Below are 57,203 nucleotides of genomic sequence, written 5' to 3' on the forward strand. Positions count from 1 at the left end.
ACAGAAAATAGAGCATCTCCACAAAGCCCATGGAAAGACTCTGACCAGCACTCAACTCATTCAAAAAACAGAATTGAAAACAAGAACAACTTACACTTTCAAAAGTTTGTTTACGCAGCTATTCATGAGCCGACTATCGAGTCAACTTATCTGGAAACTGAAAGACTCTGCGACAGCCAGACGCCCGGAAGACGTCGCGCCGATCACCTCCTCACCACCTCGAGTGATCCTCAGCCCCCGCTTTGCCGCCCCTGCAAGGCCGCAACGAACGCCGCCAGCGGCATTGGCCGGTCGAACAGGTACCCCTGCAGCACCTCGACACCACGCAGGGCGAGATAGGCCCGCTGCTCTTCGGTTTCCACGCCCTCGGCGATGATCATCAGATCCAGCTTGCCGCAAAGCTCGACGATGCTGTCAAGGACGTGGGAGGACAGTGCGTCCACGCCGATCATCGCCACGAAGCTCTTGTCGATCTTCAGTGCATCCACCTTGAAGCGATGCAGGTAGGCCAGGCTCGAGTTGCCGGTGCCGAAGTCATCGATGGCCAGCTTGACGCCCAGCCCATGGAGGTTGTCGAAAAGCTCGTCGGTCACCTCACTGGAGACGATCAGCTCACGCTCGGTCAGTTCCAGGGTGAGCTCGGGACAATGGGGCAGGAAGCGCGCCTGGAAGCCCCGGCAATCGTCGAACAGTCCCGACTCCGTACAGTGCCGCGCACTGATGTTGAAGCTCAGGTGGAAGCCCTGGCCCAGCAGTTGCCCATGCGGCGACAGCCCGTCAGCAACCTGATGCATCAGTTCGCGGGTCATCGCCACGATCAGCCCGGACCGCTCCGCCATGGGGATGAACAGGTCGGGGCCGACCATACCTTCGCGTGGGTGCACCCAGCGCATCAGCACTTCTGCACCGACCCAGCGGCCGTCGCGGGCATCCACCAGCGGTTGCAGGTAGGGTACGAATTCGCCGGCCAGCAGGGCCCGCTCCAGCTCCAGGCTCGGCGTGGCCGAGCGCCCCCAGAGCCAGAAACAGACGAATCCGGAAATCCCGCCCAGCATGAACATCAGTATCACCAGGGGCAGCGAGTCCTCGTGGATGTGCCGCCACTGCGCACCCGCAGGAAAACCGCCGATCACCGAATAGGGGAATCGCTCCGAGTGCTGGATGACCCGCCCCAACGGCAGGGGGGCTGGCGATCCGTCGTAAACGCCGCCTGCCTCGTCCATCCATTGCCCGCCAACCTGCAATTGCAGGTCGCTACGTTGGTCAACCAGCTGCAGGGTATTGCTCAGGTAACGCCCGTCCACGGTCGCAAGGGCCGCATGAGGCCCTTCGGCTCGGCGCAGGATCAGCAGGGCATAGTGCGGCGTCACCCGGTTGCCGGCCATCATTCGCAACGCACCGTCCACATAAAGGCTGGGATCGATGCGCTCATCGAACTCACCGAAAAGCGAGGTGCAATAGATGTCGTCGTCGCGGGTCAGGTTGAGCGAGCGGACGAACGGTACAACAGCGACCTGCTCCCTGAGCACCTGGGTGGCGTCGTCGCAAGCCTCATTGTCATGCAGCAACGCGACCCGCGCCGCCCCCGTGGCGTTGCTGAGCATCACGTCGAAAAGGCGCACCGCCTCGTTCGAGGCGGTGCGGGCTTCCGCAGACAAGGTGCGCAAGGTCTGCCAGTAGATGATGACGCTGCCCAGCAACAGCGGCAGCAGCGCCATGGAGAGGGAGAAGACCAGGCGAGGCAGCAGCCGGCGCCGGGTGTAGTTGCGAAGCGGCATCCTTGTTCCTTGCTCGACGGCGCCGCGACCTGCGACGCATTGCCACTCCCCCACCGGCAGTGGCGTGGATTGAGCTTAGAACAGCCTCCGCCGCCGGGCGCTGCGCGGTGGAATCCGTATAATCCCCGCCCCACCCATCCTGATCGCCACAGAAGACGCTCATGCCCAAGCCGCAGCAGCTCCAGCCCGTGGGAGACTTCCCGCCCGCCACGCTCCTCCGTCGCTTTGCCGCGATGTTCTACGACTTCCTGCTCTGCGTGGCCCTGCTGATGGTCGTGACGCTGGTCTACCAGCAAGGCTTCCTGCGCCTGATCTATGGCAGCGAGAAGCTCCGGATGCTGGCCGACCAGGGCGCGCTGACCGGCGACCCGCTGTTGTCCAGCCTGCTGTTCATCAGCGTGTTCGCCTTCTTCGCGAAGTTCTGGACCCACAGCGGCCAGACCCTGGGCATGCAGGTCTGGGGCGTTCGCGTGCAGAACGCCAACGGCACGCGCATCAGCCTGATGCAGGCACTGCTGCGCTTCGTCATCGCCATCGCCTCCTGGGGCTGCGCCGGCCTGGGCTTCCTCTGGATGCTCTGGGACAAGGACAAACGCACCTGGCAGGACCGCTACTCGGAAAGCGTGGTGATCCAGATCCCCAAAGCGGTGCGCAAGGCAACGCAGGGCCGGGGCTGAACCCGGACAATAAAAAAGCCGGCGATTGCCGGCTTTTTTGTGAGCGCGGGTTCTGCCCCGCGATCAGCCTCAGCCTGCCCTTTTCAACAGCAGCGTGCCGAGGAAGGCGCAGATCGCCGCCGGCACCAGCACCGCCAGCAACGGCGGGAAGTTGAACACCTGGCTGGACGGGCCGAGCAGGTCCTGGGCGATGCGGAAGGTAAAGCCCACCAGCACGCCGGTAAACACGCGCTGGCCCAGGGTCACGCTGCGCAGAGGACCGAAGATGAACGAGATTGCCATCAGCACCAGGGCAGCGGTCACCAGCGGCTGCAGGATCTTGGTCCAGAACGCCAGCCAGTAGCGGTTGGAACTCAGGCCCTGATCCTGCAGGTAATGGATGTAGCTCCACAGGCCAGTAATCGACAGCGCTTCCGGCTCCATCACCACGGTGTTGAGCAGTTGCGGGCTGAGCTGGATGTTCCAGGTCTCGCTCGGGTTGCTCACGACTTCACTGCGCTTTTCCGCGGCGTGCAGCACCGAGGTGGTCACGTCCTGAAGCTGCCACTGGTTGTTTTCGAAGACCGCCTGGCGGGCGAAGCTCGCGCTCAGCAGGCGACGGTTGTCGTCGAAGTTGTAGCGGGTCACGCCCAGCAGCACGCCATCCGGACGCACCACGTTGATGTGGATGAACTCGTGCCCCTGGCGGTGCCACAGGCCCGACTTCGAGCTTTGCGAGCCGTTGCCGCTCTGGGCCAGGGCGCGACCGCTCTGGGCAGCGGTTTCGGTGTAGGGAATCACGTACTCGCCCACCAGGATGCCGGCGAACATCAGCACCAGCATCGGCTTCATCACCGCCCAGACGATGCGCTGCAGCGACACGCCAGCGGCGCGCATGATGGTCAGCTCGCTGTTGCTGGCCAGGGTGCCCAGGCCCACCAGGCAGCCGATCAGTGCGGCCATGGGAAGCATGTCGTAGCCACGGCTCGGCGCGGTCAGCAGGACGAACTTGAGCGCCTCTCCAAGGGTGTAGGTCTCGTTGATCTGACCCAATTGGTCGACAAAGGCGAACAGCTCGGCCAGCCCGAGGATCACTCCGAGTACCGCGAGAATGGAAACGAAGACGGTGGTGCCGATGTAACGATCCAGCTTACGCATGCTTCAGCACTCCGCCCGACTTCGCTCGCTTGGCGGCCAGCTTCAGACGCAGCGGCTCCCAGTACAACAACAACAGGCCAATGGCCAGGAATATCCCGTGGATCCACCACAGCCCCAGGGCCATGGGGATCTTGCCCTTGTCGAGCATGCCGCGCCCGGCGATCAGCAGGGCCAGATAGGCCATGTACAGCAGCACGGCCGGCAGCAACTTGAGGAAGCGACCCTGGCGCGGGTTGACGCGCGACAGCGGCACCGCCAGCACGGTCACCACGAAGACCAGCAGCGGGATGGACAGACGCCACTGCAGCTCGGATTGCATGCGCGGGTCATCGCTGCCCAGCAGCTGGGAGGTGGGGATGGCGTCGCGGTCATCGATCTCGCTGCTCACTTCCGGCTTGGGCAGCAAGGCGGCGTAGGTGTCGTACTTGATCTCGCGGTAATCGGCCTGGCCGGGCGTGCCGTCGTAGCGATAGCCGTCCTTGAGAATCAGGTAGCGGCTGCCGTCAGCATGGATTTCCTGCACGCCGGTTGTGCCGACAAGCACCGAAGTGCCGCCGTCCTTGCCATTGCGCGGGCGGTTCTTGTCCGAAATGAACACGCCACCCAGTTCGGTGCGCTCGTTGGCCAGGGTCTCGGTATAGGTTACCCGCGTACCATCACGCATCGACTGGAAGCGCCCTGGCGCCAGGGTGTCGAACTCGGTCATCGCATCCTGCTTGTTCAGCAGCAGCTGCATCTGGGTGATGCCCTGAGGCGCCAGCCACAGGCTCAGCCAGGCCACCAGCAGGGCGATGAACAGCGCCGGCGCCAGAGTGATGGCCAGCAGGCGCTGCTGGCTCATGCCCGTGGCGGTGAGCACGGTCATCTCGCTGTCCAGATAGAGGCGGCCATAGGCCAGCAGAATGCCGAGGAACAGCCCCAGCGGCAGAATCAGCTGCAGGAAGCCCGGCAGGCGCACACCCATGATCATGAACAGCGAACCCGGATCGAGCAGGCCTTGGGCCGCTTGCGCCAAGTACTTGATGAAACGGCCGCTCATGATGATGACCAGCAGCACGGCGCTCACCGCGCTCATGGTGATCAGCACTTCACGGGACAGGTAACGGAAGACAATCAAACCGGACACTCCAGGGTTGTCACGCTCAGGCGGCTACGCTCAAACTAGCCGCCGTGAAGCATTGCCGGGTGCGCGCGGACGCGACCCAGCGCAAATAGCCGGCATTATCCTGCGATTCGCCAGGCCTGTCACTGCGCAGTCCATCTTCATTCGCAGACCCTTCTGCTCTTTGTCCCGGGGACACTCAGCCATGGAATTCCTTGTAAAAAGCGTACGTCCGGAAACTCTCAAGACCGCCACCCTGGTCATCGCCGTGGGCGAAGGCCGCAAGCTTGGCGCCACCGCCAAGGCCGTCGACGAAGCCACCGGCGGAGCCATCGCCAACCTGCTCAAGCGCGGCGACCTGGCAGGCAAGGTGGGCCAGACTCTACTGCTGCAGGATTTACCCAACCTTAAGGCCGAGCGCGTCCTGCTGGTCGGCGCCGGCAAAGAGCGCGAACTCTCCGACCGCGCCTACCGCAAACTGGTTTCCGCCGTCTTGGGTAATTTGAAGAGCCTGGGCGGCGCCGACGCCGTCCTGGCCCTGGGCGACCTGGCCGTGAAAGGCCGCAATGCCCACGGCAAGGCCCGCCTGCAGGTGGAAACCCTGGCCGACGGCACCTACGTCTTCGACCGCTTCAAGAGCCAGAAGGCCGAAGCGCTGAAGCTGAAGAAAATCACCCTGCTGGCCGACAAGGGCGATGCCGCCGCCGTCGAGCAAGGCGCCAAGGAAGCCCAGGCCATCGCCAACGGCATGGCCCTGACCCGCGACCTGGGCAACCTGCCGCCAAACCTCTGCCACCCGACCTTCCTCGGCGAGCAGGCCAAGGCGCTGGGCAAGGAATACAAGAGCCTGAAAGTCGAAGTCCTCGACGAGAAGAAACTGCGCGAGCTGGGCATGGGTTCCTTCCTCGCCGTCGCCCAGGGCAGCGACCAGCCGCCGCGCCTGATCGTGCTGCAATACAACGGTGCGAAGAAGAAGGACGAGGCCCCGCACGTCCTGGTCGGCAAGGGCATCACCTTCGACACCGGCGGCATCAGCCTCAAGCCTGGCCTGGGCATGGACGAGATGAAGTTCGACATGTGCGGCGCCGCCTCCGTGTTCGGCACCTTCCGCGCCGTGCTCGAGCTGCAACTGCCGATCAACCTCGTGGGCGTCATGGCCTGTGCCGAGAACATGCCCAGCGGTGGCGCCACCCGTCCGGGCGACATCGTTACCACCATGAGCGGCCAGACCGTCGAGATCCTCAACACCGACGCCGAAGGCCGCCTGGTGCTGTGCGACGCGCTGACCTACGTCGAGCGCTTCAAGCCGCAGTCGGTGGTGGACATTGCCACCCTCACCGGTGCCTGCATCGTCGCCCTGGGCTCCAACACATCGGGCCTGATGGGCAACAACGACACACTGGTCAAGCAACTGCTCAAGGCCGGCGAAGTCGCCGACGACCGCGCCTGGCAACTGCCGCTGTTCGACGAGTACCAGGAGCAGCTCGACAGCCCCTTCGCCGACATCGCCAACATCGGTGGCCCGAAAGCCGGCACCATCACCGCCGGCTGCTTCCTGTCGCGCTTCGCGAAGAAGTTCCACTGGGCGCACCTGGATATCGCCGGCACCGCCTGGATCAGCGGCGGCAAGGACAAGGGCGCCACCGGCCGCCCAGTTCCGCTGCTGACCCAGTACCTGCTGGACCGCGCCAAGTAATGGCACAGTGCAACCTGCCGAAGGGATCGAACGCATGACCCGGGTCGACTTCTACGTCATCCCCAGCGCCGATCCCGACGCACGCCTGACCATCGCCTGCCGCCTGGCCGAAAAGGCCTGGCGGCAAGGCATGCGCATCTTCGTGCTGTGCAGCGACGAGGCCCAGCGCGATGCGCTGGACGCTCGGCTGTGGAACTTCCGGGGCGAAACCTTCATCCCACACAATGCGGTGGAGGAAGACGCCGACTCACCGATCGTGCTCGCTCTCGGCGAGCCGCCGGAAAGCCACCGGGACCTGCTGATCAACCTGACCCTGGCCATCCCCGCCTTCGTCGACCGCTTCAACCGGGTCGCCGAACTGGTGATCGAGGAGCCGGCGATTCGTCAGGCGGCACGGGAGAATTTCCGTCGCTACCGCGAGCAGGGCTATCCTTTGCAGGACCATCGCCTGCCGCGCCCTTGAGAGCGTCTCAACCAAGACACCATGGACAACCACAAGCCTCCGCACGACCCCGACCACCTGCTGGAAGACCTGAAGAAGATCCAGGACCTGCTGGACGAGTCGGGGGCCGAGCCGCCCCTGCTGACCGAATCCTTCGAGCCGGACAACATCCCGCTGCTCTCCGACGTCGTCACGCCCGCTCCACAAGCGCCGGAGCTTGCAGCTGTCCAGCCCAGCGCGTCGCAAACCTCACCCGCAGCCAACGAGCTGAACCGCCTGGACCTGGAGCTGCGCGCCGCGGCCCAGCTGATCCTGCAGGATGTCCTCGACGACTTCGCCCCGCAGATCGAGGCTGAACTGCAGCGCCGCCTGGAAGCGCGGATGCAACGCCTGCTGGCCCAGCGCAAACCCTGACCCCCGCACCCTTCCGTTTTCTGCAGGAGCGACCTCGCGAATCATCGCTACTGCGCGCTTGCAGAAGAGCGTTCGCGAGCAAGCTCGCTCCTACAGTTCCCCGTCGGGCGCATGGCCATCCGCGCCGGTGGCCTGAGCGCCCTGCCTCCCGCTATACTCAGCGGTTTTCCGTCTAGCCTTATCAGGGTCCCGCCGCGCTCATGGACAAGACCTACCAGCCCCACGCCATCGAATCCCACTGGTACCCCCTCTGGGAGAAAGAGAACTACTTCGCCCCGCAAGGTTCCGGCGAGCCGTACACCATCATGATCCCGCCGCCGAACGTCACCGGCAGCCTGCACATGGGGCACGGCTTCAACAACGCCATCATGGATGCGCTGATCCGCTACCGCCGCATGCAGGGCCGCAACACCCTGTGGCAGCCGGGCACCGACCACGCTGGCATCGCCACCCAGATGGTGGTAGAGCGCCAGCTGGCCGCGCAGGGCATCGCCCGTCATGACCTGGGCCGCGAGAAGTTCCTGGAGAAGGTCTGGGAATGGAAGGATCAGTCCGGCGGCACCATCACCCGCCAGATTCGCCGCCTGGGTTCCTCCGTGGACTGGTCGCGCGAGCGCTTCACCATGGACGACGGCCTGTCCAACGCCGTGAAGGAAGCCTTCGTGCGCCTGCACGAGGACGGCCTGATCTACCGCGGCAAGCGCCTGGTCAACTGGGACACCAAGTTCCACACCGCCATTTCCGACCTCGAAGTGGAGAACCACGACGAGAAGGGCCACCTGTGGCACCTGCGCTACCCGCTGGCCGACGGCAACAAGACCGCCGACGGCAAGGACCACCTGGTTGTCGCCACTACCCGCCCGGAAACCGTGCTGGGTGACAGCGCCGTTGCCGTTCACCCGGAAGACGAGCGCTACGCCGCACTGATCGGCACCTTCATCGACCTGCCGCTGGTGGGCCGGCGCATCCCGATCATCGCCGACGACTACGTCGACCGCGAATTCGGCACCGGCTGCGTGAAGATCACCCCGGCCCACGACTTCAACGACTATGAAGTCGGCAAGCGCCACGACCTGCCGCTGATCAACATCTTCGACAAGGACGCCGCCGTCCTCGCCGTCGCCCAGGTGTTCAAGCTCGACGGCAGCGTCAACCCCGACCTCGACGCCAGCCTGCCGGCCGCCTACGCCGGCCTCGACCGCTTCGTCGCACGCAAGCAGATCGTTGCCGACTTCGAGGCCGCCGGCCTGCTCGAGAAGATCGACGACCACGCGCTGAAAGTGCCCAAGGGCGACCGCTCCGGCACCGTCATCGAGCCGTGGCTGACCGACCAGTGGTACGTCTCCACCAAGCCGCTGGCGGAACCTGCCATCGCCGCCGTGGAAGATGGCCGCATCCAGTTCGTGCCCAAGCAGTACGAGAACATGTACTTCAGCTGGATGCGCGACATCCAGGACTGGTGCATCAGCCGTCAGCTGTGGTGGGGCCACCGCATCCCGGCCTGGTACGACGACGCCGGCAACGTCTACGTCGGTCGCAACGAAGCCGAAGTACGTGCCAAGCACAACCTGGGCGACGCCAACCTGCGCCAGGACGAAGACGTCCTCGACACCTGGTTCAGCTCGGGCCTGTGGACCTTCTCCACCCTCGGCTGGCCGGAACAGACCGACTACCTGAAGACCTTCCACCCCACCGACGTGCTGGTGACCGGCTTCGACATCATCTTCTTCTGGGTTGCGCGCATGATCATGCTGACCATGCACCTGATCAAGAATGGCGATGGCAGCGCGCAGATCCCGTTCAAGACCGTCTACGTCCACGGTCTGGTGCGCGATGGCCAGGGCCAGAAGATGTCCAAGTCCAAGGGCAACGTGCTTGACCCGCTGGATATCGTCGACGGCATCACCCTCGACGAACTGCTGGAGAAACGCACCAGCGGCATGATGCAGCCCAAGCTCGCCGAGAAGATCGCCAAGCAGACCAAGGCCGAGTTCCCCGAGGGCATCGCCAGCTACGGCACCGACGCCCTGCGCTTCACCTTCTGCTCGCTGGCCTCCACCGGTCGTGACATCAAGTTCGACATGGGCCGCGTCGAGGGTTACCGCAACTTCTGCAACAAGCTGTGGAACGCCGCCAACTTCGTCATCGAGAACACCGATGGCAAGGACACCGGCGTGAATGGCGAGCCGGTCGAGCTGTCCTCGGTGGACCGCTGGATCATCTCCGCCCTGCAGCGCACCGAGATCGAAGTCGCCCGCCAACTGGACGCCTTCCGCTTCGACCTGGCCACCCAGGCCCTCTACGAGTTCATCTGGGACGAGTACTGCGCCTGGTACCTGGAGCTGGTCAAGCCGGTGCTGTGGGACGAGAACGCGCCGATCGAGCGTCAGCGCGGCACCCGTCGCACCCTGGCGCGCGTGCTGGAAACGGCCCTGCGCCTGGCGCACCCGTTCATGCCGTTCATCACCGAAGAAATCTGGCAGCGCATCAAGGGCGCGGCTGCGAAGTCCGGCGACACCCTGATGCTGCAACCCTGGCCGATCGCCGACGAGGCGAAGATCGACGCCGCCGCCGAAGGCGACATCGAGTGGGTCAAGGCCCTGATGCTGGGCATCCGCCAGATCCGTGGCGAGATGAACATCTCCATGGCCAAGCGCATCGACCTGGTGCTGAACAACGCCTCCCCCGAAGACCACCGCCGCCTGGCCGACAACGAGCCGCTGCTGATGAAGCTGGCCAAGCTCGAGACCATCCGCGTGCTGGACGAAGGCGAAGAGCCGCCGATGTCCGCCACCGCGCTGGTCGGCGACCTGCAGGTGCTGGTGCCGATGGCCGGCCTGATCGACAAGGCTGCCGAGATGGCGCGCCTGGACAAGGAAATCCAGCGCCTGGAAGGCGAAGTCAAACGCGTGGGCGGCAAGCTGTCCAACGAAGGCTTCGTCGCCAAGGCTCCGCCGGAAGTGATCGAGAAGGAACGTGCCAAGCTGGCCGAAGCCGAGCAGGCCGTGACCAACCTGATCCAGCAGCGCGAGAAGATCGCCAGCCTGTAAGTGCCACCGAAAGGCCCGCCCCGTGCGGGCCTTTTGCTTTTCTCAGGGACCGGGAATGACGATCTCGCTGCGCTTCGAATCCATCCTTAACGCGGATGCCGACCTGGCCTGGCGCTGGATCACTGACGTACGTTGCCTGCGCAACGAAATGCGCCCCCTTCTGTGGATGAGCATCCCGCGCAGTATCAACAACCTCGAAGACCTGCAGATCGAGCCCGGCAAGCCACTGTTCACCAGTTGGCTCTGGCTGTTGGGCTTGATCCCCCTGGGCACTTCACGCCTTACCCTGCGCGAGCTGCGCAGCGGCGAAGGTTTCGTCGAGGAGTCGCCGATGACTGGCATGCGCCTGTGGCGCCACGAGCGCACCCTGGAACCTTGCGCCCAGGGCACGCGAGTGGTCGACCAACTCACCGTCGAGCCCGTCTTCGGCGCGGCGGTGGTGAAGCTGTTCCTGCGCCTCTTCTTCGCCAGCCGACACCGCGCCTTGCGGCGCCGAGCAGCACGCCTGCCTTAATGTTCTTGTAGGAGCGAGCTTGCTCGCGAACCATACAATCCCTGAGCAAGAGCATTCGCGAGCAAGCTCGCTCCTACAGGCTTCCTCAATACACCGCCCCCACCGGATACACATAGGCATTCACGTCATAGAACGGCGTGCGCTGGTAGAACCACTGCAAGCGTGCCTGGGCGTCCTTGGCGAACGCCTTGTCATCTTTCAGCTTCTTCTCGAACTCGGCTTTGAGCTTCGGGTCCTCGGCGAGCATCTTGCGCGCCATCGGATCCATCACGTACTCCTCCGGCTCCTCGGCCACCACCAGGGTCGAGTTGAAGAAGCCCCAGGACCAGAACGAGTCGGGGCTTTCCGCCGTCAGCAGGTTGACCGCCAGTACGCCCAGCGGCTGGTCGGTGTCGATCACCACCGAACCCGCCGGGTAGGTCTGCAGGCGCTGGAACGGCTTGCCCACGCCGCTGACCAGCAAGTGCCCCTCATAGCCGGGAATCTCGTTGCTGGCGGCGCGGTCCGGCTCGAAACCGCCGGCCAGCTTGATGTCGTCCATGCGCTGCAGGGTCACCTCGATGGGCGTGGCCTTGTCCAGGGTCTTCATCTGGATGCCATGGGACTTCAGACGCGCGATCACCTCGCTCCACTGCACCGGCACCACATACTGTTTCGGCCGCTTCACTACCAAATCCGGCACCGAGTTATCGCTGATCGGTACATCGAGTTGCTTGGGCTTGTTGCTCCAGACGATGGTCTTCTTCCCGGTAATCGGCGACTCCTCGTAGCGATAATCCCCCACGGTGAACGGCGTGTGCTGCTCGTTGCCGGGCTTCCAGGTGAGGATCACCTCCCTCTGCGCGGCCAGGCGTTCACGGTCCTTGGCAATGGCCTGCCTGAGTGACTCGGCGTTGTCGCCGATCACCTGGAACATCGCCTTGAGCATCACGTAGTTGCCCAGCACCTGGGTTTCGTAGGGATGCAGCGCGTGCTGTTCGATGAGGATCGAGGGCACGTTGCGGATGTCCCCGTACTGATTCGAGAAGCGCGCCAGGTCCGTTCGATAGGGGTAATAGCCCTTGGTCGGGTCCTGGTTGTCGTTGAAGCTGATGCACTCGTGGACCACATGCCCGTCGCCCTCCAGCTCCTTGTACACCGGCGGCCGCATGACCTTGTCCATCCACTCGCTGGAGGCCGGCGACCAGCCATTGCCGTTGTGGCAGTAGGAGCTGTCGTAGGGGTACATGGCGCCGTCGGTGGAGTGGGTATCGACGAAGAAGCTCAGGTCGTACTGGTTGAACACCGAGGCGACGTTGCGGATTTCGGCGCTGTCGAGCTTGGTGAAGTCGCGGTTGAGGTTGTAGTTCAGGCCGTTGACCCGCCAGCCGGTGACCTCCGGGCCGTTCTGGTTGATCCGCCCATAGGGACTGCGGCGCAGGTCGCCGTCGATGTTCACGGTCGGGATGAAGACGATGTTGATCTTGTCCAGCAACCCCGCCAGCGGCTTGTCGCCGGTAGTCATGTCACGCAGCAGCATGAACATCGCGTCCTTGCCGTTGGCTTCGCCGGGGTGAATTTCCGCCTCGACGAAGATCGTCGGCTTACCTGACTTGTTCAGCCCGGCCGCCGATTTGTCCGCCTCGCGGCTGGCGGTCACCAGCAGCATCGGCTCGCCGGTGGCGCTGTTTTCCGGAAGGTCGCTCAGGGTAATGACACCACCCGAGGCATCGGCCAGCTTCTGCAGCCAGGCGCGGGTCTGGTGGTAATCGGAGGTCTGCTTGAAGCCGCTGGACTCGGCCAGGGTGATCAGCGGGTTGTCGGCCTTGGCGAGGTACTTCGTGCTGGCGAGCTTCTGCTCGAACATCGCCGGGAGGATTCGGGTCTTGGCGGCGGTGCTGTAGCCGCTGTCATCGACATACCCCGGCGCCGAAGGCAGGGCGGCGTACAGGGGCAGGCTGGTAGTGGCAAAGAGGCCGGCGAGCAGCGCTCGGGACGAGAGGGGGTACATGGGAGGGTCTCCTTCAGCAACAGAACGTCCTGCGGGCACGGGGCGCCCGTGCATCAACCATAGTCAACCCTGGGAAAACGCCAGCGCGGTTCGTCGTCGCGGCCGCTCTGGGAGGGCCTGTGCATTCCCTGAGGGAATGACCTTGCGAAGAATGCTCGCTTGGATCACCCGGGCAGTTCGCCGAAGATCAGCGCACCCCTGCCCATCCAGGAAGCCGATTCCCATGTCCGACCTCCCCGCCCGCAATGGCGGCCAGATTCTCGTCGATGCCCTGCTGCACCACACGGTGGATACCGTCTACTGCATCCCCGGCGAAAGCTACCTGCCGGTGCTCGACGCCCTTCACGACGCCAGCAGCATCCAGACCATCGTCACCCGCCACGAAGGCGCTGCCTCGAACATGGCCGATGCCTACGGCAAACTCACCGGTCGCCCGGGCATCTGCTTCGTCACCCGCGGGCCGGGCGCGACTCATGCGGCCAACGGCGTGCACACGGCGATGCAGGACTCCACGCCGATGATCCTGTTCATCGGCCAGGTGGAAAGCGCGTTCAAGGGCCGCGAAGCCTTCCAGGAAGTGGACTACCGGCAGATGTTCGGCGGCCTGGCCAAGTGGGCCACCGAGATCGACGACATCAACCGGATTCCCGAGATCGTCGCCCGCGCCTTCCGCGTCGCCCAGTCCGGACGTCCCGGCCCAGTGGTGATCGGGCTGCCGGAGGAAGTGCTGTTCGGCTCCGCGCAGGTCGCAGACATGAAGCCGACACCAATCACCCGAGCAGCGCCAAGCGCCGACTCGCTGGCCGAACTGCGTGAGCGCCTGAGCCAGGCCCGTCGCCCGTTGCTGATCGTCGGCGGCACCGGCTGGACACTGGAGGCTTGCGCGCAGGTTCGCGCCTTCGCCCGCGCCAACCATCTGCCGCTGGTGACTTCGTTCCGCCGCCAGGACCTGATCGACAACCGCGACGAGCAGTACGCCGGCCAGCTCGGCTTCGGCGCCTCGCCCAAGCTCACCGCGCGGGTGCAGGAAGCCGACCTGCTGCTGGTGCTCGGCTCGCGCCTGAGCGAAACGCCTAGCGCCGGCTACAGCATCATCCAGAGCCCGCGCCCGCTGCAGGGCATGATCCACGTGTACCCTGACGCCAGCGAACTGGGCCGCGTCTACCAGGCGGACCAGAGCATCCAGGCCGGCATGCCGGAGATCGCCGCCGCCCTCGCCGGCCTCGCGCCACTCTCCGGAACGCCCTGGGCCGAATGGACCGCCGCTGCCCGCGCCGATTACCTCAGCTACATCACTCCGCCGCAAAACACGGAACCGCCACAGGGCGTGGATCTCACTCAGGTCGTCCAGTACCTGAACGAGGCGCTACCGGACGACGCCGTGGTCAGTAACGGCGCCGGCAACTACGCCGTCTGGGTGCACCGCTTCTACCGCTATCGCTCGCCGCGCAGCCAGCTCGCCCCCACCAACGGCGCCATGGGCTACGGCTTCCCCGCCGCCATTGCCGCCAAGCTGCACGACCCACAGCGTAGTGTGGTGTGCTTCGCCGGCGACGGCTGCTTCATGATGTATCCGCAGGAACTGGCCACTGCCGTGCAGTACGGCGCGGCACTGACCATCATCGTGGTCAACAACGGCCTGCTCGGCACCATCCGCATGCACCAGGAGCGCGAATACCCCGGCCGTATCAGCGGGACCGAGCTGCGCAACCCCGACTTCGTCGCCCTGGCCCAGGCCTTCGGTGCCCATGCCGAGCGGGTCGAGCGCACCGAGGACTTCGCCGCCGCGTTCGAGCGCGCCCAGGCCAGCGGCAAACCGTCCCTGATCGAGCTGCGCACCGACCCGAAGCAGATCACTCCGGTCGCCCGACTGCCGTGACCAGGCGCGCGAGGCTTCGCTAAGCTGCATCGGATCAACGCAACGTGCCCGCCACAACGGGCACAATGGCGCGCCGAACATCAGCTAGGGAAGCGCATGAGTCTGCAACTGATCTGGGTCCTCGCCCTGCTCGCCACCGCTGTCGGGCTGTTCGTCATCAACCGGCCACGGATGGACGTGGTCGCCCTGCTGGTGATGGTCGCCCTGCCACTGTCGGGCGTGCTCAACGTACAGGAGTCGCTGGCCGGCTTTGCCGATCCCAACGTCATCCTGATCGCCGCGCTATTCGTCATCGGCGAAGGTCTGGTACGTACCGGCGTGGCCTATCGAATCGGCGAGTGGCTGACGCGCCGCGCCGGCTCCAGCGAGACACGCCTGCTGGTACTGCTGATGCTCGCCGTGGCCGGTCTCGGTTCGGTGATGAGCTCCACCGGCGTGGTCGCCATCTTCATCCCCGTGGTGCTGAGCATCGCCGCGCGCCTGCACGTCTCGCCGCGCCGGCTGATGATGCCGCTGAGCTTCGCCGGGCTGATCAGCGGCATGCTCACCCTGGTCGCCACCGCGCCCAACGTAGTGGTGCACAGCGAGCTGGTCCGCGAGGGCTCGAAGGGCTTCGGTTTCTTCAGCTTCACGCCGTTCGGCCTGGTCGTGCTGGTGCTCGGCGTCGGCTACATGCTGGTGGCACGCCGCTGGCTGGGCGATGACGATGGCGACGATAGCCAGAGCGTCAAGCGCCGCACCCTGGGCGACCTGATCCGCGACTACCAGCTGGCCGGCCGCGAGCGGCGCCTGCGCATCCGCCCCGATTCGCAACTGGTGGGCATGAGCCTGGCTGACGTGGAACTGCGCGCCCGCGCCGGAACCAACGTAGTCGCCATCGAACGCATGGTGCATTTCCGCCTGAAGATCCTCACCCCCAGCGCCAATATCGTGCTGCACGCCGGCGACGTACTGCTGGTGGATATCTACGGCGAGCGCAGCGACCTGCTGGGCATGTACCACGAGTTCGGCCTGGAACCGCTAAGCCTGCAAGGCGATTATTTCACCGAGCGAGCCCACGAGGTGGGGATGGCCGAGGTCACGTTGCCGCCGGAGTCCGCACTGCTGGGCAAGAGCGTGCGGGACCTGGAATTTCGCAGCCAGTTCGGCCTCAACGTGGTGGGCCTGCGGCGCAACCGCGAAGCCCTGGTCGAGGGCCTGCTGGAGGCCAAACTGAAGGTCGGCGATACCCTGCTGGTAATCGGCGACTGGAAGGAAATCCGCCAGCTCCAGGCGCGCAGCCGCGACTTCCTGGTGCTCAGCCTGCCCGCCGAGGTCGATGAAGCCGCCCCCGCCGCCAGCCAGGCGCCGCACGCGCTGTTCAGCCTGGCGGTGATGGTGATCCTGATGGTCAGCGGGCTGGTGCCCAACGTCATGGCGGCGCTGATCGCCTGCCTGCTGATGGGCGCGTTCCGCTGCATCGACATGGACAGCGCCTACCGCTCCATCCACTGGCAGAGCCTGCTGCTGATCGTCGGCATGTTGCCCTTCGCCCTGGCGCTGCAGAAGACCGGCGGCATCACCCTGGCGGTCAACGGCCTGGTCGGCGTCCTCGGCGGTGCCGGGCCCTATGCCATTCTCGCCAGCCTGTTCGTGCTGACGGCGGTGATCGGCCTGTTCATCTCCAACACTGCCACCGCCGTGCTCATGGCGCCGGTGGCCATCGCCACGGCAAAAGCCCTGGGCGCCTCACCCGAGGCCTTTGCGATGATTGTCGCGCTGGCCGCGTCCGCCGCCTTCATGACGCCGATTTCCTCGCCGGTGAATACCCTGGTGCTCGGCCCCGGACGCTATCGCTTCGCCGATTTCGTCAAGGTTGGCGTACCCTTCACGATTCTGGTGATGATCGTCAGCGTTGTGCTGGTACCCTGGCTGCTGCCGCTGTAGTCGTCCACCGCAGGATCAACAAGGAAACGTCTCGATGGAAGTGAGCAAGACCAAAAGCAGTTTCTACCGCCGCCTGTACGTCGCGTGGCTGATCGACAGCGGCACCGCGACCAGCGTCCCGGCGCTGATGGAGGCCACCGGCATGCCCCGACGCACGGCGCAGGACACCCTGGCCGCGCTGGCCGATCTCGACATCGACTGCGCCTTCGAGCAGCACGACGGCGAACGCAACAACGCCGGCCACTACCGCATCCGCGACTGGGGCGCCATCGATCCGCGCTGGATCGCCGCGCACCTGCCGAAGATCAAGGACATCCTGCAGTACCCCTGAGCCCGCCCGCATGCTTGCCGTTCCCCCCATTCTCTGGCGCTCTCGCCGACTGATCCTGCTGCTCGCCTTCGCCGGAGTGCTGGCCCTGCTCTACCGCGCCAGCGGCCTGCATGAGGAGTTCAGCCTCGACGCCCTGCGCACCGAACTGACCGACAACCGCCTGGGCGGCCTGCTGCTGTTCGTCGGCCTGTTCGCCCTGGGCAACCTGCTGCACATCCCCGGCCTGCTGTTCCTCGCCGCCGCCGTGCTGGCCATGGGCAAGCTGTGGGGCGGGCTGATCACCTACTGCGCGGCAGTGTTCTCCTGCGGTTTCACCTTCCTGATCGTGCGCGCCGTCGGCGGCAACGGCCTGCGCCTGCTGAACAACCGGCTGACCCGCGCGGTGTTCAGCCACCTCGACCAGCGCCCGGCGAGCAGCGTGTTCCTGCTGCGCCACGCCTTCATCACCTCGCCGACGCTGAACTACAGCCTGGCCCTGTCGGGCATCGGTTTCTGGCCGTACATGCTCGGCACCCTGCTCGGCCTGCCCATTCCGCTGCTGCTCTGCTGCCTGCTGTTCGACCGCCTGGGCAGTGCGCTGATCGGCTGAGGCGCGCCAGGAGCATCTGTGGGAAAATCGCCCACCGCTTCCCTGTCCCGCACGCCCTCATGTCGAAACCACCGAAACGCCCCATCAAGCCCGCCATCCCCGCCCAGGCTCTGCGCGACCCGGCCGCCAAGCGGCCGAACCTGCTGCACCCGCGCAACCGCCACCAGGGCCACTACGACTTTCCGGCGCTGATCGAGGGCTGCCCGGAGCTGGGCCGATTCGTCATCACCAATCCCTACGGCAAGCCAAGCATCGACTTCGCCAACCCCGAGGCAGTGCGCGTGTTCAACCGCGCGCTGCTCAAGGCGCAATACGGCATCGGCCAGTGGGACATTCCCGCCGGCTTCCTCTGCCCGCCGATCCCCGGTCGTGCGGATTACGTGCACTACCTCGCCGACCTGCTCGCCGAGGAGAACGGTGGCAGCGTGCCGCGCGGGCCGGAGGTACGCGTGCTGGACATCGGCGTCGGCGCCAACTGTATCTACCCGCTGATCGGGCACCGCGACTATGGCTGGCACTTCCTCGGCTCGGACATCGAGCCAGCCGCCCTCGCCTCTGCCCAGGCCATCGTCAGTGGCAACCCCGGCCTGAGCGATGCTATCGAATTGCGCCAGCAGCACGACCCGAAGCACATCTTCCGTGGCCTGCTCGGCGCCGATGAGCGCTTCGACGCGACCCTGTGCAACCCGCCCTTCCATGCCTCACCCGAGGAAGCCAGTAGCGGCAGCCGGCGCAAATGGAAGAACCTCGGCAAGCTCGACCCGTCGCGCCAACTGCCCAAGCTGAACTTCGGCGGGCAGAGCAACGAGCTGTGGTGCGAAGGCGGCGAGATCGCCTTCCTGCGCAAGCTGGCGGCGGAAAGCGCCGAAGTCGGCCAACAGGTGCGCTGGTTCAGCTCGCTGGTGTCCAAGGCCGGCAACCTCGACGACTTCCGTCGCGTGCTGAAGAAGGCAGGCGCCATCTCCATTCGCACCGTGGACATGGCCCAGGGGCAGAAGCAGAGCCGCTTCGTCGCCTGGACCTTCCTCGAGCCAGAGCACCGCCGCAAAGCGTAGGGCGCATAACGCGGCACGCGTTATCCGCCGTCACTCAGCACCGACGATAACCGCAAGCGGTTATTCGCCCTACGACTCGCCCCCGCGTCAGGCTTCAGCCAACAGCGCCGGCGAGCGTTCACGCCCCAGCAGCACAAAGACCAGCCCCGCTACGACCAGGGTGATCCCGGCCAGCAGCTCCAACACCCGGCTGAACACGGCCACGTAGTCGCTGCGCAGTTGCTCGGGCGCCAGCTGCGGCAACTGCTCGACGACCGCCGCCAGATTGCCGATGGCCAACTGGTTGGCGCTCATCAGGCGCTCCGCCGTGGCCAGGCCCAAGGGCTCCAACTGCGAAGCGATCAGGGTCGCCAGCAAAGCGCCGACCACGGCGATGGCCACCGCATCGGCGGACACCCGCACGGTGTTGAAGATGCCCGTCGCCATGCCGGCGCGTTCACGCTCGACCACGCTCACCGCCAGGCCATCCATCAACCCCCAGGGCAGGCCGATACCGATGCCGATCATCAACAGCGGCACATCTGGCGCGACACCGCCTGCCAGGTTGCGCGCCAGCCACATCAGCCCGCCCGCCACGATCAGCAGGCCGATTGCCGAGAGGCTGCCAGCACTGAAGTGCTTCGCCAGCAGCGCCGCCAGGAAGGGTACTATCAACAGCGGCGCCGACAGCGCCAGCATGGTCCAGCCAGCTTGCAGCGCGCCCTGCCCTTCGATGCCGATGAAGCGTCCCGGCAGCAGGACGATCAGCACCACGTAGGCGAACGCCGGCGACGCACCCAGCAGTTGTACACCAACGAAACGCCATTGGCTGAACAGCGAAAGATCCAGCAAAGGCCGCTCCACACGGCGTTCGACGGCAACGAACACGACCAGCAACACGCCACTCAGCACCAGCGTGACAATCACGGAAAAGCTCGCCCAGCCCTGTTCCGGCGCCAGCAGCAGGCCATAAGTGAACAAGCTGAGCGCGGCAGTGAAGCTCAGCGCACCGGGCCAGTCCAGACCGCGTGCCTGGGGGTCGCGGCTCTCACGGCAGAAGCGTACGACCACCGGCACCGAGGCCAGCGCGCACACCGCCGGCACCAGGAACACCCAGCGCCAGCCCGGCCCATCGGTCAGCCAGCCGGCGAGCAGTGGGCCGAAGGCCAGGCCGACGCCGAAGGTTGTCCCCAGCAAGCTGAACACCCGCGTGCGAATGGCCCCCTCGAACTCCTGCGCCAGCGCCGCCATGGCAGCGGCAAAGGCCGCCGAACCTCCCGCTCCCTGCAATACCCGCAGCAAGTCGATCGCCGCCACCGAGCCGGCCAGGGGAATCGCCAGGGTGGTGGCGCAGAACAGCGCCAGGCCGACCAGCCAGATGCGTTTGCGTCCGTACACGTCCGCCAGGCTGCCGGCCGCCATCATCGCCGCACCGTAAGCCAGCACGTAGCCGTTGACGATCCAGTTCAGCGCCACGGCCGAGCCACCCAGCTCACGGGCAATGGCCGGCAGCACCACGGCCGGGCCGGTGAAGCACAGGGGAATCAGCACCGCCGTCAGGCTGGCCGCCAGTAGCAGTAGCCAGCGCGAGGCGTCGGATCGATTTTCTGAGATATCGTGGGAAGGTTTCATGGTGGGTCCGCAAGGAATCGAGGAAGACCCGCCGAAAGCTAATCAACCCGGCATTACGGAAAAACAGGCTAGGATTCCGAACAAAACGGACATCACTGTCCGCAATCGATCCCCCAACGCGCGGCACAATAGCTGCCCACCTGCACGGATACCCGCCCATGGACAGCCTCAACGGCCTGCGCGTCTTTCTCCAGGTCGCCGACTCCCTGAGCTTCGCCCAGGCCGCTCGCCTGCTCGGCCTCTCCGCTTCGGCAGTGGGCAAGAGCATTGCGCGCCTGGAGGAGCGCCTGAGCGTGCGCCTTTTCCATCGCAGCACCCGCAGCCTGAGCCTCTCCAACGAAGGCCAGCTGTTCCTCGAGCGCTGCCGGCGCATCCTCGACGAGCTGGAAGCGGCGGAACAGGAACTGGCGCTGTCCACCCAGCAGGCCCGTGGCCGGCTGAAGATCAGCATGCCGCTGGTGGCCGGGCTACTGCCCCAGGTGCTGCCGGAATTCCTCCGCTGCTACCCCCGCATACAACTGGACATCGACTTCACCGACCGCCTGGTGGACGTCATCGAGGAGGGTTTCGACCTCGTGGTGCGCGGCGGCGAGCTGCGCGATTCGCGGCTCAAGGCGCGCAAGCTGGGCGACTTCTGCCTGCTGCTGGTGGCCTCGCCCGGCTATCTGCGCCAGTACGGCACGCCGCGGCGGCCGGCGGATCTCAATGAGCACCTGTGCCTGCACTACCGCTACCCGAGCAGCGGGCTGGTACAGCGCTGGCCGCTCAAGCTCGCCCCTGGCGAAGCGGAGCCACGCCTGGACGGCGGGTTGATCTGCAACACCGCCGACATGCTGATCAACGTTGCCAGCCAGGGCATGGGAATCGCCTGCCTGCCCGACTTCGCGGTGCGCAGCGCGCTGAACGACGGCCGGCTGGTGCAGGTGCTGAGCGAACACACTACGCACCAGGGCAGCTTCCACGCGCTGTGGCCGGCGGGTCGGCGCATGTCGCTGAAGCTGCGGGTGTTCCTCGACTTCCTGGGCGACCGGCTGTTCGTCACTCGTTAAAGTGACTCAGCGGATGAACTGCTTGCTGATCTCGCGAAAGATTTCCGTCCCCGCGCGCTCCATCCACTCGAAGGCGACCATCTCCCGCGAGACGATCACCGCGCCGGCCTGCCGCATCCGCTCCAGCGCCAGCGCCTTGTCCCGCGGCCGACGCGAGCCGACGGCCTCGTCCACCACGTAGACCTGGCGATCCTCGGCCAGCAACCCCAGCACTGTCTGCAACACACAGACGTGCGCTTCGGTGCCGCACACCACAAACTGCCGACTATCGCCGCCGGGCATCTGCAGCAGCCCGGGATCGGCGACTGCGGAGAAGGCGATCTTCTCCAGCACCTCGCCCTCCGCCAGTTCGTCACGCAGCGCCGGCAGCGTCGTGCCGAGGCCCTTCGGGTACTGCTCGGTGGCCAGCACGGGCACGCCCAGCCGCCGTGCGATGGCCAGCAGCCAGGCGCTGTGTTCGAGCACTGCCTCGTTGTCGTGAATGGCCGGGAACAGGCGTTCCTGGATGTCGATGATCAGCAGGGTCGAAGCCTGGGCGCGCAGCAACATCGTGAGAGTCCTCCAGAGGTTCGAACCCGAGTTGTGGTCCTCCGAAGCCAGGCTGTCAACCGCCATCGCACCATTGGCCACTTGGCAGGCGCCGCTCCAGCCCGCACCCTATGCGCGCCAGAACACCACAACAACGAGCCTGGGAGAGAAGGGAACATGGGCAAGAGCATCAGCATCGCCGCGCGTGACGGCAGCGGCAGCTTCAGCGGTTATCTCGCGGTACCGGCCAGCGGGCACGGCCCCGGAGTGGTGATCGGCCAGGAGATCTTCGGCGTCAACGCCAACATGCGCAGCATCGCCGACAGCTATGCCGAGGAAGGCTACGTCGCCCTGGTGCCCGATCTCTTCTGGCGTCTGCAGCCGAACCTGGAGCTGGGCTACAGCGAGGCCGACTTCGGCCAGGCCATCGGCCTGTTCCAGCGCTTCGACGTGGACAAGGGTGTGGACGACATCGCTGCCGCCATGGACGCCCTGCGCGCGCTGCCGGCGGTGGAGGATCGCGGTATCGGCTATGTCGGCTTCTGCCTGGGCGGCAAGCTCGCCTACCTCACCGCCGCGCGCACCGACGCCGCCTGCTCGGTGGGCTACTACGGCATGGGCATCGAGCAGATGCTCGACGAGGCAGCGAACATCAAGGGTCGCCTGGTGCTGCACTTCGCCGAGCAGGACGTGTACTGCGACGCCAACGCCCGCGCGGCCATCGGTGAAGTCCTCGGCAAGCTGCCGAAGGCGGAAATCTACAGCTACCCCGGCGTCGACCATGCCTTCGCCCGTCCCAACGGCATGCACTTCGACAAGCCCGCCGCGCTGATGGCCCACGAGCGCAGCATCGGCGCGCTCAAGCGCGAGATCGGCCCGGACTTCGACCTGTCGCAGCTGTGGGAAGACCACATTTACCACGAGTTCGCCGCCCGTGACGTGCCCGCCACCATGGCGACCATGGTCGCCCAGCCCTACGTCAACCATATTCCCACCATGACCGGCGGCGTCGGCCAGGACGAACTGGCGCGCTTCTACCGCAACCACTTCGTCCACGGTAATCCGCCGGACATGAAACTGGTGCCGATCTCCCGCACCGTCGGTGCGCTGCAGGTGGTGGACGAGTTCGTCATGTGTTTCACCCACACCAGCGAAATCGACTGGATGCTCCCCGGCGTGCCGCCCACCGGCAAGTACGTGGAGATTCCCATGCTCGGCGTGATCCGCTTCCGTGGTGACAAGCTGTGCCATGAACACATCTACTGGGACCAGGCCAGCGTACTGGTGCAGATCGGCCTGCTCGACCCCGCCGGGCTGCCGGTGGCCGGTGTGGAGACAGCGAAGAAGCTGCTCGACGAGAGCCTGGAATCGAACACCCTGATGAACAAGTGGAAGGACAGCGAAGGCCGCTGATTCTCCTCGATCAACCCAAGGAGCACCCGATGTACCCCATAGGGAAATGGACCTGTGCCGCGCTGCTGGTACTTGCCGGCGGCGCCGGCGCGGCGGAGCGCACCGCGCAACCCTGCGATGCGGCCACCCTGCAGACACTGGCCGGGCTGCTCGGCCAGCAGGGCTGGCAGGCGCCGCAGTCCGGAGCGGCAACGCCCGTGGTGGCCGCGGCCTGCAAGCCCTGGCCGGACGATCCAAAGCTGCAGGTGGTAGCCGTCGCCTACAGCACGGCGGACGATAAGGCCGAGCCGGGCGAGCGCAACCTGAACCTGCTGGTGGGCCAATTCGACACCAGCAGCGGCAAGCTGGTGACACGCAGCGACGACAGCATCGGCGAGGACGCCATGGTGGAAATCGACAGCTCCAGCCTGTGGCTAGACACCGCGCGCTATCGCCTGTCTCCGGAGGTGCGCGGCTTCGGCCTGATCATCAGCAGCGTGGCACGCGGCGCGAGCTGTCCGGACGCCTGGTCCTACGACGACTTCAGCCTCTATGCACCTCAAGGCGACAAGCTCAAGGAAGTGTTCCGCACCTACCTGCGGCAATGGACGACACTTGAAGGCGTCGTCTGCGGCGGCGCCGACAAGCTGGTCATCGAGCGCTCGCAACTCACCCTGGCCATGGGCAAGGACAGTCACAACGGTTATGCGGACCTGATCGTCAGCTCGAAGGTGCAGCGCGAGCACGAAGGTGACGATGTCGGTACGCCGAAGACCGTGCGCACCACCGTCAGTTACGACGGTACGCGCTATCCATTCGAGGAGTTTTCCACCTTCTGGCAGAGCGCCCCGTGAACGGTAGGAGCGAGCTTGCTCGCGAACAATCCAGCCGGCGAGCCAGGTGCAATGCGGTTCGCGAGCAAGCTCGCTCCTACAAGAACACCAAGGCCGCCCGAAGGCGGCCTTGGTGTTTCTGGCATACCAATCAATGGCCGGTGTTGTCACCGCGGCGGCTGGTCTCGAAGAGGAACCAGGTGCGCTGCTCGGTTTCGTCGATCCAGTTCTCGATCAGGCTGGCGGTGGCGATGTCGTGGTACTCGTCGCACAGGCCATGGACCTCGCGCATGTAGGAGGTCAGCGATTTGTTGTCCTCCTGCAGTTCGGCCAGCATGTCCAGCGGCTGCACGTACTCCGCGTCGTTGTCGAGAATGCGCTTCTCGCGGGCAATCTGGCCGATGGAGCGCAGCGTGCCGCCACCGATCTTGCGGGTGCGTTCGGCAATCGCGTCGGTCATCGCGAAGATCTCGGTGGCATGGTCGTCCAGCAGCAGGTGGTAGTCGCGGAAGTGCGGACCGCTCACGTGCCAGTGGAAGTTCTTGGTCTTCAGGTACAGCGCGAAGACATCCGCCAGCAGGCGATTGAGCGCGGCCGACAGATCGCGGGTGGCGTTCTTGCTCAGGTCCGACGGCGTGGCCAGCGCGGGCGCACGACGCGGAGCGGTCTTGGCAGCGGCCGGTTTGGCCGCCGGTTTTGCGGCAGCGGGCTTGGCCGCTGCAGTCTTGGCGGCTGCGGGTTTGCTGGCAGCGGGCTTGGCGGCCGGCTTGGCAGCGGCAGGTTTTGCGGCAGGTTTGCTGGCCGCTTTCGCAGCCGGCTTCGCGGCGGGTTTGGCCGCTGCGGGTTTCTTCGGAGCCGATGCGGATTGCTTCATCACAAATCACCTCTACGAAAGATCACGATACCTGTGGATGCCGACCCAGGCGGGACGGCTGACTTACGCGGTCTTGAGCCTATCTCGCCTGACGTCGATTGCAAGTTGACAGCACTCCGGCACACGCGTTCCACCTGATGTGGATCAATCGTGGAGCGGCTGCCGTACAGCTCGTTCCAGTCGACCAGACCGTTCTCAGCGCATTACCGGATCGATCTGTCCATCAGGCTTTCTGTGGCTCGAAACGCTAGGGATTGAAACGAAAACGCGCATCGAGTTGGCTGTAACCCATGCCGACACCCTTGTGCACCTTGAGCTGCACCGGGATGCGCTCCTTCAGCGCCTCAACGTGGCTGATCACGCCGATGGTCTTGCCCGTGGCGTTGAGGCTGTCGAGGGCATCCAGCGCGACTTCCAGGGTTTCGCCATCGAGGGTGCCGAAGCCTTCGTCGAGGAACAGCGAATCGATGCTGGTCTTGTGGCTGACCAGGTCGGACAGCGCGAGCGCCAACGCCAGGCTGACCAGGAAGCTCTCGCCGCCGGACAGCGTCTTGCAGTCGCGCGCAGTGTCGCCCTGCCAGGTATCCACCACTTCCAGCTCCAGCTCGCCGTCGCTGCGCCGCGCCAGCTGGTAACGGCCATGCAGGCGCTGCAACTGACGGTTGGCGAGGTGCACCAGGTGGTCGAGGGTCAGGCCCTGGGCGAAGCGTCGGTAACGCGCGCCGTCGGAGGCACCGATCAGGCTGTTGAGGCGCTGCCAGAGATCGTGCTCCTCCTCCTGCCGGGCGATTTCCGCGAACAGGCTCTGCTGGCTGGCGCGACGGTTGTCGTCGCCCTGCAACTGGGCACGAATCTCGCCCTGGCGTTGGCCGAGCTCGCGCAGCTGTGTGGCGAGCGCCTGCAACTGCTGGTCGAGTTCCTCCAGCGGCAGTTCGCCGTGGGGCTCGGCCTGCAGGCGCTCGACGTCCTGCGCGGCGGCGGCACGCAAGGTGACGGCTTCGGTGATCGCCGTTTCCAGGCGCTGGCGCAACTGGGTCAGCTCCGCACGCTGGGCATCGTCCAGCAGCGCAGCGAGGTAGGTCGGCTCGTCGGCGAAGGGACTCGCCGCCAGCGCCTGCTGCCAGCTCGCCAGGCGCTCCGCCAGGCGCGCCTGCTCCTGTCCCAGTCGCTCCGCCAAGGATTGCTCGCGGCCCTGCAGCGCATCGGCCTGACGCTGGGCGGCGGCCAATTGCTCCTCGGCCTGCGCCAATGCCTGTTGCGGCGCTGCCTGCACCGCCAGCGCCTGACGCGTATCGAATCCGGCAGCCTGCCAACGCTGCTGCCATTGCGCGGCGATCTGTTGCGCCGCACGGGCAGCCTGTTCGGCATCACGCTCGGCGGCGGCCAGTTCCTGGCTGCGCTGCTGGTCCTGCTGCCATTGCTGCCACTCTGCCGCGCGCTCGGCCAGCCACTGCTCACCATTCTCCGGCACGTCGTAACCCAGCTCGCCCAGTGCGCCGGCCACTACCTGATCCTGCTGTTGCAGGTCTGCCCGCTGGGTGGCGAGCTGCTGCGCACGCTCCTCCTGGCGCTGGCGTTCGTGAGTCTGCTGCTGATCGAACAGCGCTAATTGCTGAGCAGCCTCGGCATGGTCGCGTTCGGCGCGCTGGCGTTGCTGTTGCGCCTGCTGGAGCTGGACCCTGTGTTCGTCCAGGGCCTTGAGCTGCTGCTGCAAGGCGGCCAGCGACGTCTCATGGCGCTCGCGCTCGGCGGCGAGCTGCTGGTCGTCCTTGAGCGCGAGACCCTGCGCTTCACACTGTTGCTGCCACGCCTGCTGGTGCTGCGCCAGCGCGACCTGAGCTTCGTCCAGCTGACGCTGGCCCTGCTGCAGCTGCGCATCCAGTTCGGCCAGCTCGCCACGCAAGGCGATGCCCTGGCTTTCCAGTTCGGCCAGTTGCTTTCGCGCCTGCTCCAGTGCCGCCTGGGTAGAGGACACATCCAGCGCCTGGTAGGCCGCCACCGCCGGATGCTCCGGCGAGCCGCACAACGGGCAAGCCTCACCGGGCTGCAACTGCGCGCGCAGATGCTCCAACTGGTGGATGCGCTGCTCCTGCTGCAGGAGTTTTTCCTTGTCAGCGACCTGCTGCCTGGTCGCCTGATAGCGCTCGCGCAGCGCTACGATGGCCGTGTCACGCTCGCCCTTGCGCTGACGCAGCACATCGAGCTCCGGCTGCCAGCGCGTCAGTTGCGCAGCGGCCTGGGTTCGGACCTGGGCCAGTTGTTCCAGGCGGTCGAGCCCACGGCTTTGCAGTTGTATCTGTTGCAGGCGCTCACGCAGGCCAGTTTCGGTCGCGCCGCCCAGCAAGGTATCGAGCTGCTGCTGATACCGGATTTCCTGCGCCCCAGCCGAATCGAATTGTTGCTGCATGAAAGCAACATTGCCCTGCAGGGTCTGCCGCTGCGTGGTCGCGTTCTGCAATGACTGGTCAGCCGCCTGTGCCTGCCGCTGCAAGTCGGCGATAGCCTTGGCCAGGCGCGAGCGCTGGGCGAACTGCGCGCGCCAGCCGCCCAACATCTCACCCAGCTTCGCGCGCTGCGGATGCTGCGCAAGGCGCGCCTGCAACTCCTGCTGCTGCTCGCTGACAGCCTTGTGCTCACTCTCGCGCACCTCTTGCGCCTGTTGAGCATACTGGCTCGCCGCCCACAGAGCCTGGGCGACCTCATCACGGCTGGACACCTGCTGCGTGCGGTTATCCTCCAGCGCCACGCGAACCTGTTCGACACTCTCGTGACTGCTGCGCCAGACCTGGTGCAGCGGTTGCAGGCGGACGGCAGGCTCGCTGTGCGCCAGGCGCTGCAGATCGGGCTGTGCGTGCTCCAGCGCCTGGCGCGCGCTGGCCTCCTTCGCGCCTGCCTGCTCGACCTGCTGCTGTGCGCGGGTCAGGTCTTCACGCCAGCGGCGTTGTGCCTGAACGGCCGCAAGTTGTGTCTGCAAAGCGGTTTCCTGCAAGGCGGCATCGCGGCCCTGTTGCTCCAGTTCGCCGCGCTGTTCGGTGCTGAGCAGTTCGACACCGTCAGATCGAGCCCTGAGCAAGCGCAGATCTTCGGCCAGCGCCTTTGTCCTCTCATATACACGCTTGGAAATAAGGCCATAAACCTCGGTCCCCGTAAGCTGTTCCAGTAATGCCGCTCGCTCGTTTGAGTTCGCCTCAAGAAAGGCAGCAAATCCACCCTGAGCTAACAACATGGACTTGGTGAAGCGCTCGAAATCTAAGCCTGTGAGAGCTTCAACAACGCGAAGCTTCTCTGTGGCCTTGTCTGCGAGAATTTCACCTTCGCCAGTGTTCTGATCGATTCGAGCAAGCTCTACCTTCGCTTGCTGCAATGCTCCTTCAGCACGATCACGCGCACGTCGCTGACTCCAGAAGGCACGATAAGCAACCCCCTTTACCTCAAACTCCACCTCGGCCAGACAGTCCGCAGTGTGCCGAGTCATCAATTCGTTGCTACTTTGCGACAACAACCCCATGCGCGGCGTGCGGTGGTACAGCGCGAGGCAGATGGCATCGAGCAGCGTGGTCTTGCCCGCCCCGGTGGGCCCGGTGATGGCAAACAGGCCGTTGCCGGCGAAGGGTTCGGCGGTAAAGTCGATCTTCCATTCGCCCTTGAGCGAGTTGAGGTTCTTCAGGCGCAGGCTGAGGATTCTCACGGGAGCTCCTCCTGCAGCTCGGCGACGACCTGCCGGTAGAGCCCGGTCAGGCGCTCGCGCAGTGGCGCCTCCAGATCCTCGGCATCCAGGCGTTGGCGGAACACGTCCTCCGGACTGAGTTCGTCGAGGGTTTCCTTCGCCTCGCTGAACAGCGCCGCCTGGGCCGTACCGCGCTCGCGGCGGGTGCGCAGGACGATCACCGGCAGGTCTTCGCAGAGCTTTTCGACGCGCAGCTGGATGTCGGTCAGGTAGTCATCGGTGTGCACCAGGACTTCCAGCCACACCGGCTGCTCGGCGCTGCCTTCGCGAGCGACGCGGGCCAGTTCGGCGGGCAGCTCGGCGAGGCTGCCGGACACCGACTTCAGCGGCTGGAAGCGCGGCACCGGCAACGCGGTGACGCCACGCAGGCCGCTGTCATCCAGGTCCACCAGCAGCACTTCCTTGCCCTGCGTCGCTTCGTCGAAGCTCAGGGCAATGGGCGAGCCGCAGTAGCGGATGTGCTCCAGGCCACCGACTTTCTGCGGCCGGTGGATATGGCCGAGGGCGATGTAGTCCGCCGCCGGGAAGGCACTGGTGGGGAAGGCTTCCAGGGTGCCAACGTAGATTTCCCGCACCGACTCGCTGGCGCTCGCGCCAACGGTGGTGAGGTGGCCGGTGGCGATGATCGGCAGATGCCGGCCGAGCTTTTCGCGCTCCGCCTCGGCGCGCTCGAACAGCTCGCGGTAGTGCGTCTGGATCGCCTGCTGCAGGGCCAGCTGCTTGTCCTGCGCGCTCTGCCCGGCCTGGCTGGTGAGCACGTCGCGCGGGCGGATGAAGGGGATCGCGCAAAGAATCGCGCCGGGCTGGCCGTCACGTTGCGGCAGCACCAGCAATTGGCGCTCGAGGTCGGTGCCGACGGCGGCGATCACCTGGGTGTCCAGGCAGGCCAGCAGGTCGCGGGACTCTTCCAGCATCGCCACCGAGTCGTGGTTGCCGCCCAGCACCACCAGGCGCGCACCAGTGTCGCGCAGCTCGACGATGAAGCGGTTGTACTGCTCGCGGGCATAGCTGGGCGGCGCGCCGGTATCGAACACGTCGCCGGCGATGATTACCGCATCCACGGCCTGCTCGCGCACCTGCTCGACCAGCCAGGCGCAGAACGCCTGGTGCTCGGCCTCGCGGCTCTTGCCCATGAAATGCTGGCCCAGGTGCCAGTCGGAGGTGTGGAGAATGCGCATGAAAGGTGGAGTCCGCTACCGCTGCTCGAAGGCAGGGATGATAGCGTCATCCACCCACGCTTTCAGTCGGCGATGAAGCGCCCGTGGCTCACCAGTTGGTGGCGCTCCTTGCGACCCACGTGCTGATGCTTGGCCCGTGGGTAGATGGCGTCGAACACCCGGCGGTCCAGTTGCGGATAGCGGGTAAGCGCCACTTCCACCAGCCGATCGTAGCTCGCCTCATCGATGTGCTGCCGCGCGCGGTAGTAGTAGAGGAAACCGAACTGGAAGCCGAGTACCGCGGCGAAATGCGGCAGCGGACCGATGTAGCAGTTCTCCAGATCGATGACCTTGGGCGCCTCTCCACCGGTGTGGACCATCACGTTGCCCAGCCACAGGTCGAGATGGGCAATCTGCCTGGCATGCAGTTGCCCAATCAGGTCCAGGGCCTGCGCCAGCAGCCGCTCGACGGACAGGTGCTGGTGCTCCAGGGCTTGCAAGCCATCGACATAGCCGTCTAGGTATTCGGTGAGCAGGAAGAGCTCGTTGACCATGCCGTAGCGCCGCTTGCGGTAGCCGAAACCATGGACGGCCGGCACCGGTGCATTGCGCGCACTGGCCTCGGTGGTATTGAGCAACTCGGCGACCGTCCAGTCGAAGCCACCTTGCCGTCGCTTGCGGCCCAACAGCAGGCGAACCTTGGTGCGGAACCCGTCCACCCGGCTGACCTTCACGAAGGACAAAGCGCCGTTGCCCTGGACGCAGCCGACGATACGGCGCCCCTGTTCGCGCTGGCGAATGAGATCGGCAATGCCATCCAGCAGACCGGGGGAGGCCGAATCCCCGGCGTGTAATGTCAGTTCACCGTTCCTGAGGGTGTTTGGAAACCGCTTCCGTTGTGGTTTGAACAGCATGGCGACAACACAGGACAGATATCATTTTGATGGCACTCATTTAACGAAAATTTCACATTTAATACACGCGAAATTTGAAATCCCAGGATCGATTCCCCCGGTGAACCACCGCAGAACCTCCCGGTCGATAACGAACCGCTAAGGTTTCTGGAAAGGGTATTTCGAGGGAACGCCATGCAACGCCTGCTCAATATGCTCAAGGACCTCGCCATCCTGGTGCGTGCCAACCTCTGGCTGGTGCCGGTGCTGGCCGCGCTGGTCGCTGCGGTCTTCTACTTCGTCGCCCCGCCACCGCCGATGAGCGCCACCTTGGCCACCGGCGCACCGGGCGGCGGCTACGCGGTGTTCGGTCAGCGGCTGAAGGAGGAGCTGGCCAAGCAGGGCTTCGACCTGCAACTGGTGCGCACCTCGGGTTCACGGGAGAACCTGGGCAAGCTGCTGGACGGCAAGAGCGGCGTGGACGTGGCACTGGTGCAGAGTGGCCAGGAGCAGCAACTGGAGCCCAAGCAGCGCGCTCAGTTGCAAACACTCGGCGCGATGTTCCAGGAGCCGTTGTGGCTGTTCCAGCGCCGCGAGGCGAAGATCGACCGCTTGGCCGACCTGCTCGCCCTGCGCGTTGCCGTCGGCGGTTCCGGCAGCGGCACCGAGGCGGTGACCGAGGCCATCCTCAAGGCCAACGAGATTCCCACCGATCCCCTGCCCGCCGGCTGGCAGGCACGCGGCGGCAACGCGGTGGCCAACGAGCTGCTGGCCGGTGAGCTGGATGCCGCCTTCTTCGTCGGCCCGGCGGAGAACCCGCTGATCCAGCGCTTGGCCGCCAGCCCCGAGCTGAAGCTCACGGGCTTTCGCCGCGCCCACGCCTACGAGGCGCGGATTCCCTTCCTCAAGCGTGTGGAGGTCAGCGAAGGCCTGCTGAACCTGGCGCAGAACGTGCCGGATGAGGACCTGGCCACTCTGGCGCCGGTCGCCACCCTGGTGGTCAACGGCGACTTTCACCCGGCACTCACTCCGCTGATCCTCGAAGCTGCCCGCGCGGTGATGAAGAGCGGCACCTTGCTCGATGCGGCCGGCGCCTTCCCCAGCGCCGAGCCGCGCACCCTGGCGCTACAGGAGGACGCGGAGCGCTACTACAAGAGCGGCCCGCCGCTGCTGCAGCGCTTCCTGCCGTTCCGTATCGCCTCCCTGGCGGACCGCTACATCATCCTGCTGATCCCCTTCATCGCCATCCTCATCCCGCTGATGAAATCCATCGGCCCGCTGTACCGCTGGCGTATCCGCGCACGCATCTACCGCTGGTACCGCTACCTGCGCGAGATCGACCGGCGCCTGGACGAACGCACCGGCAGCGCCGAGCTGAGCACCGAGATCGAGCGCCTGGAGCAGTTGGAGGCCGAGCTGGCCAAGGTCGAGGTGCCGCTGTCGTACTACAACGAGCTGTACGAGCTGCACCTGCACCTGAACTATGTGATCCGCCGCCTGCGCCAGCTGCGCCGCAACCGACGCGAGCGCGACGAGGGGCTGGCGCCGGCGGCGGACTAATCGGCGTCGCGCATCCCGGCGCCTTGTCGGGTAAACTCTGGCGTTTTCCAATCCGCCCGCCCCGCCGCCGCTTCGATGCGCGCGGCGCCGCCGGCACTGAACATCCGGGTCCGCCATGCCGATTCGCCACGCCATCGTCCACCTGATCGACAAGAAGCCCGACGGCAACCCCGCCACACTGCACGCGCGCGATGCCGAGCTGGGCGACTCCCAAGCCATCGAGAACCTGATGGCCGATCTCAACGAAAGCTACAACGCCAAGCCGAACAAGGCCTGGGGCCTGTTCCAGGGCGAGTCCGGCGCCTACCCGTTCAGCGGCTGGCTGAGCGAGTACCTGGACAGCGGCAAGGACTTCGTCGCCTTCTCCAAGCAGGCGGTGGAGCACCTGAAGACGCTGATGGAAGAGTCCAACCTCTCCACCGGCGGCCACGTGCTGTTCTGCCATTACCAGCAGGGCATGACCGACTACCTGTCCATCGCCCTGCTGCACCACAGCGAAGGTGTGGCGGTGACCGAGTCGCTGGAAGTGACCCCGTCGCGCCACCTGGACCTCGGCCAGCTGCACATGGCCGCGCGGATCAACATTTCCGAGTGGCAGAACAACAAGACGTCCAAGCAGTACATCTCGTTCATCAAGGGCAAGGGCGGCAAGAAGGTCTCGGACTATTTCCGCGACTTCATCGGTTGCACCGAGGGCGTCGACGGCCCGAGCGAGACCCGCACTCTGCTCAAGGCCTTCAGCGACTTCGTGGAAAGCGAAGACCTGCCCGAAGAGCAGGCCCGCGAGAAGACCGACGTGCTGGTGGACTACGCCACCAGCCAGGCCAAGATCGGCGAGCCGATGGCCCTGGACGCACTTTCCGAGCTGATGGACGACCAGGCGCCGCGCGCCTTCTACGACTACATCCGCAACAAGGACTACGGCCTGTCGCCGGAGATCCCGGCGGACAAGCGCACCCTCAACCAGTTCCGCCGCTTCACCGGCCGCGCCGAGGGTCTGTCGATTAGCTTCGAGGCGCACCTGCTGGGCAGCAAGGTGGAGTACGACGAGGCCCGCGACATGCTGATCATCCGCGGCCTGCCGACCCAGTTGCAGGACCAGCTCAAGCGTCGCAAGGACTGAAGTCCGCGCTGACAAAAAAAGCCCATCTCGCGATGGGCTTTTTTGTGCATGACGATTGGGCGCTGGGCGGTTCGCGAGCAAGCTCGCTCCTACGAAAAGCACTGCGGGGCAGGCCTGTAGGAGCGAGCTTGCTCGCGAACCCACCCGGCGGCGGAGTCAACAGGCCCAGTCGATCTTCATGTCGCGGAAATCCAGCTGGGCGTTGCCGCTGCCGAAGTTGTAGCCGCCCAGGTATTCCTCGAAGCCGATGTAGTAGGCGCTGACGTCCGGCATGCCCTGCACCGGGCGCATGGTGCCGCCGATATGGTTGGGCTGGTGCCCCTGGCTCCAGGCGTGCTCGCGGTAGTTGTCGCGATGGATGTCGTCGTTCTCCCAGTAGTAGAACGATTGGTACTCGGTGCCGCCGTACTCGTCGGGCTGGACCCCGGCGTTGGGGTCGCTGGCACGCGGCGTCCAGCGCAGCAGATAGCGCGTCTGCAGCCCCGGCTGGGGAATGCCACCGAACAAGCCAAACAGGTAGTCGCCCTCCTTCAGGGTGGTGTCGAAGGTACTTGCCGAGCCCGACGCCAGCCATTGCGGCGGTGCCGTCTGCGCCAGCAGAGGATTGCCCGTGGGCAGTTGCGGTGGCTGGCAGGCGGCGCCGTTGAATTCCGCTTCGGTCAACAGGATCACCGCGTAGGCGCCGCCGAGAATATCTTCCATGCGATGCAGGCGCGGGTGGCTGGAGCGGCCGGCTTGCCAGAACGGCAGCAGGTTCGGATCGGCCGGCGGCTGCTCACCGGGCGAGACGACCTGCTCGGCGATGCCGTCCACCGAGTTCGGGCCGCCGTCGTTCTGGTCCGGCGACAGCGAGAAGAAACTCAACGCAACGATCTCCGGCCCGTGCACCCGATAATCCTCGGGCAGGCGCAGGGTGAAGCCGTGCATCAGCGGGTAGCCGGTATCCGGGTCCAGTGGCCATTGTTCGGGCGTAATACCCGGTGGCAGGCCGAAGCACCAGCCCTGGAGCGCCTCCCCGGCGGCGGGCGTGGAGTATTTCAGCAGTTCGATATCGTAGGCGTGCATGCGCGGCGTCCCTTCTCGGCATTGAGTGTCGTGCAATGAGAGATGGACGATAGACGCCCGCGCCAGACGCCTCAAGCGCCCAGCGCACAGTCTTCCGACAAAGCACCCCGCAGCCCGCTCGCTGCGACTGCTAGAGTCAAATCAGGCGCCTCTCGCTCGCGGTGGCCGCCATGTCCGCCTTGCATGCTCTCCCTGTCGCTGCGTCTCCGCTCTCCGGGCAGCCCCGGCTGCACTGCTCATGCTTCGCACTGCTGTTGCTGTTCTGCACTCGCCTCCTACTCGCCGACCCTGCGCCGCAGCCACTGACGCCAAACGTCGCTCGCTTCGTGCTGGCCAACGCCGAATTCAGTGTGATGCACGAGATGGGGCATGTGCTGATCGCCGAGTACGACCTGCCGGTACTCGGGCGCGAGGAGGATGCGGCGGACCAGCTCGGCTTCATCCTGCTGTTCCACCTCTACGCCAGGTTGCCGCGCGACGAGGTGGACGCGCGCCTGCTGGACATCGCCGACTACTGGCGGTTGGAGTGGCAGACACCCAAGCCACCACCGGACCAGGTACTGGCGTGGGACAGCCACCCGCTGGACGAGCAGCGCTACTACAACATCGCCTGCCTGCTCTACGGCAGCGACATGGCGCGTCTGGACTGGTTGCCGCCGCTCACCGGCCTGCCCTATGAGCGGGCGGTCTACTGCGACCAGGAATTCCATCAGGCGAGCAAGGCGCTCGAATGGATCAGGCACACCCGGCGTACGTCCTCAATCCAGCACCACGCGGCCTGGCGCCTGACCTGGGAGACACCTTCGATGAACCCCGAGGAAGCCAGGCCGCTGGTCGCCCTGTTGCGCGACGGCGATCACCTGCAACTGATGGTCAACGAGGTCTTCCGCCTGTTCCACCCGCCGCGCCCGCTGAACCTGCGGATGGTCAGCTGCGGCGCACCGGACGCCTGGTACAACAGCAACAGCGGGGAGATGGCGCTCTGCTACGAGCGCTTGCAGCATTTTCGAGAGATGGCCGAGAACCTGCCGCGCCTGCGTACGCCGGTGACGCGGCAGTGCCCCGGCCCGGCCGGACTCAGGCCGGGCGGATGCTGAAGCCGATACGCGGGAAGTGCACGCGGACGGTGCCGGCGCGCGGGTCTTCGCGGCGCAGGATAAGGCTCTCCAGCCCGGCGTGCAGCAGCTCGCCTTCGACCGGGTCACAACCGTAGTCGGTGGCGGCGATCACCACGCGCTGGCCGGCCTTGAAGCCATTGGGATCGACGAAGGTCTCCTCTGGCAGCGCGGCCGGCTGGCTGTCACGTGCCACGGCGATGGCCTCCTCGGCACTCATTTCGCTGGGCGCGCCGTGGCCAAAGCCCAGGACACGGCCAAGCCAGGCACTGACGGCCGGATAGGCATCCACCAGCGGCGAAGTGACCGGCGTGGCCTTGAGGAACCACAGGCAGTGCGCCAGGGAAAAATCGGCGATGGACGCTTCGCCGAACAGGAAGTCGCCTTCCTCTCGGGCCAGTTGCTCCTCGACACGAGCCATGAAGGCCGGCCATTGGTGCTTGGCCTGCTCGGCCGGCAGCTTGCTGGCGGTGCCACCGCTGAACAATTGGCTGCGGTCGGCGACGAAGGCCTGGAGGAACTGCGGCGGCAACTTGCCAAAGCGCATGGCGATGGATTCGGGCTGGAACACCAGGCTGACGGCATGCTGGAAGATCACCGAGTCAGCCCACAGGGCGAAGCTCGCCGAGGTGAACTCATGGCCTTCGGGGAACAGCGCGGGCACGGCCTTTTCCTGCTCCAGGCGGCGGGCGATCAGCGCGGTGTCGCAGTAGATATCGGCGCCGACCTGCAGCACCGGGGTCTTGCGGTAGCCACCGGTGAGGGCCATCAGGTCCGGCTTGGGCATCAGCGGCGGGATGGTCACCGAGCGCCAGGACAGCTGCTTGAAGCCCAGCATCAGACGCGCCTTTTCGGCGAAGGGCGAAGTCGGGTAGTGGTGCAGGATCAGCTCGGACATGGGTGGCTCCAGCGGCCGGAAGGTGGTCCGGCAGCTTAACCCGTACCTAGGACGAGTCCTACCTCATCCCTCGGATGGGACGACATCCACGGCGCTGATGGTGAAGGGGCAGGCCAGCACCAGGCGCTCCTTGGCCTTCTTGGTCAGCGCCTTGATCGCGCGCTCGCGGCGCAGGGCATCGCCCTTGCCGGGGCAGGCCTCGACGTAGACCAGCGCCTGGGCCGGGCTGGAATGGAAGAAGCGCGCGCCTTTGCCGGTGCGATGGGTTTCGAAGCGCCGTTGCGCGTCGTCGCTGATGCCGCAGTACAGCGCGCCGTTCTCGGCGCGCACCAGGTAGACGAACCAGGGTTTGGGCTCGGCAGCGGTCACGACGCCCAGACTCGCGCCTGCATGCGGTCGCAGTAGGCGACCAGGCGCTCGTAGCTGCGCGCCATGTCGTTGAGTGGGGTTTCCAGGGTGCTGAGGATCAGGTTGGCCAGCACACCGTAGGTCGCCGCATCGGCGCTGCACGGCTGGGCGCCGCCGAAGTACGGCAGGTCGCCGAGCATACCGTCCAGGGCTTCGAGATCGTCACGGGCGAAGCCCAGCAGTTCCTCGCGGCTGTGGCGCAACAGGCCGCGGCCCTTGAGGTCGCCGCGAATCTTGCGCTGCAGCATCACACCTACCGCCGGCCGCAGCGGTGCGGGCACGCCACGCAACATCACGTCCTTCACCTGGCGGAAACCCTGCTCATCGAGCCAGCGGAAGTACACCAGCAGCGGCACCAGGTGCTCGTCGCACAGGCGAGTGATCGACACCGCCCAACCACGGCCACGGGCATCGAGGCCGGCGTCGAGGTCGAATTCGTAGTACTGCTGCAGCGTGCGCATGATGATCGCCGTGTCGGCGACGGCCTTGCCGTCCAGCGTAATGAACGGCAGCTTGCCCTTGGGCCCCTTGCGCGGGTCCATCACGTGCTTGATCTGGTACTCCAGCCCGGCGAGGCGCAGGAAGGTCTCCAGCTTCAGGCAGAAGGGGCTGACGTTGGGTACGTTGAAGGCGGGCGGGAACTGGAAAAGTGTGATCATGGCGGCGTCCGGCTCTCAGTCGCCTGTCATTTAAGCCTATCCCGCCGTCACGGGCGAGCCCGAAAGCCCGCGATCAGGCCTTCCCCACCCTTTGTGCGCGGTAAGCCGCGAGCCCCTTGGCGGCTTGGGCGCGGATCGCACCCTGCACCGGCGGCGCCCAGCCCAGCAGGGCGCCCTTGGCGCCGAGGGCCTGGCGCGACCACTTCCACAGGTCGAAGCTGTCCACGTGCTGACAGATCAATCCGTCGCGGAAGTGGAAATGTGCCTGGATGTGATTGATCACTTTCCGACCCGTCTGGGCGAAGGTGTAGGACGCCACCCAGCGTGCCGAACCACGCGTCTCGTCGGCCTCGACGCCCTCATAAGTCAGCGAAAAATCCTGGGCACGGGCGGTGAGCATGCGCCACATGTCGCCGGCCTCGGCGCCGCGCAAGTCGGTGAAGACCGGGTCGCTGAACTGCACATCGGCGCTGTAGCACGCGGCCATGGCGTCGCCATCGCGGCGCTGGAAGGCCTGGTAGAAACGTTCGATCAGCTGGGCGTTGGGGTGGGCCATGGCGGGGCTCTTGTCAGGGAGGATGGTGGCAGTATCGAGGCTGGATCGACTGGACACGATTGGCAATATCGACAACATTATGATCAATAGCGCCATCCTAATCGCCAGACAAGAAGCGAGACGCCATGTTCAGGATAGCCCTGTTCGTCTGCCCGCAAACCCTGTGTTCCAGCCTTGGCCTGGCCATGGACAGTTTCCACCTCGCCAACCGCCTGGCCGGCGAGCGACGCTTCGAGGTGCTGAGGGTCAGCGCCGACGGCGCGCCAGTGGCGTTGCCCTTCGGCCGCGTGGAAGTGGAAGGCGGGCTCGACCTCGCCGCGCGCTGCGACCTGCTGTTGATCCCTGCGACCGGCGCGGATATCGACACCACCTTCTCCGCCAATCAGCCACTGCTCGCCTGGTTACGCCACGCCCCCGCCAGCGTGCAGTTGGGCAGCCTGTGCAGCAGCGCCTTCCTGCTGGCCGAAGCCGGCGTGCTGGACGACCGCCGGGCGACTACGCACTGGGCGCTGGAAGCGACCTTCCGCGAACGCTATCCCCAGGTGCGGCTGGACATCGATGCCCTGTGCACCGACGACCAGGGCCGGCTCTGTTCCGGCGGTGCGCAAGCCGGGCTGGACCTGTGCCTGTACCTGATCGAGCGGCATGCCGGTGCGGCACTGGCACGACGCGCGGCGGCGACCCTGGTGTTCGAGCACGGGCGCGGCCGCCAGCGACGCTTTACCCCGCTGCTGCCCGACCCGCTGCCCGCTGGCTCGCCACTGGAGCCGCTGCTGGCCTGGCTGGAGGACAACTACGCGCAGCCCTTCGACCTCGCCAGCCTGGCGCAGCGCGTGCACTGCTCTACGCGCACGCTGTTGCGGCGCTTCCGTGAGCAGGTAGGGATGTCGCCTAACGACTACGTGCAGCGCCTGCGCATCGCTTCGGCGCAGGAGGCGCTGGGTGATCCGGGACGTTCGCTGGAGCGCATCGCCAGCGATGTCGGCTATGCCGACCGGGCAAGCTTCGCGCGCTTGTTCAAGCAGGTGTGCGGGGAGACGCCGGGGGCTTTCCGGCAGAGACTGATGGGGCGGCAGGCGTAAGCAACCTCTGCCAGCCCGTAGGATGGGTGGAGCTTGCGATACCCATGCTGACCATTGCCGCGCAATCGATGGGTATCGCTTCGCTCCACACCATCCTACGCGGAAGGAAGTTGCGACTCCGCGATCAGTGGAACCACTCCATCGCCGTGCGCCACACGCAAACGCCGACGAAGTAGGCCGAAGCCGCGAACCACAGGCCGAGCAGCCAGGGCTGGTCGACCGGATGCTGGAGGATCAGCAGCGCGCTGCTGAGCATCCAGATGAAGGTCACGGCGATGTTCAGCGGCATGAACTGGCGCACGCGGAAGGGGTGCAGGAACTTCATGCGGGTCAGGGTCAGCGCGGCCAGCACCAGCACGGTGACGAAGCTCACCCAGGGATGCAGGTCGAGCACGAAGAAGTACACCGCCACCACGTTCCAGGCGGCCGGGAAGCCGACGAAGTAGTTGTCCTTGCTCTTCATGTTGACGTTGCAGAAGCAGAACAGCGAGGACACCAGGATCACCCCCACCGCCAGCAACTCTGTGTGCAACGGCAACGGCACATAGCGGTAGATGAAGATCGCGGGGATGAAGACGTACGTGAGGTAGTCGATCACCAGGTCCAGGGTCGAGCCATCGAAGTGCGGCAGTACCGCCTTGACGTCGAACTTGCGCGCCAGCGTGCCATCCAGGCCATCCACCAGCAGGGCTGCCCCCAGCCACAGGAGACAGGCCTGAGGCTTGTTGTCGACCAGCGCGAGCAGCGCGAGCAGCGCGAGGATGACACCGCTGGAGGTCACCGCGTGGGCGCCCCAGGCCTTGGCTTTGCTGAGGTTCAATGGCGATAGGATCAGGTTCACGTCGGCTCTCTTCCTTTGGACGGCGGATGCAGGGGAGCTACCTCAAACGGTAGCCCATCCCTGGCAAACCACTGCACATGGGAACACCGATGGGGCGGCCGAGTTCAGCCGGTTTTCCCGATGCACACCTTGTTGCGGTGGAGTCGGCAGCATACGCCGTTGCGGCGTGGGCTTGCCATCGCGGGGGACGAGCGTGACGGGGTCAGTCCTGTAATACAGGAAAAGACGCCAAATCCTTGTAGGAGCGAGCTTGCTCGCGAACCGCCCAACACTGTTGCGGCTGGGAAACTCGTTCGCGAGCAAGCTCGCTCCTACGAAGAGCCCTCTGTCAGTGCAGGATCTGGCTGAGGAACAGCTTGGTGCGGTCCGACTGCGGATTGTCGAAGAACTGGTCCGGCGGCGCCTGCTCGACGATCTCGCCCTTGTCCATGAAGATCACCCGGTTCGCCACGGTGCGGGCAAAGCCCATCTCGTGGGTCACGCAGAGCATGGTCATGCCGCTCTGCGCCAGGCCGATCATGGTGTCGAGCACTTCCTTGACCATTTCCGGGTCGAGCGCCGAGGTGGGTTCGTCGAACAGCATGATCTTCGGTTTCATGCACAGCGCACGGGCAATCGCCACGCGCTGCTGCTGGCCGCCGGAGAGCTGACCGGGGAACTTGTTGGCCTGCTCCGGGATACGTACGCGCTCCAGGTAATGCATGGCAACTTCCTCGGCCTGGCGCTTGGGCATCTTGCGCACCCACATGGGCGCCAGGATGCAGTTCTGCAGCACGGTCAGGTGCGGGAACAGGTTGAAGTGCTGGAACACCATGCCGACTTCGCTGCGGATCGCCTCGATCTGCTTGAGATCGTTGGTCAGCTCGGTGCCGTCGACCACGATGCTGCCCTGCTGGTGCTCCTCCAGGCGATTGATGCAGCGGATGGTAGTGGACTTGCCCGAGCCGGACGGCCCGCAGAGCACGATGCGCTCGCCCTGCTTGACCTCCAGGTTGATGTCCTTGAGCACGTGGAACTGGCCGTACCACTTGTTCACACCCTTCATGGTGATCATCACGTGATCGCCGATGGCCGGCTGTGCGGTCTTGTTGGTGGCTTCAGACATGATGAACTCCTAACGCTTGTGGCCGGTGTCCAGCTTGTGCTCCAGGTGCATGGAGTAGCGGGACATGCCGAAACAGAAAATCCAGTAGACGACCGCGGCGAACACGTAGCCTTCGGTGGCCATGCCCAGCCAGGCCGGGTCCGCAGTGGCGCGCTTGATGCTGTTCAGGAAGTCGAACAGGCCGATGATGATCACCAGGCTGGTGTCCTTGAACAGCGCGATGAAGGTGTTGACGATGCCGGGGATCACCAGCTTGAGCGCCTGCGGCAGGATCACCAGGCCCATGGTCCGCCAGTAGCCCAGGCCCATGGCCGCCGCGGCTTCGTACTGTCCCTTCGGGATAGCCTGCATGCCCCCGCGCACCACCTCGGCGATGTAGGCGGCCTCGAACAGCACCACCATCACCATCGCGCGCAGCAGCTTGTCCAGGTTCATGCCCTCGGGCAGGAACAGCGGCAGCATCACCGAGGACATGAACAGCACGGTGATCAGCGGTACGCCACGCCAGAACTCGATGGTGGTGACGCAGATGACCTTGATTGCCGGCATCTTCGAACGCCGCCCGAGCGCCAGCAGGATGCCCAGCGGCATCGCCCCGCAGATGCCGACCGCAGCGATCACCACGGTGAGCATCAGGCCGCCCCAGGCGCTGGTCGGCACGGTCTCCAGGCCAAGGAAGCCGCCGTGCAGCAGCCAGTAGGCCACGATCGGCAGCGCCACCAGGAAGCCCAGGCCGTACTTCACCTTGTACGCGAAGCGCTTGAGGAACAGCGGCGCCGCACCGAACACCACGAACAGCACGGTGAGGTCCACGCGCCAGCGCAGCTCCTCGGGGTAGAAGCCGTACATGAACTGGCCGAAGCGCGAACCGATGAACACCCAGCAGGCCCCCTCCCGCGAGCAATCGGCACGAGTGGAGCCGGTCCAGTCGGCCTTGATGATCGCCCACTCCAGCAGCGGCGGCAGGATCAGCCAGACCAGGTAGAGGCCGACCAGCGTCAGCAGGGTGTTGAACCAGCTGGAGAACAGGTTCGCGCGCAACCAGGCGAGCACGCCCACACTCATTGCGGGTGGCGGCAGGTCGGGCTTGAAGGTATGAGTTGTCATGAAGTGCCCCCTACCGCTCGACCAGCGCGATGTGCTTGTTGTACCAGTTCATCAGCAGCGAAATGCTGATGCTGATGGCCAGGTACACGCTCATGGTGATAGCCATGGTCTCGATGGCCTGGCCGGTCTGGTTGAGCACCGTGCCGGCGAACAGCGAGACCATGTCCGGATAGCCGATGGCGGCGGCCAGCGAGGAGTTCTTCGCCAGGTTCAGGTACTGGCTGGTGAGCGGCGGGATGATCACCCGCAGCGCTTGGGGAATGATCACCAGGCGCAGGGTCTGCCCCGGACGCAGGCCCAGGGAGCCGGCAGCCTCGGTCTGACCGTGGCTGACCGCCTGGATGCCGGCGCGCACCGTCTCGCCGATGAAGGCAGCGGTGTAGACCGACAGCGCGAGGACAATGGACACCAACTCCGGGATCACTACCCAGCCACCGCGGAAGTTGAAGCCCTGCAGCACCGGCACGTCCCAGTGGAACGGCGCCCCGGCCACCAGCGACACCAGGCCCGGCAGCACGACCAGCAACGCCAGGCCGCTGAGGAATACCGGAAAGGCCTTGCCGGTGGCATGGCGACGGGCCTTGGCCCACTTCCAGATAACCGTCCAACCGACGAGCGCCAGGATCACCGCGACGATGAACGGGCCGAGGCCGTCGGCGGCGATCGGCGCAGGCATTTGCAGGCCGCGGTTGTTGACGAAGAACAGGTCACCGAAGCTGATGCTCTGCCGCGGGTTCGGCAGCGGACCGAGGACGGCGAAGTACCAGAAGAAGATCTGCAGCAGCGGCGGGATGTTGCGGAAGGTCTCGATGTACAGGGTCGCCAGCTTGCGGATCAGCCAGTTGGGTGACAACCGCGCCACGCCAAGGATGAAGCCCAGGATGGTGGCAAAGACGATGCCGATCACCGTGACCAGCAACGTGTTCAGCAGGCCGACCATGAACACCCGACCGTAGGTGTCGCTTTCGCTGTAGTCGATCAGGTGCTGGGAGATACCGAAGCCGGCGCTGTGGTCGAGGAAACCGAAACCGGACTGGATGCCGCGATGGGCGAGGTTGGTCTGGGTGTTGTCGAAGAGGAACCAGCCGACCGCCACGACGAAGATGACGGCGAGGATCTGGAATGCCCAGCCGCGCACGACGGGATCGTTGAGCGATACCCCCCGCGGACGCTGGGCCTTGACGGAATTCTGCATGTAAGCCCTCTCGGAAGCGCCCCGGGCGATCACGGGCCAAGCCCGTGACCACCTGGAGGCTTCACGTCGTTCGAAACAGTCCGGCGCCCACACTCCGGGCGCCGGAACGGGTCAGGTCAGCGCACCGGCGGTGCGTACTGCAGACCACCCTTGTTCCACTGGGCGTTGAGGCCGCGCTTGATCTTCAGGTCGCTGGCGTCGCCGACGTTGCGGTCGAAGATCTCGCCGTAGTTACCCACTTGCTTGACGATCTGCACCGCCCAGTCCTTGGGCAGCTTGAGGTCCTTGCCGTAGTCACCCTCGGCGCCGAGCAGACGCGCGACGTCCGGGTTCTTGGTGCTCTTGGCCTGCTCCTCGACGTTCTTCGAGTTGATGCCCAGTTCTTCGGCGTTGAGCATGGCGAACAGCGTCCAGCGGGCGATGTCGAACCACTCCTCGTCACCTTGGCGCACGGCCGGGCCGAGGGGCTCCTTGGAGATCACTTCGGGCAGCACCACGTACTCGTCCGGCGCGGCCAGCTTGATACGCTGGGCGTAGAGCTGCGACTGGTCGGAGGTCAGCACGTCGCAACGACCGGACTCCAGCGACTTGGCGCTCTCGTCGGAGGTGTCGTAGGTGATGGGGGTGTACTTGAGGTTGTTGGAGCGGAAGTAGTCGGACAGGTTGAGCTCGGTGGTGGTGCCGGCCTGGATGCACACAGTGGCGCCATCGAGCTCCTTGGCGCTGGAGACGCCGAGCTTCTTGTTCACCAGGAAGCCCTGGCCATCGTAGTAGGTCACGCCGACGAAGTTCAGGCCCATGGCGCTGTCGCGGGAGCTGGTCCAGGTCGTGTTGCGCGAGAGAATGTCGATCTCGCCGGATTGCAGCGCGGTGAAGCGCTCCTTGGCGGTCAGCGGGCTGTACTTGACCTTGCTCGCGTCGCCGAACACAGCCGCCGCCACGGCGCGGCAGACATCCACGTCGATGCCCTTGTACTGGCCCTTGGCGTCGGCATACGAGAAGCCGGGAAGACCGTCACTGATACCGCACTGCACGTAGCCTTTCTTCTTCACAGCATCCAGGGTAGCGCCAGCATGCGCGAGGCCGCTGATGCCGAACACGGCGGCGGTGGTCAGCACTGCCAGGGTGGATTTCACCATCTTCATCGATCTTCTCCGTTGCTTTTTTAGTGTTTTGGAGTCCCGGTTCCACCGCCGTACCCTCGTGAGGCACCAGCAAGACAACAAACGGGATGGAGACCTGAAAGTGAGTCTAGACGGCCTGCGAAAAACCTTTCAGAAGCCGCGAACACACCTTCGAGCGCACAGGTCTTGCGCGCTGGAACGGGTCATCAAGGGATCATTGCGTGAAGGCGAAGGCCCGCCACACTGGCTGTTGACCGCAGCCGGCGCGGCGGGCCCTGAAGCAGCCCAAGGCTTTCGCGGCGCCACTTCCGGTACAGCTTTCCGGATGGGGTCGGTAGAGTGTTACCGGAAGTGGGGTCGCACAGCCTGACAGTAGCGATAGCAAGGGGCGTACCAGCCCAGGAACCTTCCTACGATTTTGTGCAGTCAAGTCCCACAAGTTATGGCCATGCGACATCTTCTTGCATCGCCCCTCCACCCTTTCTCCCACGCAGCGCCCCTTCCTAGAGCGCCTGCCCCATCCTGGAGCTTCCATGACCCAGCCCCTGATCCTCGAACCCAGCCAGAGCGTCGACTCCTGCGTCATTTGGTTGCACGGCCTGGGTGCCGACCGTTACGACTTCGAACCGGTAGCACAGATGCTGCAGCGCAGCTTCACGTCGACGCGCTTCATCCTGCCCCAGGCGCCGACCCGCCCAGTGACGGTGTTCAACGGCATGCCTGCGCCCAGTTGGTACGACATCCTCGCCATGGCACCGGCCCGCGCCATCGACGAAGCCCAGCTGGAAGCCTCGGCCGACAGCGTAATCGCGCTGATCCAGGGGCAGATCGACCAGGGCATCGCGGCCAAACGCATCATCCTCGCCGGCTTCTCCCAGGGCGGCGCGGTGGTGCTGCATACCGGTTACCTGCGTTGGGACGGCGAACTGGGCGGCGTCATGGCGCTCTCCACCTATGGCCCGACATTCAGCGAAGGCATAAGCCTGCCGGCTACAAAAAGACAACTGTCCGCGCTCTGCCTGCATGGCACTTTCGATGACGTGGTGCTGCCCGCCATGGGCTGCGCCGCGTACGACTTCCTGCAGGCCAACGAGGTGCCCGCCCAATGGCGCACCTACCCGATGAGCCATGAAGTGAGCAACGAAGAGCTTGGCGATATTGGCGCCTGGCTGCGGGAGCGCCTGTGATCCCCTGACCCTGCGGAGAACAAGAAGAAGCATGAACGCCCCGATCAGTTGCCTGCGTGACGTCGAAGCACTGGAACAGATCCCGCTGCAAGACCGCGACCTGCCGCCCAACACCTATGAACTGCTGCGCCACTCGGCGCAGCAGTTCGGCCCCTCTACCGCCCTGAGTTTCCTGATGCAGGGCTCGGCGGCCGAGGAACCGGTCCAGGTGAGCTACGCGGAGCTGTTCGCCCGCGTCACCCAGGCTGCCAACGCCTTCCACCGCCTGGGCGTCAGGCCGGGCACTTCGGTGTCGTTCCTGCTTCCCAACCTGCCGCAGACCCACTATGTGATCTGGGGCGGCGAAGCCGCGGGGATCGTCAATGCGATCAACCCGCTGCTCGACCCCGAGCACATCGCCGAACTGGTGCGCGCCGCCGACTCTCGCGTTCTCGTCACGTTGGCGCCCTTCCCCGGCACAGATCTGTGGGACAAGGTCGCCGGGCTGCGCGAGTACCTGCCGGAACTGAACGCCATCGTCACCGTCGACATCGCCAACCTGCTGCCCGAACCTCAGCGTTCGGCAATCCAGGCCGCCCGCGGCGCTCTGCCCGAGGGCGTGCTGGACTTCGACGAACTGCTCGCCCAGTGCCCGGACGACCACCTGGAGAGCGGCCGGATCATCGGCCCGGACGAAGTCGCTTCCTACTTCCACACCGGCGGCACCACCGGCACGCCCAAGCTTGCACCGCACAGCCATTTCAACGAAGTGGCGATGGCCGAGATCATGGGTCTGAACGCCGACTACGACGGGCATGACGTGCTGCTCTGCGGCCTGCCGCTGTTCCACGTCAATGGCGTGATGGTCACCGGCCTAGCCCCCTTCATGCGCGGCGGCGAGGTGCTGCTGGCCGGCCCCCAGGGCTACCGCAACCCGACCCTGATCCAGGACTTCTGGAAACTGGTGGAGCGCTACAAGGTCACCAGCTTCAGCGGCGTGCCGACCATCTACGCGGCCCTCTTGCAGGTGCCCAGCGAAGGCCGCGACCTCTCCAGTTTGCGCTTCGCCCTGTGCGGTGCGGCGCCGATGCCGGTGGAGCTAATCCGCCAGTTCGAGGCGAAGACCGGCCTGAAGATCATCGAAGGCTACGGCATGACCGAAGGCACCTGCGGCACCAGCTGCAACCCACGCGGCGGCGAGCGTCGAGCGGGCTCCATCGGCCTGCGCCTGCCCTACTGCGAGCTGAAGTCGGTGATCCTCGATGGCGACGGCCAGTACCTGCGCGAGGCCGCCGTGGACGAGATCGGCAATATCTGCCTGCGCGGCCCCACCGTATTCAAGGGCTACCTGCAGGCCAGCAAGAACAAGGACATCTGGGTCGACGGCGATTGGTTCAACACCGGCGACCTGGGCCGCATCGACGCCGACGGCTACATCTGGCTCACCGGCCGCAGCAAGGACCTGATCATCCGCGGCGGGCACAACATCGACCCGCAGATGATCGAGGAAGCCCTGCACCGCCACCCCGCCGTGGCCATGGCCGCCGCCGTGGGCAAGCCGTGCCTGAAGGCCGGCGAGCTGCCCGTGGTGTACATCCAGCTCAAGCCGGGCATGCAGGCGAGCGAAGCGGAGCTGCTGGAGCACGCCGCCCGCCATGTACCCGAACGCGCCGCAGTGCCCAAGGACGTCTGGCTGCTGGACGCCATCCCGGTCACCGCGGTGGGCAAGACCTTCAAGCCGGCACTGCGTCTGGATGCCATTCGTCGCGTGTTCGAGGACGAAACCCGCCACCTGTCTCCTCCCCCGCGCATCGAGGTGATCGCCGATGACCGCGTGGGTCAGAAAGCGCGTCTTTTCGTCGGCGGCCTCGACCTAGACTCACGCGCTGCACTGACCGACCGCCTGGGGGGCTATGCAGTGCACGTGGAGCTGCTGGAAAGCTGATGAAACACCCGGCCGACCGCCGGTCGGCCGGGTCTGGCTGCGAATTGCCAGTAGTCAAATCTGACTAATACTGATGGCTCAATGTGCGAAGAGGACTACAGGGAGAGTCAGTCGTGCACATCATCAGTCGCCACCCGACTTCCGCTGCGCCATGAAAGCCGCGCAGTGGAACGAAGACATACGCCAACTCCAGCATCTGCGCCTGTTCCAGAACGTGGCCGCGGGTCACCTGGAGCAATTGCTGAAGGACTTCCGCGCCTGTGAACTGGAGCGCGGGGAAATCCTGCTGTCGCCCTTCAACCGCAATCACTTCCTTTATATGGTTCTCTCCGGGCACCTGACGGTGTACCTGGGCTCCTTGGACAACCAGCCGGTCAGCACCCTGCATCCGGGTGACTGCGCCGGCGAAATCAGCTTCATCGACAGCGACCATCCCTCGGCCTACGTCGTCGCCAGCGAACCGACCACCGTGCTGCGCCTGCATCGCGAAGCGCTGATCGGCCTGTTCGAGCACTCCCCGCAGGTCATGCAGAATCTCCTCTCGGTCCTCTGCGAACGGGTCCGCGAGGGCAACCGGATCATTCTCGACACCGAGCAGAACGCCAACCTCGACACCCTCACCGGACTGTTCAACCGGCGCTGGCTGGAGCACATCTACGATCGCGAGAGCACGCGCTGCGCCTTCAACGAACAGCCCATGTGCATGCTCATGCTGGATGTCGACCACTTCAAGAACTACAACGACGAGCACGGTCACCTGGCCGGCGACTACGCGCTCTGCCTGGTCGCCCACACCCTGCGCAGCCAGTTGCGGCCCAAGGACAGCATGGCGCGCTACGGCGGCGAAGAGTTCGTCATCCTCCTGCCGGAAATCGCCATCGAGGAAGCCCGACGCATCGGCGACCGCCTGCGCCAGAGCCTGGAGCAGGTTGCCTCCTTCTACTCGCCGGTGGGCGTGCTGCCCGGCGTCACCGTGTCCCTGGGCCTGGCCGAGATGGACATCCAGGAAAACCTGCCAAGCCTGATCCTGCGCGCCGACGGTGCCCTCTACCAGGCCAAGCAGAAGGGCCGCAACTGCCTCTGCGGATGAGCCTCGCTGTCCTTCATCCGCCCTTCTGTTAGATTGCGCCCCAGCAAGAAAACCAATAACAAAGCTGGGAAGCTGACATGCGCAAACTGCTGATCATCCTGCTCGTCCTGCTGGCCGTTGGCCTGGGGATCTTCTTCAACCTGCCGGGCTACATGGACCGCAAGATGAACACCGTGGCCAGCCCGCCACCCTACCCTGCCTCGCCCGAGGCCCAGGCGCTGCACCAGACCCTGTTCGTCGCCGACCTGCACGATGACGCCCTGCTCTGGGACCGCGACCTGCTCGATCGCCACAACCACGGCCACACCGACCTGCCGCGCCTGCTCGAAGGCCATGTCGGCCTGCAGGTGTTCTCCACCGTCACCAAGACGCCGCGTGGCCTGAACTACGAAAGCAACAGCGCCGACAGCGACAACATCACCCCGCTGGTCATCGCCCAGCGCTGGCCGGCCCGCACCTGGAACAGCCTGCTCGAACGCGCGCTCTACCAGGGCGAACTGCTGGACAAGGCCGCCGCCGGCAGCCAGGGCAAGCTCACCCTGGTGCGTAGCCGCGACGATCTCACCCGCTACCTCGCCGCCTGGCAGAAAGACCCGAAGCGGCTCGCCGCCGTGCTGGCCACCGAGGGCCTGCACCCACTCGAAGGCAAGCTGGAGAACATCGACCGCATGTACGACGCGGGCTTTCGCATCATGGGCCTGACCCACTTCTTCGACAACGAAGTCGGCGGCTCTGCCCACGGCCTGAAGAAAGGTGGGCTGACCGAGTTCGGCCGCCAGGTCATCCCGCGTCTGGAAGACAAGAAGATGCTGATCGACCTGGCCCACGCCTCGCGTCCGCTGATCGACGATGTGCTGGCGATCGCCAGACGCCCGGTGATCGTTTCCCACACCGGCGTCGCCGGTACCTGCCCCGGCCCGCGCAACCTCACTGATGCGCACCTGCGCGGCATCGCCAACACCGGCGGTGTGATCGGTATCGGCTACTGGGACGGCGCGGTCTGCGAGACGTCGGTGGATGCCATCGTCAAGGCGATGCGCTACGCCGCCGACAAGGTGGGCGTCGAGCACGTGGCACTGGGTTCGGACTTCGACGGCGCGGTGAATGCGCCCTTCGACACCACCGGTCTCGCGCAATTGACCCAGCGCCTGGCCAAGGCCGGTTTCAACGAGCAGGACATCGCCGCCATCATGGGCGGCAACGTGCGCAGGCTGCTGCTGGAGAGCCTTCCGTAGGCCAAGTCAATAGGCAGGATGCCCGTGGCACTTCGCCCTGCGGGCATCTTGCATTACACTGGCGGCCGTTCATTCCTTAACCAGTACGAGACCACCGTGCTCAAAGCACTCAAGAAAATCTTCAGCAAGGGTGATGGCGAGCAGCCCGTCACCACGCCGGCAGCCCCCGCTCCCGCTGCCTCCGAGCCCGCCCAGAGCGGCGAAAAGCGTCCGCGCAAACCCCGTAACCCGCGCCCGCCCCGCGAAGCGGCCGAGACCGCCGATGCCGCCGCGAAGCCGGCCCGTGGTCCCAAGAGCGACAAACCCCGCGCCGAGCGTTCCGAGAAAGGCGAACGCGGCGAAAAACGCGAGCACGCTCCGAAACACGAGCATGCCAAGGCCGAGGGCGCCGACAAGCCCCGCGAGCCGAAACCGCGCCGCGAGCGCAAGCCGCGCCCGCCGGTGGTGGACAACTGGAAGCTGGAAGACTTCGTGGTCGAGCCGGCCGAAGGCAAGACGCGCTTCCATGATTTCAACCTCGACCCGCGTCTGATGCACGCCATCCATGACCTGGGCTTCCCCTACTGCACGCCGATCCAGGCGCAGGTACTGGGCTTCACCCTGCGTGGTCAGGACGCCATCGGCCGTGCCCAGACCGGCACCGGCAAGACCGCCGCGTTCCTCATCTCGATCATCACCCAGCTGCTGCAGACCCCGCCGCCGAAAGAGCGCTACATGGGCGAGCCGCGCGCGCTGATCATCGCGCCGACCCGCGAGCTGGTGGTGCAGATCGCCAACGACGCCATTGGCCTGGCCAAGTACACCGGCCTGAATGTCATGAGCTTCGTCGGCGGCATGGACTTCGACAAGCAGCTGCGCACCCTGGAATCGCGCTTCTGCGACATCCTGGTCGCCACCCCCGGCCGCCTGCTGGACTTCAACCAGCGCGGCGAGGTGCACCTGGACATGGTCGAGGTGATGGTGCTGGACGAAGCCGACCGCATGCTCGACATGGGCTTCATTCCCCAGGTCCGCCAGATCATCCGCCAGACCCCGTACAAGGGCGAACGCCAGACCCTGCTGTTCTCCGCCACCTTCACCGACGACGTGATGAACCTGGCCAAGCAGTGGACCGTCGACCCGGCAATTGTCGAGATCGAGCCGGAAAACGTCGCCAGCGATACCGTCGAGCAGCACGTCTACGCCGTCGCCGGCAGCGACAAGTACAAGCTGCTGTACAACCTGATCGCGCAGAACGACTGGACCCGCGTGATGGTCTTTGCCAACCGCAAGGACGAGGTGCGCCGCATCGAGGAACGCCTGACCAAGGACGGCATCAGCGCCGCCCAGATGTCCGGCGACGTACCGCAGCACAAGCGCATCAAGGTCCTGGAAGGCTTCCGTGAAGGCAAGATCCGCGTCCTGGTCGCCACCGACGTCGCCGGCCGTGGCATCCACGTCGACGGCATCAGCCACGTGATCAACTTCACCCTGCCCGAAGACCCGGACGACTACGTGCACCGCATCGGCCGTACCGGCCGCGCCGGCACCACCGGTACCTCCATCAGCTTTGCCGGCGAGGACGATGCCTTCGCCCTGCCGCCGATCGAGGAGCTGCTGGGCCGCAAGATCAACTGCGAAATGCCGCCCACCGAGCTGCTCAAGCCGGTTCCGCGCAAGCACTGATCGCTTGCTGCACCACAAAAAGGCGAAGCCACCCGGCTTCGCCTTTTTTGTTTCCAGCGTTTTTCAATCGGGCGTTACCTCCGGTGACGCATCCCCTTCCTAGAGCCTCTCGTTTCTCCCGCCGGACCCGCTGGGACGACCGTACGCCATCCCCCCGCAAACAATGGCCACGCGCCATTACCCGCGAAACAGGCCACGTTCCAGCCTTTTTTGCTCAGTTTTATTTACAGACGTAAAAAAATTCGCACGCTTCTTGCAAAGCACGCGAGAACAATTCCAAGAACTCGTCGGAATCCTCCCATGCCCTTGCGCGCCAAACTTGCTCTGAGTTTCCTCTCGGTCGGCCTGATCCCCGTACTGGTGATGGCCATCGTGGTCTATCTCCAGGCCAGCCGTGCCCTCGAAGAACAAAGCCTGAACGCCCTGGAGGCGGTCGCCAGCATCAAGCAGCGGCAGCTGATGGACGCCTGGAAGGCCCGCAACGACCAGCTCAGCAGCCTCGCCACCAACCTGGGCAGCAACTACGCAGGGCTGGACAGCGACTCCCTGGTGACCACCGCCAACTACGACCGCCCGGTATTCGAGAACTTCATCAAGACCTTCGGCTACCGCGAACTGCGCCTGGTGGCCGGCGACGGCAAGGTGGTGTTCAGCCTTGGTCGTGGCGTCGACTACCAACAGAACATCGGTGATCCGCAGTGGCGCGACACGCCGTTCGGCCAGTTCATCCGCAAGGCACTGGACAGCGGCAAGGCCAGCATCAGCGACCTGGAGCAAGCGCCCAACGACCAGCAGCCCGTGCAATGGCTGGCCGCGCCGATCAAGGACAACGGCAAGCTGCAACTGTTGCTGGTCCTGGAGCTGCCGCTGGCGGCGATCAACGAAGTGATGCAGAACCGCCAGGGCCTGGGCGACGACGGCGAGACCTACCTGGTAGGCGGCGACGGCAGCCTGCGCTCGGACTCGGTGCGCTTCGCTGACCACCACGTGCGCCGCGACAAGGAAAGCCCCACCGCGCTGCCCGGCCAGGCCATCGGGAAAGCCCTGGCCGGTGAACAGGGACGCCTCGCCGAAATCGGACTGAGCAACGAGCCCGCACTGAAATCCTTCGTGCCGCTCAACCTCGATGGCGTGCACTGGGCGCTGGTGGCGGAAATGGACCAGGCGCAGGCCTTCGCCCCGGTGCGCAAGCTGATGTGGCAGATCCTTGTGCTTGGCCTGCTGACCCTGATGGGCGTGGCCGCCGGCACCTGGCTGGTCAGCCGCAGCGTGATGCGCCCGCTGGGCGGCGAGCCGGCCAGCATGGCTGCGCTGGCCCAACGCCTGGCCAGTGGCGAACTCAAGTTGGGCGACGATGCCAGAGCCAGCAGCGGCCTGATGCAGGCCCTGCGCGAAATGACCGTGGCCTGGCGCCAGGTCGTCGAGCGCCTGCGGCAGGCCAGCGAGGCCGTGGGCGATGCCAGCGGCGATATCCTCGACGCCGCCGGACGCACCAGTAACCACCTCGACCAGCAGCAGGAAGCGCTGGAAATGGTGGTCAGCGCCGTCGACCAGATGGCCGCCACCGTGCAGGAAATCGCCGGTAGCGCCAGCCGCAGCGCCGACGGCAGCGCCGCCGCGCGCCAGGCCTTCGTCGCCATGCAGGGCACCCTGCAGCACATGATCGGCCGTCAGGACCAGTTGCTGGTCGGCCTGCGCCAGGCCGACGGTGTGGTTCAGACCCTGGCCGGCGAGAGCCAGCAGATCGGTTCGGTGCTCGACGTGATCCGCTCCATCGCCGAGCAGACCAACCTGCTCGCCCTCAACGCCGCCATCGAAGCCGCTCGCGCCGGTGAAGCGGGTCGTGGTTTCGCCGTGGTCGCCGATGAGGTGCGCAGCCTCGCCCAGCGCACCCGCAGCGCCACCGATGAGATCGTCGCCATCGTCGGCAGCCTGGGAGATTCCTCCGTTCAGGCCCAGTCGAGCATGAGCGGCGCCGGCGAACAGGCCCACACCCTGGAGCAGGACACCCAGGCCGTGATCGAGGCCCTCGGCGCGCTGGACGAGTCCCTGCAGGGCGTGCACGCCATGGCCTTCCAGATCGCCGCCGCCGCCGAACAGCAGGCCGCCACGACCCAGGAAGTGAACCAGCACATGCACCGCCTGAGCGACATGACCGTGGAGAATCGCAAGACCGCTGCGCACACCCGTGATTGCGGCGAGCACCTGCGCCGCGTGGCCGGCGGCCAGCAGGAGCTGGTGGCGCAGTTCAAACTGTAAGTCGCCTTCTTGTAGCAGCGAGCTTGCTCGCGAACCGCACAACACCCGGACCACCGGCGAAATGCGTTCGCGAGCAAGCTAGCTCCTATAGGTCGCTCATCCGACCACCCGCCCTTGCCGATCAAGACAACAGAGTCCAGAATGGAAAAATAAATCCACTATCGGAGTCTCGTTATGTCCGCCGCCACGCCTTTCACCCTCAACCAGGCCGACGCCGAACTCCTGCTCGATCAGGTCGACGTGCTCCAGGCGATGCGCGACATGTTCGTCGAACTGGCCACCGGCAGCGCCGTGCAGCCCGCACAGCAACTGGTGGAATTCCCCAACGGCGGCGGCGACTTCATCAATTACCTGGGCGTACTGGCCTCGCAGCAGGTCTACGGCGTGAAGACCTCCCCGTACATCGTGCGCCAGCCCAAGTCGCTGGTCACCGCGTGGAGCCTGCTGATGTCCATGGAAAGCGGCCAGCCGCTGCTGCTGTGCGACGCCGGTAGCCTGACCACCGCGCGCACCGCGGCTACCACCGCCCTGGCGGTGCAGGAACTGGCCCGCCCAGACGCCAAACGCCTGGCCATCGTCGGCAGCGGCCCGGTCGCTCGTGCGCACCTGCGCTACGTCGCCGGCCTGCGTGACTGGCAGAGCATCCGCGTGTACTCGCCGAACCTGAATGCCGGTGTATTGGCCCAGTTCGGCGCTATCGACTCGCGGGCAGAACCGGCCACCAGCATCGAGGCCGCCGTGGCCGACGCCGATGTCGTACTGCTGTGCACCTCTTCCGGCACCCCGGTGCTCGATCCGGCGATCCTCAGCAAGCCAGCGCTGATCACTTCCATCAGCACCAACGTCGCCCGTGCCCACGAAGTGCCACCGCAGTCGCTTGCGCAAATGCACGTGTACTGCGACTACCGCGCCACCACTCCGGCCACCGCTGGCGAGATGCGCCTGGCCCGCGACGAGCACGGCTGGGACGGCGCCATCCGTGGTGATCTGCCGGAATTGGTCAGCGGCCAGGCTGCCAAGCCGGACTACCAGCGCCACGCCTTCTTCCGCTCCATCGGCCTGGGCCTGGAAGACGTCGCCCTGGCCAATGCGCTCTACCATCTGCAACGCAAGAACGCCTGAGCCGGAGACTCCCATGATCGAAGTCGACTTCCTCATCATCGGCGGCGGCATCGCCGGCGCCTCCACCGGCTACTTCCTCTCCCGCCACGGCAAGGTCGCCGTGCTGGAGCGCGAATCCCACGCCGGCTACCACTCCACCGGCCGCTCGGCAGCGCTCTATACCGTCGCCTACGGAACGCCGCAGGTACGTGCCCTGACCGCCGCCAGCCGCACCTTCTTCGACAACCCGCCCGAGGGCTTCGTCGAACACCCGATTCTCACGCCGCGCGGCGAGATGACCGTGGACTTCGAGGGAAACCCGGAAGAGCTCCAGCGCCAGTACGACAGCGCCCTCGCCAGCGTGCCGGAAATGCGCCTGCTCGATGCGGACGAAGCCTGCGCCATCGTCCCGGTGCTGCGCCGCGAGAAAGTCCACGGCGCGATGCTCGACCCCAGCGCCGCCGACATCGATACCGACGGCCTGCTGCAAGGCTACCTGCGCGGCATCCGCCGCAACGGCGGCAGCGTGCAACTGGACAGCGAAGCGCTGGAAATCAGCCGCATCGACGGCGCCTGGGAAGTCCGCTGCGCGCAACAGACCTACCGCGCACCGGTGCTGGTCAACGCCGCCGGCAGCTGGTCAGACAAGGTTGCCGAACTGGCCGGCGCCGCCCCCCTGGGTCTCACGCCCAAGCGTCGCGCGGCCTTCCTGTTCAGCCCGCCCGAGGGTGTGGACAGCCACGCCTGGCCGGTACTGGTCAGCCTGGACGAATCCTTCTACTTCAAGCCCGACGCCGGCATGCTGCTCGGCTCGCCGGCCAACGCCGACCCGGTGGAACCCCACGACGTTCAGCCCGAAGAACTGGATATCGCCATGGGCATCTACCAGATCGAGGAACACACCACGCTGAGCATCCGTCGCCCGAGCCACACCTGGGCGGGCCTGCGCTCGTTCTTCGCCGACGGCGACCTGGTGTCCGGCTATGACCCCGCCACGCCCGGCCTGTACTGGGTCGCCGGCCAGGGCGGCTACGGCATCCAGACTTCCGCCGCCATGGGTGAAGCCAGCGCCGCACTGATCCGCCATGAAGCGCTGCCCGAACACCTGACCTGCCACGGCCTGACCGCCGAGATGCTTTCCCCGACGCGCCTGCTGGCCCGGTAAGCTGCACGCCGTGACAGCCTGCGGGCGCTTGCGGCACACTCGCCGGCGCCCGCTCCCTCGCCCGCCTCATCGCCTCCGAGAGCCTTGCCCATGACCGCCGCTGATCCGCTGGACAACTACAAGGCCATCGCCGACGCCATCGCCGCGCTGTTCTTCCCCCACGCCGAAGTGGTCATCCACGACCTGCGCAACCAGCGCGTGGCGTACCTGGCGAACAACATCTCCAAGCGCGAGATCGGCGACGACTCGGCACTGGAAGACATGCTCGAAGGCGGCCATGACGAACGCAACATCGGCCCCTACGAAAAGCTCAACTGGGACGGGCAGAAGATCCGCTCCATCAGCACCGTGCTGCGCGACGCCAAGGGCGAGCCGCTGGCGGTGCTGTGCATCAACCTCAACATCACCCTGTTCGAGACCGCCAAGGCGGCGCTCGACCTGTTCCTCTCCCCCAGCAAGGTCATCCCGCAGCCGGACGCGCTGTTCCGCGACGACTGGCAGGAGCGCATCAACACCTTCCTGCATGGCTGGCTGCAGCAACGCCAGCTCAGCCTCTCCACGCTCAGCCGCGACCACAAGCGCGAACTGGTTCTTGCCCTTCACGCCGAGGGCGCGTTCAAGGGCAAGAGCGCGGCGAACTACGTGGCCAATGTCCTGAACATGGGCCGGGCGACGGTGTACAAGCACCTGAAGGAGTTGAAGGAGGAGGTTTGACTATCCAGGGTGCAGGCAAACATTATCTGAATTCGCCCCCCCCTGAATCAGCGCGCTATCGGAGCACTAATACCTACATCTGGAAGTCTGAAAGCAATTCAGCATCTACGAGTTCAGGATGTTTGCATCAGTGATTTCGTACATAGCTGCCATCATGATCCCTATAGCCTGGCGGTCCTCTGCCACGCTATATGAGCACTGAGCAAAGAGGTTCACCTCGCGAGCGCACCCGACACATTGCCCGCCAGCGTGTAAGCGCTCTGTGTAAGCACCCTGTTACTCATAGTCATACTGCACCTGCCTACTAGTGGAAACAGGAAGCCGCCTAGCTCGCGGCTCTCCGTCGGGTACTGGCCAAATATCTGGAGCCACTGTCGCCAT

Annotated in this window: 47 protein-coding genes and 1 pseudogene; 27 read left to right on the forward strand and 21 right to left on the reverse strand. The window is 65.4% G+C overall.

Going from position 1 to position 57,203, the window contains the following annotated elements; translation table 11 throughout:
* Positions 1–230 precede the first annotated feature (230 nt).
* Positions 231–1,778 carry an EAL domain-containing protein gene (locus FAS41_RS26750; RefSeq protein ID WP_138526371.1) on the reverse strand — a complete coding sequence of 516 codons (1,548 nt, stop codon included), beginning with the start codon at positions 1,776–1,778 and terminating at the stop codon, positions 231–233.
* 161 nt (positions 1,779–1,939) lie between these two features.
* Between FAS41_RS26750 and FAS41_RS26755 the strand changes: the two genes are divergently transcribed.
* Positions 1,940–2,455 carry an RDD family protein gene (locus FAS41_RS26755; RefSeq protein WP_138526372.1) on the forward strand — a complete coding sequence of 172 codons (516 nt, stop codon included), beginning with the start codon at positions 1,940–1,942 and terminating at the stop codon, positions 2,453–2,455.
* Positions 2,456–2,524: 69 nt separating this feature from the next.
* Here FAS41_RS26755 and lptG read toward each other — a convergent pair whose 3' ends face one another.
* Both lptG and lptF read right to left on the reverse strand, forming a co-directional pair.
* A complete protein-coding gene (gene lptG, locus FAS41_RS26760; RefSeq protein WP_138526373.1) occupies positions 2,525–3,592 on the reverse strand; it encodes an LPS export ABC transporter permease LptG in 1,068 nt (355 codons plus the stop codon).
* The gene (lptF, locus tag FAS41_RS26765; RefSeq protein WP_138526374.1) at positions 3,585–4,709 is read right to left on the reverse strand and encodes an LPS export ABC transporter permease LptF; all 1,125 of its coding nucleotides are present in this window, start codon (positions 4,707–4,709) and stop codon (positions 3,585–3,587) included. Before lptF ends, lptG begins: the two co-directional genes overlap by 8 nt.
* A 190-nt stretch (positions 4,710–4,899) precedes the next feature.
* Here lptF and FAS41_RS26770 point away from each other — a divergent pair, with 190 nt between their 5' ends.
* From FAS41_RS26770 to FAS41_RS26790, 5 genes are all read left to right on the forward strand, one after another.
* Complete coding sequence (locus FAS41_RS26770) at positions 4,900–6,390, forward strand: leucyl aminopeptidase (RefSeq protein ID WP_138526375.1); 1,491 nt, start codon at positions 4,900–4,902, stop codon at positions 6,388–6,390.
* Positions 6,391–6,424: 34 nt separating this feature from the next.
* Complete coding sequence (locus FAS41_RS26775) at positions 6,425–6,853, forward strand: DNA polymerase III subunit chi (protein WP_024762886.1); 429 nt, start codon at positions 6,425–6,427, stop codon at positions 6,851–6,853.
* 21 nt (positions 6,854–6,874) lie between these two features.
* Positions 6,875–7,246 (forward strand): DNA polymerase III subunit chi, encoded by a 372-nt coding sequence (locus FAS41_RS26780; protein WP_138526376.1) that lies wholly within the window; start codon positions 6,875–6,877, stop codon positions 7,244–7,246.
* Between the two features lie 200 nt (positions 7,247–7,446).
* Positions 7,447–10,296: a valine--tRNA ligase gene (locus tag FAS41_RS26785; RefSeq protein ID WP_138526377.1), complete on the forward strand. Its 2,850-nt coding sequence runs from the start codon at positions 7,447–7,449 to the stop codon at positions 10,294–10,296.
* A 55-nt stretch (positions 10,297–10,351) separates the two neighbouring features.
* Positions 10,352–10,810 carry an SRPBCC family protein gene (locus FAS41_RS26790; protein WP_138526378.1) on the forward strand — a complete coding sequence of 153 codons (459 nt, stop codon included), beginning with the start codon at positions 10,352–10,354 and terminating at the stop codon, positions 10,808–10,810.
* Between the two features lie 85 nt (positions 10,811–10,895).
* Here the strand turns inward: FAS41_RS26790 and FAS41_RS26795 are convergent, their stop codons facing one another.
* Positions 10,896–12,800 carry a M14 family metallopeptidase gene (locus FAS41_RS26795; RefSeq protein WP_138526379.1) on the reverse strand — a complete coding sequence of 635 codons (1,905 nt, stop codon included), beginning with the start codon at positions 12,798–12,800 and terminating at the stop codon, positions 10,896–10,898.
* Between the two features lie 223 nt (positions 12,801–13,023).
* Between FAS41_RS26795 and FAS41_RS26800 the strand changes: the two genes are divergently transcribed.
* The 5 genes from FAS41_RS26800 (at position 13,024) to rlmF (ending at position 18,580) form a co-directional block, all read left to right on the forward strand.
* Positions 13,024–14,679: a thiamine pyrophosphate-binding protein gene (locus tag FAS41_RS26800; RefSeq protein WP_138526380.1), complete on the forward strand. Its 1,656-nt coding sequence runs from the start codon at positions 13,024–13,026 to the stop codon at positions 14,677–14,679.
* A gap of 96 nt (positions 14,680–14,775) precedes the next feature.
* Positions 14,776–16,605 (forward strand): SLC13 family permease, encoded by a 1,830-nt coding sequence (locus FAS41_RS26805; RefSeq protein ID WP_138526381.1) that lies wholly within the window; start codon positions 14,776–14,778, stop codon positions 16,603–16,605.
* A 34-nt stretch (positions 16,606–16,639) separates the two neighbouring features.
* Positions 16,640–16,936 carry a winged helix-turn-helix domain-containing protein gene (locus FAS41_RS26810; protein ID WP_024762881.1) on the forward strand — a complete coding sequence of 99 codons (297 nt, stop codon included), beginning with the start codon at positions 16,640–16,642 and terminating at the stop codon, positions 16,934–16,936.
* A gap of 10 nt (positions 16,937–16,946) precedes the next feature.
* The gene (locus FAS41_RS26815; protein WP_138526382.1) at positions 16,947–17,525 is read left to right on the forward strand and encodes a VTT domain-containing protein; all 579 of its coding nucleotides are present in this window, start codon (positions 16,947–16,949) and stop codon (positions 17,523–17,525) included.
* A 59-nt stretch (positions 17,526–17,584) separates the two neighbouring features.
* Positions 17,585–18,580, forward strand: coding sequence for a 23S rRNA (adenine(1618)-N(6))-methyltransferase RlmF (gene rlmF / locus FAS41_RS26820; protein WP_246084945.1), 996 nt, complete (start codon positions 17,585–17,587; stop codon positions 18,578–18,580).
* A gap of 87 nt (positions 18,581–18,667) precedes the next feature.
* Here rlmF and FAS41_RS26825 read toward each other — a convergent pair whose 3' ends face one another.
* Positions 18,668–20,191, reverse strand: coding sequence for an MFS transporter (locus tag FAS41_RS26825; RefSeq protein ID WP_138526383.1), 1,524 nt, complete (start codon positions 20,189–20,191; stop codon positions 18,668–18,670).
* 158 nt (positions 20,192–20,349) lie between these two features.
* Here FAS41_RS26825 and FAS41_RS26830 point away from each other — a divergent pair, with 158 nt between their 5' ends.
* Positions 20,350–21,240, forward strand: a complete 891-nt coding sequence (locus FAS41_RS26830; RefSeq protein WP_138526384.1) for a LysR family transcriptional regulator — start codon at positions 20,350–20,352, stop codon at positions 21,238–21,240.
* 6 nt (positions 21,241–21,246) lie between these two features.
* On the opposite strand, the gene FAS41_RS26835 is transcribed toward FAS41_RS26830, so the two are convergent.
* The gene (locus tag FAS41_RS26835) at positions 21,247–21,789 is read right to left on the reverse strand and encodes a hydrolase (RefSeq protein WP_138526385.1); all 543 of its coding nucleotides are present in this window, start codon (positions 21,787–21,789) and stop codon (positions 21,247–21,249) included.
* 156 nt (positions 21,790–21,945) lie between these two features.
* Here FAS41_RS26835 and FAS41_RS26840 point away from each other — a divergent pair, with 156 nt between their 5' ends.
* Both FAS41_RS26840 and FAS41_RS26845 read left to right on the forward strand, forming a co-directional pair.
* Positions 21,946–23,181 carry a dienelactone hydrolase family protein gene (locus tag FAS41_RS26840; RefSeq protein ID WP_138526386.1) on the forward strand — a complete coding sequence of 412 codons (1,236 nt, stop codon included), beginning with the start codon at positions 21,946–21,948 and terminating at the stop codon, positions 23,179–23,181.
* Between the two features lie 29 nt (positions 23,182–23,210).
* Positions 23,211–24,014 (forward strand): PA3715 family protein, encoded by an 804-nt coding sequence (locus tag FAS41_RS26845; RefSeq protein WP_138526387.1) that lies wholly within the window; start codon positions 23,211–23,213, stop codon positions 24,012–24,014.
* Positions 24,015–24,144: 130 nt separating this feature from the next.
* Here the strand turns inward: FAS41_RS26845 and FAS41_RS26850 are convergent, their stop codons facing one another.
* The 5 genes and pseudogenes from FAS41_RS26850 to FAS41_RS26865 all read right to left on the reverse strand — a co-directional run bounded on the left by FAS41_RS26850 (position 24,145) and on the right by FAS41_RS26865 (position 30,665).
* Positions 24,145–24,636, reverse strand: coding sequence for a Dps family protein (locus FAS41_RS26850; protein WP_425049179.1), 492 nt, complete (start codon positions 24,634–24,636; stop codon positions 24,145–24,147).
* Positions 24,622–24,846 (reverse strand): annotated as a pseudogene (locus FAS41_RS31535) (hypothetical protein); the annotation flags it as partial. The gene FAS41_RS26850 and the pseudogene FAS41_RS31535, both read right to left, overlap by 15 nt.
* Before the next feature lie 268 nt (positions 24,847–25,114).
* Positions 25,115–28,555 carry an AAA family ATPase gene (locus FAS41_RS26855; RefSeq protein WP_138526389.1) on the reverse strand — a complete coding sequence of 1,147 codons (3,441 nt, stop codon included), beginning with the start codon at positions 28,553–28,555 and terminating at the stop codon, positions 25,115–25,117.
* Positions 28,552–29,772, reverse strand: coding sequence for an exonuclease subunit SbcD (gene sbcD, locus FAS41_RS26860; RefSeq protein ID WP_138526390.1), 1,221 nt, complete (start codon positions 29,770–29,772; stop codon positions 28,552–28,554). Before sbcD ends, FAS41_RS26855 begins: the two co-directional genes overlap by 4 nt.
* A 62-nt stretch (positions 29,773–29,834) precedes the next feature.
* Positions 29,835–30,665: a lipopolysaccharide kinase InaA family protein gene (locus tag FAS41_RS26865; protein ID WP_138526391.1), complete on the reverse strand. Its 831-nt coding sequence runs from the start codon at positions 30,663–30,665 to the stop codon at positions 29,835–29,837.
* A gap of 174 nt (positions 30,666–30,839) precedes the next feature.
* On the opposite strand from FAS41_RS26865, the gene FAS41_RS26870 reads away from it, so the two are divergent.
* Together FAS41_RS26870 and yejK are read left to right on the forward strand one after the other, a co-directional pair.
* Complete coding sequence (locus tag FAS41_RS26870; protein ID WP_138526392.1) at positions 30,840–32,204, forward strand: TAXI family TRAP transporter solute-binding subunit; 1,365 nt, start codon at positions 30,840–30,842, stop codon at positions 32,202–32,204.
* 115 nt (positions 32,205–32,319) lie between these two features.
* Positions 32,320–33,327, forward strand: a complete 1,008-nt coding sequence (gene yejK / locus FAS41_RS26875; RefSeq protein ID WP_045210626.1) for a nucleoid-associated protein YejK — start codon at positions 32,320–32,322, stop codon at positions 33,325–33,327.
* Between the two features lie 156 nt (positions 33,328–33,483).
* Here yejK and FAS41_RS26880 read toward each other — a convergent pair whose 3' ends face one another.
* Entirely contained in the window at positions 33,484–34,392 is a 909-nt protein-coding gene (locus tag FAS41_RS26880) for a hypothetical protein (protein WP_138526393.1), read from the reverse strand.
* 170 nt (positions 34,393–34,562) lie between these two features.
* On the opposite strand from FAS41_RS26880, the gene FAS41_RS26885 reads away from it, so the two are divergent.
* Positions 34,563–35,489, forward strand: a complete 927-nt coding sequence (locus FAS41_RS26885) for a DUF4344 domain-containing metallopeptidase (RefSeq protein WP_246084946.1) — start codon at positions 34,563–34,565, stop codon at positions 35,487–35,489.
* On the opposite strand, the gene FAS41_RS26890 is transcribed toward FAS41_RS26885, so the two are convergent.
* The 4 genes from FAS41_RS26890 to FAS41_RS26905 form a co-directional block, all read right to left on the reverse strand.
* A complete protein-coding gene (locus tag FAS41_RS26890) occupies positions 35,470–36,405 on the reverse strand; it encodes a glutathione S-transferase family protein (protein ID WP_138526394.1) in 936 nt (311 codons plus the stop codon). The two genes, FAS41_RS26885 and FAS41_RS26890, sit on opposite strands and share 20 nt — an antisense overlap.
* A 63-nt stretch (positions 36,406–36,468) precedes the next feature.
* Positions 36,469–36,774: a GIY-YIG nuclease family protein gene (locus FAS41_RS26895; RefSeq protein ID WP_138526395.1), complete on the reverse strand. Its 306-nt coding sequence runs from the start codon at positions 36,772–36,774 to the stop codon at positions 36,469–36,471.
* A complete protein-coding gene (locus FAS41_RS26900; RefSeq protein ID WP_138526396.1) occupies positions 36,771–37,472 on the reverse strand; it encodes a glutathione S-transferase C-terminal domain-containing protein in 702 nt (233 codons plus the stop codon). Before FAS41_RS26900 ends, FAS41_RS26895 begins: the two co-directional genes overlap by 4 nt.
* A 73-nt stretch (positions 37,473–37,545) precedes the next feature.
* Positions 37,546–38,028: a nuclear transport factor 2 family protein gene (locus FAS41_RS26905; RefSeq protein ID WP_138526397.1), complete on the reverse strand. Its 483-nt coding sequence runs from the start codon at positions 38,026–38,028 to the stop codon at positions 37,546–37,548.
* 125 nt (positions 38,029–38,153) lie between these two features.
* Between FAS41_RS26905 and FAS41_RS26910 the strand changes: the two genes are divergently transcribed.
* Entirely contained in the window at positions 38,154–39,110 is a 957-nt protein-coding gene (locus tag FAS41_RS26910; protein WP_138526398.1) for a GlxA family transcriptional regulator, read from the forward strand.
* A 124-nt stretch (positions 39,111–39,234) separates the two neighbouring features.
* On the opposite strand, the gene pcsA is transcribed toward FAS41_RS26910, so the two are convergent.
* The 5 genes from pcsA to FAS41_RS26935 form a co-directional block, all read right to left on the reverse strand.
* A complete protein-coding gene (pcsA, locus tag FAS41_RS26915; protein WP_138526399.1) occupies positions 39,235–39,951 on the reverse strand; it encodes a phosphatidylcholine synthase in 717 nt (238 codons plus the stop codon).
* A 328-nt stretch (positions 39,952–40,279) separates the two neighbouring features.
* The gene (locus tag FAS41_RS26920; protein WP_024767156.1) at positions 40,280–41,056 is read right to left on the reverse strand and encodes an amino acid ABC transporter ATP-binding protein; all 777 of its coding nucleotides are present in this window, start codon (positions 41,054–41,056) and stop codon (positions 40,280–40,282) included.
* Between the two features lie 9 nt (positions 41,057–41,065).
* Positions 41,066–42,163: an amino acid ABC transporter permease gene (locus tag FAS41_RS26925; protein ID WP_138526400.1), complete on the reverse strand. Its 1,098-nt coding sequence runs from the start codon at positions 42,161–42,163 to the stop codon at positions 41,066–41,068.
* Positions 42,164–42,173: 10 nt separating this feature from the next.
* On the reverse strand, positions 42,174–43,358 hold the full coding sequence (locus tag FAS41_RS26930; RefSeq protein ID WP_138526401.1) for an amino acid ABC transporter permease: 1,185 nt from the start codon (positions 43,356–43,358) through the stop codon (positions 42,174–42,176).
* A gap of 116 nt (positions 43,359–43,474) precedes the next feature.
* Positions 43,475–44,503 (reverse strand): amino acid ABC transporter substrate-binding protein, encoded by a 1,029-nt coding sequence (locus FAS41_RS26935; RefSeq protein ID WP_138526402.1) that lies wholly within the window; start codon positions 44,501–44,503, stop codon positions 43,475–43,477.
* A 512-nt stretch (positions 44,504–45,015) separates the two neighbouring features.
* Between FAS41_RS26935 and FAS41_RS26940 the strand changes: the two genes are divergently transcribed.
* The 9 genes from FAS41_RS26940 (at position 45,016) to FAS41_RS26980 (ending at position 56,822) form a co-directional block, all read left to right on the forward strand.
* The gene (locus tag FAS41_RS26940) at positions 45,016–45,669 is read left to right on the forward strand and encodes an alpha/beta hydrolase (RefSeq protein ID WP_138526403.1); all 654 of its coding nucleotides are present in this window, start codon (positions 45,016–45,018) and stop codon (positions 45,667–45,669) included.
* Positions 45,670–45,700: 31 nt separating this feature from the next.
* On the forward strand, positions 45,701–47,593 hold the full coding sequence (locus tag FAS41_RS26945; protein ID WP_138526404.1) for an acyl-CoA synthetase: 1,893 nt from the start codon (positions 45,701–45,703) through the stop codon (positions 47,591–47,593).
* 151 nt (positions 47,594–47,744) lie between these two features.
* Positions 47,745–48,683 (forward strand): GGDEF domain-containing protein, encoded by a 939-nt coding sequence (locus FAS41_RS26950; protein WP_138526405.1) that lies wholly within the window; start codon positions 47,745–47,747, stop codon positions 48,681–48,683.
* Positions 48,684–48,760: 77 nt separating this feature from the next.
* Positions 48,761–49,918: a dipeptidase gene (locus tag FAS41_RS26955; protein WP_138526406.1), complete on the forward strand. Its 1,158-nt coding sequence runs from the start codon at positions 48,761–48,763 to the stop codon at positions 49,916–49,918.
* Between the two features lie 96 nt (positions 49,919–50,014).
* Positions 50,015–51,583 (forward strand): ATP-dependent RNA helicase RhlB, encoded by a 1,569-nt coding sequence (rhlB, locus tag FAS41_RS26960; RefSeq protein WP_138526407.1) that lies wholly within the window; start codon positions 50,015–50,017, stop codon positions 51,581–51,583.
* 300 nt (positions 51,584–51,883) lie between these two features.
* On the forward strand, positions 51,884–53,842 hold the full coding sequence (locus FAS41_RS26965) for a methyl-accepting chemotaxis protein (protein WP_138526408.1): 1,959 nt from the start codon (positions 51,884–51,886) through the stop codon (positions 53,840–53,842).
* Between the two features lie 174 nt (positions 53,843–54,016).
* Positions 54,017–54,964, forward strand: coding sequence for an ornithine cyclodeaminase family protein (locus FAS41_RS26970; protein ID WP_138526409.1), 948 nt, complete (start codon positions 54,017–54,019; stop codon positions 54,962–54,964).
* Positions 54,965–54,977: 13 nt separating this feature from the next.
* A complete protein-coding gene (locus FAS41_RS26975; protein ID WP_138526410.1) occupies positions 54,978–56,108 on the forward strand; it encodes an NAD(P)/FAD-dependent oxidoreductase in 1,131 nt (376 codons plus the stop codon).
* 90 nt (positions 56,109–56,198) lie between these two features.
* Positions 56,199–56,822, forward strand: a complete 624-nt coding sequence (locus FAS41_RS26980; protein WP_138526411.1) for a helix-turn-helix transcriptional regulator — start codon at positions 56,199–56,201, stop codon at positions 56,820–56,822.
* Positions 56,823–57,203: the final 381 nt, after the last annotated feature.

The sequence above is a fragment of the Pseudomonas nicosulfuronedens genome (assembly GCF_005877905.1).
GTDB lineage: Bacteria > Pseudomonadota > Gammaproteobacteria > Pseudomonadales > Pseudomonadaceae > Pseudomonas > Pseudomonas nicosulfuronedens.

Excerpts from the sequence above, each read along its gene's own strand:
- FAS41_RS26910 (WP_138526398.1), top strand. The coding sequence starts at position 38,154 with ATGTTCAGGATAGCCCTGTTCGTCTGCCCGCAAACCCTGTGTTCCAGC.
- FAS41_RS26885 (WP_246084946.1), top strand. The coding sequence starts at position 34,563 with ATGTCCGCCTTGCATGCTCTCCCTGTCGCTGCGTCTCCGCTCTCCGGG.
- FAS41_RS26845 (WP_138526387.1), top strand. The coding sequence starts at position 23,211 with ATGTACCCCATAGGGAAATGGACCTGTGCCGCGCTGCTGGTACTTGCC.
- sbcD (WP_138526390.1), bottom strand. The coding sequence starts at position 29,772 with ATGCGCATTCTCCACACCTCCGACTGGCACCTGGGCCAGCATTTCATG.
- FAS41_RS26975 (WP_138526410.1), top strand. The coding sequence starts at position 54,978 with ATGATCGAAGTCGACTTCCTCATCATCGGCGGCGGCATCGCCGGCGCC.
- FAS41_RS26905 (WP_138526397.1), bottom strand. The coding sequence starts at position 38,028 with ATGGCCCACCCCAACGCCCAGCTGATCGAACGTTTCTACCAGGCCTTC.
- rlmF (WP_246084945.1), top strand. The coding sequence starts at position 17,585 with ATGTCGAAACCACCGAAACGCCCCATCAAGCCCGCCATCCCCGCCCAG.
- FAS41_RS26755 (WP_138526372.1), top strand. The coding sequence starts at position 1,940 with ATGCCCAAGCCGCAGCAGCTCCAGCCCGTGGGAGACTTCCCGCCCGCC.
- FAS41_RS26810 (WP_024762881.1), top strand. The coding sequence starts at position 16,640 with ATGGAAGTGAGCAAGACCAAAAGCAGTTTCTACCGCCGCCTGTACGTC.
- FAS41_RS26880 (WP_138526393.1), bottom strand. The coding sequence starts at position 34,392 with ATGCACGCCTACGATATCGAACTGCTGAAATACTCCACGCCCGCCGCC.
- FAS41_RS26790 (WP_138526378.1), top strand. The coding sequence starts at position 10,352 with ATGACGATCTCGCTGCGCTTCGAATCCATCCTTAACGCGGATGCCGAC.
- FAS41_RS26920 (WP_024767156.1), bottom strand. The coding sequence starts at position 41,056 with ATGTCTGAAGCCACCAACAAGACCGCACAGCCGGCCATCGGCGATCAC.
- FAS41_RS26890 (WP_138526394.1), bottom strand. The coding sequence starts at position 36,405 with ATGTCCGAGCTGATCCTGCACCACTACCCGACTTCGCCCTTCGCCGAA.
- FAS41_RS26970 (WP_138526409.1), top strand. The coding sequence starts at position 54,017 with ATGTCCGCCGCCACGCCTTTCACCCTCAACCAGGCCGACGCCGAACTC.
- FAS41_RS26775 (WP_024762886.1), top strand. The coding sequence starts at position 6,425 with ATGACCCGGGTCGACTTCTACGTCATCCCCAGCGCCGATCCCGACGCA.
- FAS41_RS26925 (WP_138526400.1), bottom strand. The coding sequence starts at position 42,163 with ATGACAACTCATACCTTCAAGCCCGACCTGCCGCCACCCGCAATGAGT.
- lptG (WP_138526373.1), bottom strand. The coding sequence starts at position 3,592 with ATGCGTAAGCTGGATCGTTACATCGGCACCACCGTCTTCGTTTCCATT.
- FAS41_RS26950 (WP_138526405.1), top strand. The coding sequence starts at position 47,745 with ATGAAAGCCGCGCAGTGGAACGAAGACATACGCCAACTCCAGCATCTG.
- FAS41_RS26870 (WP_138526392.1), top strand. The coding sequence starts at position 30,840 with ATGCAACGCCTGCTCAATATGCTCAAGGACCTCGCCATCCTGGTGCGT.
- FAS41_RS26980 (WP_138526411.1), top strand. The coding sequence starts at position 56,199 with ATGACCGCCGCTGATCCGCTGGACAACTACAAGGCCATCGCCGACGCC.
- FAS41_RS26825 (WP_138526383.1), bottom strand. The coding sequence starts at position 20,191 with ATGAAACCTTCCCACGATATCTCAGAAAATCGATCCGACGCCTCGCGC.
- yejK (WP_045210626.1), top strand. The coding sequence starts at position 32,320 with ATGCCGATTCGCCACGCCATCGTCCACCTGATCGACAAGAAGCCCGAC.
- FAS41_RS26900 (WP_138526396.1), bottom strand. The coding sequence starts at position 37,472 with ATGATCACACTTTTCCAGTTCCCGCCCGCCTTCAACGTACCCAACGTC.
- FAS41_RS26955 (WP_138526406.1), top strand. The coding sequence starts at position 48,761 with ATGCGCAAACTGCTGATCATCCTGCTCGTCCTGCTGGCCGTTGGCCTG.
- FAS41_RS26840 (WP_138526386.1), top strand. The coding sequence starts at position 21,946 with ATGGGCAAGAGCATCAGCATCGCCGCGCGTGACGGCAGCGGCAGCTTC.
- FAS41_RS26785 (WP_138526377.1), top strand. The coding sequence starts at position 7,447 with ATGGACAAGACCTACCAGCCCCACGCCATCGAATCCCACTGGTACCCC.
- FAS41_RS26940 (WP_138526403.1), top strand. The coding sequence starts at position 45,016 with ATGACCCAGCCCCTGATCCTCGAACCCAGCCAGAGCGTCGACTCCTGC.
- FAS41_RS26780 (WP_138526376.1), top strand. The coding sequence starts at position 6,875 with ATGGACAACCACAAGCCTCCGCACGACCCCGACCACCTGCTGGAAGAC.
- FAS41_RS26770 (WP_138526375.1), top strand. The coding sequence starts at position 4,900 with ATGGAATTCCTTGTAAAAAGCGTACGTCCGGAAACTCTCAAGACCGCC.
- FAS41_RS26945 (WP_138526404.1), top strand. The coding sequence starts at position 45,701 with ATGAACGCCCCGATCAGTTGCCTGCGTGACGTCGAAGCACTGGAACAG.
- FAS41_RS26835 (WP_138526385.1), bottom strand. The coding sequence starts at position 21,789 with ATGTTGCTGCGCGCCCAGGCTTCGACCCTGCTGATCATCGACATCCAG.
- FAS41_RS26935 (WP_138526402.1), bottom strand. The coding sequence starts at position 44,503 with ATGAAGATGGTGAAATCCACCCTGGCAGTGCTGACCACCGCCGCCGTG.
- FAS41_RS26930 (WP_138526401.1), bottom strand. The coding sequence starts at position 43,358 with ATGCAGAATTCCGTCAAGGCCCAGCGTCCGCGGGGGGTATCGCTCAAC.
- FAS41_RS26865 (WP_138526391.1), bottom strand. The coding sequence starts at position 30,665 with ATGCTGTTCAAACCACAACGGAAGCGGTTTCCAAACACCCTCAGGAAC.
- FAS41_RS26750 (WP_138526371.1), bottom strand. The coding sequence starts at position 1,778 with ATGCCGCTTCGCAACTACACCCGGCGCCGGCTGCTGCCTCGCCTGGTC.
- FAS41_RS26805 (WP_138526381.1), top strand. The coding sequence starts at position 14,776 with ATGAGTCTGCAACTGATCTGGGTCCTCGCCCTGCTCGCCACCGCTGTC.
- FAS41_RS26965 (WP_138526408.1), top strand. The coding sequence starts at position 51,884 with ATGCCCTTGCGCGCCAAACTTGCTCTGAGTTTCCTCTCGGTCGGCCTG.
- FAS41_RS26815 (WP_138526382.1), top strand. The coding sequence starts at position 16,947 with ATGCTTGCCGTTCCCCCCATTCTCTGGCGCTCTCGCCGACTGATCCTG.
- FAS41_RS26795 (WP_138526379.1), bottom strand. The coding sequence starts at position 12,800 with ATGTACCCCCTCTCGTCCCGAGCGCTGCTCGCCGGCCTCTTTGCCACT.
- FAS41_RS26830 (WP_138526384.1), top strand. The coding sequence starts at position 20,350 with ATGGACAGCCTCAACGGCCTGCGCGTCTTTCTCCAGGTCGCCGACTCC.
- FAS41_RS26800 (WP_138526380.1), top strand. The coding sequence starts at position 13,024 with ATGTCCGACCTCCCCGCCCGCAATGGCGGCCAGATTCTCGTCGATGCC.